This is a genomic window from Shinella sp. SUS2, from assembly GCF_001262505.1.
Taxonomy (GTDB): Bacteria; Pseudomonadota; Alphaproteobacteria; order Rhizobiales; family Rhizobiaceae; genus Shinella.
The window spans coordinates 274,310-331,258 of record NZ_KQ410724.1; the positions used below are offsets into that span (position 1 = coordinate 274,310).

Consider the following 56,949-nt stretch of genomic DNA (forward strand, 5'->3'; position numbering starts at 1 on the left):
TGCCGCGGCGCTGCGCAAAGCGCGCATGGACGTGCTGCTGAACGATACGCGCGCCATTCTGCGAACTGCCGGCGAGCGCGCCTCGGCCGCCCGCCTCAGCGGCACCACGCTGACGATCACGCTGCCCGACCAGGCGACGCTCGACAAGATTCTGCCGGAAGTGCGCAAGCTCGCGACGCCGACGACGACGCTCGGCTTCACCGCCGGCAGCGCCGATATCGATGTCGCCACCAGCGGCAACCTGATCAACGTCACGCTGACGGAAGCCGGCATCAACGAGCGCATGTCGGCCGCCGTCGAGCAGAGCCTTGAAATCATCCGCCGCCGCGTCGACCAGGTCGGCGTTGCTGAACCGCTGATCCAGCGCGTCGGCGGCGACCGCATCCTTGTCCAGCTGCCTGGCCTGCAGGATCCGACGCGCCTGCGCCAGCTGCTCGGCTCGACCGCGCAGATGAGCTTCCACATGGTCGACCAGACGGTGGATCCGAACAGCGTCGCCCCGCGCGGCGTGATGATCCTGCCCGGCGCCAACGATCCCGGCAAGTATGCCGTGGAAGAGCGCGTCGCCATTTCGGGCGATCGCCTTGCGGATGCCAAGGCCGGCTTCGACCAGCGCACCAACGAGCCGATCGTCTCGTTCAGCTTCGATTCGACGGGCGCGCGCCAGTTCGCGGAAATCACCCAGGCCAATGTCGGCAAGCCTTTCGCCATCGTTCTCGACGGCAAGGTACTGACGGCGCCGGTCATCCGCGAGCCGATCATCGGCGGCCAGGGCCAGATCTCTGGCAATTTCAACCCGCAGGAAGCGACCGTCCTTTCGGCGCTGCTGCGCTCCGGCGCGCTGCCGGCTCCGCTCACCATCATTGAGGAGCGCACCGTCGGGCCGAACCTCGGTTCGGACTCGATCCGCATGGGTCTCTACACGGGTCTCGCCGGCCTTGCCGCCGTCGTGGTGCTGATGCAGGTGCTCTACGGCTCGTGGGGTCTCATCGCCAACCTCGGCCTCGTGCTGCATACCGTTCTGACGATCGGTCTTCTCGGTCTTCTCGGCTCGACGCTCACCTTGCCCGGCATCGCCGGCATCATCCTCGGCATCGGCATGGCCGTTGACGCCAACATCCTGATCAACGCCCGTATCCGAGAGGAAACGGCGGCCGGGGCGGGGGCCATGAAGGCGCTCGATGTGGGCTTCAACAAGGCCTATGCCACCATCGTCGACGGCAACATGACGACCATGGTCGGCATGATCCTGCTCTTCATGTTCGGTTCCGGTCCGGTGCGTGGCTTCGCCATCACCATGATCATCGGTCTTGCGATCTCGATGTTCACGTCGATCACCTTCGTGCGCCTCCTGATGCGCGAGGTGGTCATCCGCCGCAAGATGAAGAGGATCGACATCCATTCGATCTTCGGCAAGGTCTGGGCGATCCCGAGCTTCTCCTTCATGCGCGGCCGGTATATCGCGATCGGCATGTCGGCCTTCATCTCGATCAGCTCGGTCATCCTGTTCTTCACGCCGGGCCTCAACTACGGCATCGACTTCGTCGGCGGCATCCAGGTCGAAGCGACGTCGAAGACGCCGATCAACCTTGCCCCGCTGCGCGAGAAGATGGAGGGCCTCAATCTCGGTGAAGTGGCCCTGCAGGAATTCGGTCAGGGCACGTCCGTCCTCGTGCGCGTCCAGCGCCAGCCGGGCGGCGAAGAGGTGCAGACGGCAGCGCTCCAGAAGATCCGCGACGGCGTCGCCGAAGTGATCCCGGACGCCAGCTTCGAGCGTACGGAAGTGGTCGGCCCGACGGTCAGCACCGAGCTTGCCCGCTCCGGCTTCCTCGCCGTCGGCCTCGGCATGCTGGCGATCCTGATCTACATCTGGTGGCGCTTCGAGTGGCACTTCGCCGTGGGCGCCATCGCGACGCTGCTCTTGGACATCACCAAGATGATCGGCTTCTTCTCGCTGATGCAGATCGACTTCAACCTGACGGCCATCGCCGCCGTGCTGACGCTGATCGGCTACTCGGTCAACGACAAGGTGGTCGTCTACGACCGCATGAGAGAAAACCTGCGCAAGTACAAGTCGATGCCCTTCTCGGACCTTGTCGATCTCTCGATCAACCAGGTGATCATGCGATGCATCTTCACCTCGGTTGCCGTCGCGGCCTCGCTGCTGCCGATGGCGATCTGGGGCGGCGACACGGTCAAGCCCTTCGCCTGGCCGATGCTGTTCGGCGTGATCGTCGCAACGACCTCGTCGATCTATATCGGCGGCCCGATCCTGCTCTTCCTCAGCCGCTGGTGGAAGGATCGCGATACCGCTCGGGCGCCCGGTTCGGCAACGACGCCGGCAACCGAAGCCTAAGACCAAAGCGGGCGCCCCTGGGGCGCCCGTTTCGTTTTAGGAGAAGCGGGAGGGGCTGAACGTCTCCGCCGTTATGCCTTCGCGCGCGAGGGGTTCGGGCATGGAGCTTCCGGTGAGGAGGGCGGCGGAAAGGCTGCCGAGGGCGGGCGAGGTCAGGATGCCGTAGCCGCCCTGTCCGGCGAGCCAGAAGAAGGACGGCTCGTCTTTCGCCGGACCGATGACGGGCAGGCGGTCGGCGGAGAAGCTGCGCATGCCGGCCCAGCTCTTGAAGACGCGGCGCACGCTGAGCGTCGTCACTTCCTCGACATAATGGGCGGCATAGGCGATATCGAGCTCTTCCGGCTGCACGTCCGCCGGCTCGCAGGGCGTGGCGTCGGCCGGTGAGGCGAGCAGGCGGCCCCCCTCTGGCTTGAAATAGAACAGTTCCTCGATCTCGTTGATTTCAGGCAGGCGGCTCGCGTCGATGCCCCCGGGCAGGTCGACGGTGATGGCCGTGCGGCGGTGCGGCACGATGCCGGCGGGGGCGACGCCCGAAAGCGTGGCCACCGCATCGGCCCAGCCGCCGGCCGCGTTCACCAGCGTGCCGGCCGATATGGTGTCTCCACCGGTTTCGATCCGCCATGCGCCCGCGACCCGCCGGGCGCCGGAGAACGTCTGCCCTTCGAGGATCTGTGCGCCGTTGCGCCGGGCGTGGCGGGCATAGGCCTGCAGCAAGGCGTCCACCTCGATATCCCAGTAGTCGGGGTCGAAATAGGCGGCCGCTGCATAGGCCGGGTCGAGCATTGGCGCACGGGCGAGCATCGCGGCTTCGTCCAGCCACTCCACCGCCACGCCGAGCGCTTTGGCGGCCTCGAAGCGTGCGCGCACCAGTGCCGTCTTCTCCGCCGTGCCAAGGATGATGCTGCCCCGCTCTATGAGCAGCGGTACGTCGGCAAACCCCTCGGGCGGCTGCATCAGGAAATCATGGCTGGCGCGGGCGAGCGCATTCACCAGCGGTGCATTGTCCCGCAGCGTGAACTCCGCCGCCGAGCGGCCGGTGCTGTGATAGCCGAGCGCGCCTTCCTGCTCCAGAACGACGACGGAGCGGAACGGGCTCAGGAAATAGGCGAGCGAAAGGCCGGCAATGCCTCCGCCGATGATCGCGATGTCGAATGTCCGCATGGCCTGCCTCCGCTGTGAACCCTTTCCTCCTGCCTAAGCAAGCCGTCGGCATTCTTCAAATTTATAGCGATGAAAGTGGCTATCATCCGTATTGATGTGGCTCGCCCCAGCGCCAGGGCGGCACATCCGTCATATGGGCGAGGAAGGCCCGCTCGGCGGGGTTGAGCGCGGAACCGGGATTGGTGATACGAAAGGTCTCGGCCACCGGCAGGTCGTCATAGGGCGGTAGCTGCCAGAGTTCGCCGGCCGTCAGCGCGGCACCGGTGAGATGCACCGGCAGCATGCCGATGCCGGCATTGGCGACGACGAGCCGAAGCACCTCCTCGACATTGAAGGCGAGCGCCCGCACCTGCTGGCCGAAGGAGCCGATGGCCCGCACCGCCGTCACCGGCCCCATATGCGGCCCGCCCAAAACGTCGGCAAGGAAGCTGACATAGGGTTCGCCGCGCAGGTCCTCCAGCCGGGCATCCAGCATACCGAACAGCCGGTGCCCGCGGCCACAATAGAGCGCGTAGCGCTCGTAGCAGAAGGGGGCCTTGTCGAGGCCCTCCGGTATGATGCCGTCCGAGAGCCCGAGCGTCGCGACGCCGCGCTCCACCGAGCGGATGACGTCGGTCGTCGTTTCCACCGTCACACCCACGGTGACGCGCGGGTGCAGCCGGAAGAAATCGGCGATCGCCCTGTCCCAGGCCGGGTTCATCGCATGGCTGACCGCATGGATGGTGATGTGGCCGGAAATGTCCTCGCCGGAGGGCTGCATGGCCTCCGGCAGGCGCACGATGGCGGAAAAGATATCGTGGCAGAGCGCATGCAGCCGCTCGCCGGCCTCGGTCAGCTCGAAACGGCCGGGGCTTCGGTCGATCAGCCGGTGGCCGACCGATTGCTCCAGTCGCTTCAGCGCCATGCTGACAGCCGGCTGCTGCAGCAGCAGACGGTTCGCCGCCCGCGTGATCGAGCCCTCCTCGACCACGACCACGAAGGTGCGCAGGAGGTTCCAGTCAAGATTGTGGGCGAAGCGTTCAAGGCGGTTGATCGGCATGCGTGTAGCTACGGCCACGGCGTCGACAAAGGCAAGGGGAGGCGGGTCTTGGAACCGTCGAAATGTGATCGGCGCGCCGGGTTTTTCGCGGAACCAAAAAGCAGGCTGGCGCATTGCCCATCGCGAATGAAGGGGAAAAACGTGATGTGGGAACGGTTTAGCACCAGCGGCCTCGCGGGGGCGTATCTCTATGGCCTCCTGGCGGACGGGGTGGCGGCGCGGATGGAGTTTCGCCCGCGGCGGGCGCTGGATCCCTATCCGTTTCTGGTCAGGCCGGCGGACGAGGGAGAAGGCGAAGCCTTTTTTACGCGGCCCATAAATGCTGCGCGGGGCGGGAGCCTCTTCCGTTTCGTCCCTTGATCCCGAAAACGAAAGAGGCGGCCGAAGCCGCCTCAGTCTGATGTCCACATCGCCCTATCCGCTGCCGCGTCATGGTCCAGTCGAGCCTGACCACAACGCGGAAGAGGTTGGCTTACTTCATCGTATAGATGTCGATGGAGAAATACTTGTCGTTGATCTTCTTGTAGGTGCCGTCCTCGCGGATGGCTTTCAACGCGGCGTTCAGCTTTTCGCGCAGGTCGTTGTCTTCCTGGCGCACGGCAATGCCGACGCCTTCGCCGACGAACTTCTTGTCGGTGATCGGCTCGCCGATCAGCTCGCAGCAGGCCTTGCCGTCGTCGTTCTTGGTGACCCAGTCGAGCAGCGGGATCATGTCGCCGACCTGCACGTCGAGGCGGCCGTTCGCCATGTCGAGATTGACCTCGTCCTGCGTCGGATAGAGCTTGATGTCCGCATCCGGATAGACGGCGGCGGCAAAATCGGCCTGCGTGGTGCCGGACTGGGCGCCAATCGTCTTGCCCTTCATGCCTTCATTGGTGAAATCGGTGATGCCGGAATTCTTCGGCGCCGCATGGGTCATGGCGGCAAGATAGTAGGGGTCGGTGAAGTTGACCTGCTTCTTGCGCTCTTCGGTGATGAACATCGAGGCGATGATCATGTCGTACTTCTTGGCGACGAGGCCGGGAATGATACCGTCCCAGTCCTGCGCCACCACCTCGCATTCGACCTTCATCTTCTCGCAGAGCGCAAGACCGATTTCCACGTCGAAGCCGCCAAGCTTGCCGGCGGAATCCTGGAAGTTGAAGGGCGGGTAGGCGCCTTCCGTGCCGATCTTCAGCGTCTCGGCAAAAGCCGGGGCGGAAAGCAGCGTGGAGCCTGCGAGAGCCAGCGCGAGCAGCATTTTCTTCATGGTCGTTCCCCTGTTGTGATTGTGACCGATAGGGAACGGTAGCGCGGCCTCGCGCATAAACGAAATAGATAGCCATGATGTCGGCTATCATTTCAGTTGATGCGCGAGACTCTCCGGATTTTCCTTACCAGCGATCGTGCACATGGGGCGCGATGAGCCGGTAATAGACCTCGCGCGTTGCTTCCATCACGTCTTCCGAAATTGCCGGAAGGCCTGCAGCCCGGGCATTGGCCTCTGCCTGCGCGGCATTGCGTGCACCGGGAATGACGACGCTGACCGCGTCGGCCATCAGGATCCAGCGCAGCGCGAAGGCGGCCATCGCGGTGCCGGCGGGCACCAGGGCGCGGATTTCCTCGACAGCTTGCAGGCCGGTCTCGAAGGGCACGCCGGCAAAGGTCTCGCCCACGTCGAAGGCATCGCCCTGGCGGTTGAAGTTGCGATGATCGTCGGCGGCAAAGGCGGTGTCGCGCGTGATCTTGCCGGAGAGCAGACCGCTTGCCAGCGGCACGCGGGCGATGACGGCGACCTGACGGCGGGCGGCTTCCCGGAAGAAGAGCTGCACCGGGCGCTGACGGAACATGTTGTAGATGATCTGCACGCTGACGACGCCGGGATATTCGATCGCCTTCAGCGCTTCCTCGACCTTCTCGACGCTGACGCCGTAGTTGGCGATCTTGCCGGCGGTCTTTATCTCTTCCAGCGCATGGAAGACCTCGGGCCGGTAGTAGACCTCCGTCGGCGGGCAATGCAGCTGCACGAGATCGAGGCGTTCGACGCCGAGGTTCTTCAGGCTGCGATCGATGAAGCCTTCGAGGTTTTCCTTGGTATAGCCATCGGCGACATGCGGGGAAAGCCGGCGACCGGCCTTGGTGGCCACCATCGGGCGCTGGCCGCCGCGGTCCTTCAGCACGTCGGCGATGATCTTTTCCGAGCGGCCGTCGCCATAGACGTCGGCTGTGTCGATGAAGGACATGCCGGCATCGAGCGCGGCGTTGAGGGCGGCGCGGCCGTCCGCCTCGCTGACATCACCCCAGGCGCCGCCGATCTGCCAGGCGCCGAAGCCGATATCCGTGGTGGTGAAACCCGTGCGGCCGAATTTGCGATGTCTCATGAAAATGTCTCCCGGCAAAAATCGTTGTGCCGGGAGGTAGCACTCCGCAGGGAGGCGAACAAGGAAATCGCTTGCGCCGATGGCTCAGACGGGCGTGATTTCTACCAGATAGAAAGTCGCCTTCTCACCCGTCGGGATCACCTCCGCCTTCTGCGCGCCATCGAACACGAGGGCGTCGAGCGGGTGAAGGCCGATCAAGCCCTCGGTGGTGGAAACACCGAGCGGCGAAAGCGCCAGCAGCAGGCGTTTCCCCGTGGTCTCGCGAAGCGCTCTGGCCCCTTCCGCAACCTGGTGCGTCAGCGAATGCCGGAAGGCGCCCCGCCGTGTCATCACGTTGAGGTCGGTGATGGGGCCGCCCGTCAGCCGGGCGGTCGTCAGTGCATCGGCGGGAAAGGCGAGGGGCGCGCAGACCGGCGTCAGCAGCTTGTCGCCGAGCCCCTCGATGGAAAGCGCCACTCCGTCACCGGAAAGGACGGCCAGCGTGCGATCGATGCCGGGGAAGACCGAAAACGGCCCGTCGCTCGCCACCGTCGCCATGCTGACGCGCCAGCCGAAATCCGAAAGGCTGGCGCCTTCCGGATGGACGATCACCTCGACCGTCTCGCCGCCGCCGTTCTTCCACGGCATGCGGCGATGGTCGCTGTTGCGCAGGAGGCGGGCTCCGTTATGCATGTCGTTCTCCCAGAACCGCTGCACACCTTCGGGCGACAAGTATCAGTTGCCGAGAATGCCCGGTAGGCGCAGGCCCTTTTCGCGGGCGCAGTCGAGCGCGATGTCGTAGCCGGCATCGGCGTGACGCATGACGCCGGTCGCCGGGTCGTTCCAGAGAACGCGGCCGATGCGCTCGGCCGCCTCATCCGTGCCGTCGCAGCAGATGACGACGCCCGAGTGCTGCGAGAAGCCCATGCCGACGCCGCCGCCGTGGTGGAGCGACACCCAGGTCGCGCCCGAGGCGGTGTTGAGCAGGGCATTGAGCAGCGGCCAGTCGGACACGGCGTCCGAACCGTCCTTCATCGCTTCCGTCTCGCGGTTCGGCGAGGCGACGGAGCCCGAATCGAGGTGGTCGCGGCCGATGACGATGGGCGCGCTCAGTTCGCCGTTCTTGACCATCTCGTTGAAAGCGAGGCCGAGGCGGTGGCGGTCACCGAGGCCGACCCAGCAGATGCGCGCCGGCAGACCCTGGAAGGCGATGCGCTCCGCGGCCATGTCGAGCCAGTTGTGCAGGTGCTTGTTGTCGGGCAGCAGTTCCTTGACCTTGGCGTCGGTCTTGCGGATGTCCTCCGGATCGCCCGAAAGGGCGGCCCAGCGGAACGGACCAATGCCGCGGCAGAACAGCGGGCGGATATAGGCCGGAACGAAGCCGGGGAAAGCGAAGGCGTTTTCGAGGCCTTCTTCCTTGGCGACCTGGCGGATGTTGTTGCCGTAGTCGAAGGTCGGGATGCCCATGTTCTGGAAGGCGATCATCGCCTCGACGTGCTCGCGCATCGAGGCGCGGGCGGCCTTTTCGACGGACTTCGGATCGCTTTCGCGCTTGGCCTTCCATTCGGCCATCGTCCAGCCCTTCGGCAGGTAGCCGTTGATCGGGTCGTGGGCGGAGGTCTGGTCGGTGACCATGTCGGGGCGGATACCGCGGCGGACCATTTCCGGCAGGATTTCGGCGGCGTTGCCGAGAAGGCCCACGGACTTGGCTTCGCCGGCCTTCGTCCAGCGGTCGATCATCGCAAGCGCCTCGTCGAGCGTGTCGGCCTTTTCGTCGATGTAGCGGGTGCGCAGGCGGAAATCGATCGAGTCCGGGTTGCACTCGACGGCAAGGCACGAGGCGCCGGCCATGACGGCGGCAAGCGGCTGGGCGCCGCCCATGCCGCCGAGACCGCCGGTCAGCACCCATTTGCCCTTGAGGTCGCCATTGTAGTGCTGGCGGCCGGCTTCCACGAAGGTTTCGTAGGTGCCCTGAACGATGCCCTGGCTGCCGATATAGATCCACGAGCCGGCCGTCATCTGGCCGTACATGGCAAGGCCCTTCTTATCCAGCTCGTTGAAATGGTCCCAGGTGGCCCAATGCGGCACGAGGTTGGAATTGGCAATGAGGACGCGCGGGGCATCTTTGTGCGTGCGGAAGATGCCGACCGGCTTGCCGGACTGCACGACCAGCGTCTCGTTGTCTTCCAGATCACGCAGCGACGCGACGATCTTGTCGAAATCGGCCCAGGTGCGGGCGGCGCGGCCGATGCCGCCATAGACGACGAGTTCGTGTGGGTTTTCCGCAACGTTGGGGTCGAGGTTGTTCATCAGCATGCGCAGCGGCGCTTCGGTCAGCCAGCTCTTGGCAGTGCGTTCGGTGCCGGTGGCGGCGCGGACGTCGCGGATGTTGTGGCGGGGATTGTCGGTCATGGCTGGTTCTCCCGGATCAGCGTGTGAGGGTGGAGGCAAGCGCCTCGAGACGGTTCAGGATGTCTTGAAGGGGAATGCGCAGTCTTGCGGCCTTCGCCTCGTCGAGGGCGAAGGGCAGGGCTTCCGTGGCAAGGTGGCTGACCTGCGCAAGCTCCATCTGGATGGCGTGCACGCCCGTCTGCGGCCTGCCGTAGTGGCGCGTCGTCCAGCCACCCTTGAAGCGGCCGTTGAGGATGCTGGTATAGCCTTCGGCCTTGGCGCAGATTTCGAACGTCGCCGTTTCGATCTCCCTGGCGCAGGTGCGGCCCATGTCGGTGCCGACATTGAAATCCGGCAGCCGGCCTTCGAACAGGAAGGGGATCAGCGAGCGGATAGAATGGCAATCATAGAGGATTGCCACGCCGTGGATCGCCTTGACGCGCTCGATCTCGGCGGCAAGGGCCGCGTGGTAGGGCGCGTGGAAATGGGCGAGCCGATAGGCAATGTCCGCCTCGGTCGGCGCCTCGCCGTCCTTCCAGATCGGCTTGCCGTCGAAATCCGTTTCCGGAACGAGGCCTGTCGTGTTCTGGCCGGGATAGAGGCTGACACCATCGGGATCCCGGTTGGCGTCGATGACATAGCGGTGGAAGGTTGCGCGCACCGTCGTCACCTCCGGCAGGAGGCCGGCATAGAGACGCTCGATGTGCCAGTCCGTATCCGCGAGGATACGGCCGTTGTCGTTCAGGCGTTCCCAGATATCGGCCGGGACATCCGTGCCGGTATGCGGGAAGGCGAGAATCACGGGCGATGTGCCCTGCCGGGTTTCGACCAGTGCCACCTCAGGCCTCCAGAACCGGCAGGATGCCCTTGGTGACGGAGGCGGCGAGCGCGCCGGAGGAGACGAAGCTGCTGGCGGCGGCAAGGTCGGGCGCCATGTAGCGGTCCTCTTCCAGCGTGGCGACGACGGTGCGAAGCGCGGCGACGACCTTCTTCAGTTCCGGGCTGGTGACGAGCGGGGCGCGGAACTCAATGCCCTGCGCGGCCGTCAGCGCCTCGATGCCGACGATGGCGGAGAGGTTTTCCGTCATGCGCAGCAGGCGGCGGGCGCCGTGGCAGGCCATGGAGACGTGGTCTTCCTGGTTGGCGGAGGTCGGCGTTGAATCGACCGAGGCCGGATGCGCCATCTGCTTGTTCTCGCTCATCAGCGCGGCCGAGGTGACCTCTGCGATCATCAGGCCGGAATTGAGGCCCGGCTTCTTGGCGAGGAAGGCCGGCAGGCCGAAGGAGAGGGCGGGATCGACCAGCAGCGCGATGCGGCGCTGGGCGATGGCACCGATCTCGCAGGTCGCGATGGCGATCTGGTCGGCGGCAAAGGCGACCGGTTCGGCATGGAAGTTGCCGCCCGAAACGACGCTGTTGTCGGAGAGGACCAGCGGGTTGTCGGTGACGGCGTTGGCTTCGATTTCGAGCGTGCGGGCGGCCGAGCGCAGGAGATCGAGGCAGGCGCCGTCGACCTGCGGCTGGCAGCGGATGCAATAGGGATCCTGCACGCGTTCGTCACCGGTGATGTGGCTTTCGCGGATGACGGAGCCGGCAAGCAGCGCGCGCAGCGCGGAGGCGGCGTCGATCTGGCCCTTGTGGCCGCGCAGCGTGTGGATATCCGGATGGAACGGCGCGGAGGAACCCATGGCGGCGTCGGTGGAAAGCGCCCCGGTGACGAGGGCGGCCTGGGCGGCACGATGAGCGCGGAAGAGGCCGGTCAGCGCCAGGGCGGTCGAGACCTGGGTGCCGTTGATGAGGGCGAGGCCCTCCTTGGCGGCGAGCACGACGGGCTTCAGGCCGGCCTTTTCCAGCGCCTTGCCGCCGGAAAGGCGTTCGCCGGCATAAAAGGCCTCGCCTTCGCCGATCATCACCGCCGTCATGTGGGCGAGGGGGGCGAGGTCGCCGGAGGCGCCAACGGAACCCTGTTCCGGGATGACCGGGATGACGCCCCTGGCCTGCATCGCCTCGATGAGGCGCACGACCTCGATGCGCACGCCCGACGCGCCGCGGCCGAGCGAGACCAGCTTCAGTGCCATGATGAGGCGCACGATGTTTTCGGCGAGCGGTTTGCCGACGCCGCAGCAATGCGACAGGATCAGGTTGCGCTGGAGGGTCGCGACATCGGCCGGCGCGATCTTGATGGAGGCGAGTTTGCCGAAGCCGGTATTGATGCCGTAGACCGGCTCGTCGCCGCCGGCGATTTCCGCGATGCGCGCGGCGGCCTTCTCGATGCCCGCGTCGAAGGACGCGTCGAGCCGGGTGGCTTCGCCGGTCCAGTAGAGGGTTTCAAGGGTCTTGAGGGGCACGGAGCCCGGATGGAGCGTGATCGTCATGGTGCAGTTCCCGATGCAGCCTTGTGCTGCCTGTTGAATGGATCAGTGTCCGCTGCGGATACGGGCATGCAGGGGGTTGAACCCCATGCGGTAGACCAGTTCCGCCGGCCGGCCGATGTCCCAGAGGACGAAATCGGCCCATTTCCCGGCCTCGAGCGTTCCCACCTCGTCGACGAGGCCGAGGGCGCGGGCGGCCTCGCGCGTCGTGCCGGCAATGCATTCCGTGACGGTCATGCCGAAGAGGGTCGCGGCCATGTTCATGGTAAGAAGCAGCGAGGTCAGCGGCGAGGTGCCGGGATTGGCATCGGTCGCAACAGCCATCCGGACACCGTGCTTGCGGAAGAGATCGACCGGCGGCTTCTTCGTCTCGCGGATGAAGTAGAAGGCGCCCGGCAGGATGACGGCGACGGTGCCGGCTTTGGCCATGGCAGCCGCGCCAGCATCGTCGGTGTATTCGAGGTGGTCGGCCGACAGCGCGCCGTAGCGGGCGGCCATTTCCGCGCCGTGGAGGTTGGAAAGCTGGTCGGCGTGCAGCTTTACGGGCAGGCCATGCGCCTTCGCAGCGTCGAAGACCTTTGCCATTTCCTCCGGCGAGAAGGCGATGCCCTCGCAGAAGCCGTCAACGGCGTCGGCAAGCCCTTCGGCCGCGACGGCCGGCAGCATCTCGCCGACGACCTTGTCGATATAAGCCGTCTTGTCGCCGTTCATTTCCGGCGGCAGCGCGTGGGCGCCGAGAAAGGTGGTGCGCACGGTGACGTCGCGCATCTCCGCGATGCGCCGTGCAGCACGCAGGGATTTCACTTCGTTCTCGGTGTCGAGGCCGTAACCGGATTTCAGTTCGACCGTCGTCACGCCCTCGGCGATCAGGGCGTCGAGGCGGGGCAGGGTCTGGCGTACCAGCTCGTCCTCGCTCGCCGCGCGCAGCGCCTTGACGGAGGAGACGATGCCGCCGCCGGCCCGGGCGATCTCCTCATAGGAGGCGCCGGCAAGGCGCAGCTCGAATTCATGGGCGCGGTCGCCGGCATGCACAAGATGAGTATGGCAGTCGATGAGGCCCGGCGTGATCCAGCGGCCCTCGCAGTCGATGGCCTCCGCGGCGGAGAATTCTGCGGGAAGCTCGGCCTCGGGGCCGGCAAAGGCGATGCGGCCGTCGCGGACGGCGATCGCGCCGTTTTCGACGATACCAAGGTCCGGCAGGCTCTCCTTGAGCGTCGCGAGCCGGGCATTGCGCCAGACTCGGGGACTGTCCATTTCCGGTGTCGTCATCGTGATTGCCTCTTCCCTGTGATGAATATAATGTATATACATAATTATGAGAGGCGCAAGAGCCAATTTGCCGGCGCGGCGCCAGGATGCACCATCGGGAGAAGGAACGGGCCATGGCCGTCATTCATGCAAGGCAGGCGCTGCTTACGGGCGGCTGGGCGAGGGATGTTCGTATAGGCATCGTGGACGGCCGCATCGCGACGCTCGAAACCGGTGCCGCGCCGGCGCCGGGCGACGAGCGCCACGACACCATCGTCGCCGGTATGCCGAACCTGCACAGCCACGCCTTCCAGCGCGGTATGGCAGGACTGGCGGAAACCCGTGGGCCCGGCAGCGATTCGTTCTGGAGCTGGCGCAACGTCATGTATCGCTTCGCGCTCGCCATGACGCCCGACGATGTGGAAGCGGTCGCCGGCCAGCTCTATATCGAGATGCTGGAGGCTGGTTATACGCGCGTCGGCGAGTTCCATTACCTGCACCATGACAAGGATGGCGGGCATTATGCCGATATCGCCGAAATGGCCGCGCGCATCGCCGCAGCGGCGTCCGAGACCGGCATCGCGCTGACGCTGCTGCCCGTCTTCTACGCCCATGCCGGCTTCGGCGGCACCGCGCCGGGCGAGGGCCAGCGCCGCTTCATCAACGACCGGCGGTCCTATGGCGCAGTGCTGGAGCGCTGCCGCGCGCTGACCGATACGCTGCCCGCCGGCATCACCGGCGTCGCCCCGCACAGCCTGCGCGCCGTCACGCCGGACGAGCTTTCCGACGTCGTGGCCATGGCCGGCGATGCGCCGGTCCACATCCATATTTCCGAGCAGGTCAAGGAAGTCGAGGACAGTATTGCCTGGTCCGGCCGCCGTCCGGTGGAGTGGTTGCTCGACAACCAGGCGGTCGACGGCCGCTGGTGCTTCATCCACGCGACGCACATGACGGAGGCCGAAACGCGCGGCATGGCGAAGACCGGGGCGATCGCCGGCCTCTGCCCGGTGACGGAGGCCAATCTCGGCGACGGCACCTTCCCGGCACCGGATTTTATGGCTCATGACGGCCGCTTCGGCATCGGCTCGGATTCCAACGTGCTGATCGGCCTGCCGGACGAATTGCGCCAGCTCGAATACTCGCAGCGTCTCGCCCACCGCGCCCGCAACGTGCTGGCCGCCCCCGGCGGTTCGACGGGCCGGGCGCTCTTCGACGGCGCGCTGCTTGGCGGCGCGGCGGCGCTCGGTGCCGAATCGGGCCTTTCGGCCGGGCGTGCCGCCGATTTCGTCAGCCTCAAGGCACGGCATGGTCTCGATCTTGCGAGCGATGCGCTGCTCGACGGCTGGATCTTCGCCAATGGTGCGACGGTCGATTGCGTCTGGGTGAACGGCTGCCGGCAGGTCGAGGGCGGCCGCCATGTGGCACGCGAGGCGGTCGGGCGGCGCTTCACGGCCACCATGCGGGCGCTGGCCGAGGCCTGACGACGTATTGAAAGGCGCCCCCGCCTTTCTTATGACTTTTCCCGACCGGGCGAATCTGCGCCCGGCAAGCGCGGAGGCGACCATTTCCACCGTCGAGGACAACAGGCAGCCCGAGGCCAAGGAGCCGTCGCTGCACCGCCGCATCCTGGAGGATGTGGAGGGCAGGATCCTTTCGGGCGAATGGCCGCCGGGCCACCGCATCCCCTTCGAGCACGAATTGACCGAGCAATACCAGTGCTCGCGCATGACGGTGAACAAGGCGATCACCGAGCTCGTCAAGCGCGGCCTGATCGAGCGCCGGCGCAAATCCGGCAGCTACGTCACCCACCCGCATGCCCAATCCGCGGTGCTCGAGATCCACGACATCCGCCTGGAGGTCGAATCGCTCGGCCTGCCGTATCGCTACGAGCGGCGCACACGGGTTAACCGCGCGGCGAGGGCCGTCGACCGGCGGCTGATGGAGCTTTCCGAATCAGCCCGCCTGACGGACATTTCCGCCCTGCATTTCGCCGGCGCTCAGCCCTTCTGCCTGGAAGACCGCCTGATCAATCTCGAAGCCGTGCCGGAAGCGGCCGAGGAAAGCTTTGACGACATCGCGCCCGGCGCCTGGCTGATCAGCCGCGTGCCCTGGAGCGCCGCCGAACACCGTATCCGCGCGGTCGGGGCCGATGCCCGCGCCGCCGAGCTTCTGGCGATCGCGCCCGGAACGCCCTGCCTCGTCGTGGAGCGGCGCACCTGGAGCGGCGGCCTTTATGTCACCCATGTGCGGCTGACCTATCCCGGCGAGAAACACGAGCTCGTCGCCGAATTCGCCCCCTCGCACCCCAAACAGGGCGCTTGAGGCCTACGCTCCGCCGGCCGCGTGTTCGGCCCGCACGGTGGCATAGTACGGTGCCAGTGTCGGGGCGGCTTCGATCAGCGTATCGAAGGCCGCATCGTCAGCGGTGAGCTGCCCGGCATATTTCTCTTCGACAAAACGGGCATGCAGTGCCTTCGCCGCGTCCGGCAGGCTGCGGATGGCGGTGAAGACGGGGGCGGCGAGACTGCGGCCCTTGACGGTGATCCGGTCGAGTTCGAGCACCGCGAAATCCGCCGACGCCAGCCTGGCCGTGCTTTCGCCGATAAGCAGCGGTACGCCATAGGCCTTGGAGGCGCCTTCGAGACGCGAGGCGAGGTTTACCGCATCGCCGAGCACCGAATAGTCGAATCGCTGCGAGGAGCCCATGTTGCCGACCACGCATTCGCCGGTATTGATGCCGATACCGATGCGCAGCGCATGATGGGTGCTTCCGCTCGCCGCCGCCTCCGCCTGGAGTTTCGCATTCAGCATCGCCATCACGTCGAGCATGTCGAGCGCGGCGGCCACGGCATGCCGGGCATGGTTTTCGTCGTCGAGCGGCGCGTTCCAGAAGGCCATCACACAGTCGCCGATATATTTGTCGATCGTTCCGCCGTGCTTGAGCACGATGTCGGACAGGGGGGTCAGCAGCCGGTTGATCAGCGTCGTCAGCTGCTCCGGATCGTCCTTCATCGTTTCGGCGATGGTGGTGAAGCCGCGCACGTCGCAAAACAGGATGGAGAGCGTGCGCCGCTCGCCGCCGAGCTTCAGCTGCGAGGGGTCGCGTGCGAGGCGCTCGACGAGGGCGGGCGAGAGATATTGCGAGAAGGCGCGCACGATCTCGCGGCGCTGGCGCCGCTCTTCGGCATAGTCGAGCGCCGTCTGGCCGGCTGCGACCAGGAGAAGCGCAATGGTCGGGCCGATGGGTGAAACGAAAAGGTTGGCCTCGCGCATGAACGCGAAGCTGAGGAGAGCGAGGCCGGCGCTTGCGAGGACGCTGAGCACGACCGTCTGCCACCTTGTCGCGCGCCGCACGATCGCCGCCGAAAGCAGGGCGGCGAGCGCGACGGCGGTGATGGCGAGCGGCGTGCCGGCGCGGGTGATCGCCGCGCCGGCGGTGAGATTGTCGAGGATCGTCGCCTGGATTTCGGCCCCCGCCACCAGCCGGCCGGTATGGACGGTATAGGGCGTGGCGAAGGCGTCTGCACCGCCGGAATTGATGACCGGCGCATTCTGTAGGCTGAGGCCGACCACCACCACGCGGCCTCTGAACGTATCCTTCGGCAGCATGTTGTCCGGATCGAGCGCCTGATAGTAGGAGACCGTCGGATAGCTGCGCGCGGGGCCGTAGGATTGCAGGAGCTTGCCCTCTGGCGAGACTGCCGGCGTGCCCGCAATGCGGGCCAGCGCAAGCGCAAAGCCATCCTCGTAGCGCGGCAGGTCGCGGAAGACGCCATCACCGCCGAGCGTGATCGCGGCGATACCGGTCACCGCGCCGGCCTCGGTGAATGCCGGCAGCGGCGTCGTGCGCAGAAGCTGCTCGGCCTGCGGCGTGACGATGACGCTTTCGTCGCCGGCCAGAACGACATCGGGGCCGAGCGTTGCGGCAAAGGCGGCATCGGAGGCCGGGTTGGACGGCTCTGCGAAGATGATATCGACGCCGATCGCCGTGGCGCCGGCCTTGCGCAGGCTTTCGACCAGCCGGCCGTGCAGTTCGCGCGGCCAGGGCCATTGCGCATTGATTTCCGCCAGCGACGGCTCGTCGATCGCGACGACCACCGGTCCGCCGGCCGGCGGGCGCGGATCATCGACGGTGGAGAGATAATCGAAGGCGCGCAGGTCCGCGAGCGACCAGGCCGGCAGCTGTGTCAGGGCAGAGACGAGCGTGATGACTGCAAGGGCCAGAACGACAAGGCGCCGGGTGCGGCGCGACCAGCGGTGAGGAAGGCGCAGTGCCGCGCTCATGCGTGGCTCCGGTTGGCGTGCCGCAAGGCAGCTGGGGTCGGCGGACCGGGAGGCGGGGCGAGGTTCAGCATGCAACCAGAACTCGACATCGCCCCGAAAAAGTCAAGCGGTGTGGAGGGGCGGCCGTTGCTTTCTCAAGGCACTCGGCTATCACGGGACAAGCGCAGCAGGGGCAGACGCGACATGACGGCTTTGGAAACGCGGCAGACCATACTCGAGCGGGCCCTTGACGGCACGCAGGGCATTGCGCTCGAGCATTTCGACCATATCCGCCGCATCAACGACGTCTTCTATGATCAGGTGAAGATTTCCGACCAGAAGGCTGCCTATATCTTCACCTTCATGCTCGCGCTGCTGGTTACCTCCACCGAAAGCCGCGCTGTCTTCACCTGGTCGCGCTATGCGGAAGGCAACCTCACGGCGATCGCCCTTTCCGGCCTGCTCGCCTTCGCGCTGATCTTCTCCATCGTCTCGGCGATTCTCGTCGTGCTGCCGCGCCGGGTCGACAAGGCGACATCGCTGTTCTGGGGGGCCTGGCCGCATCACCGCGAGGGTTTCCGCAAGGCGGCGCATGACCGTGATGTCGGCTATCTCTTCGAACAATACATGCAGAATGCCGATGCGATGGCCTCCATCGCCCGCGACAAGTACCTCTTTGTCGGCTTCGCCTTCCGCGGGCTGCTGATGACGGTCATTGCTTACGTGGCGCTGCTTGCGACGCGCTAGGTTGTTTGTCCTGGCGCGTGGTGACGGGGAACGTCCACCGTCACCTGTCGGACAAACATCCGGGTCTGCTTGCCTCCCAATGTCCAGCGCAAGCGCCGGATCTGATCGCCTTCCTGAGCGATCTGTCGGGCATCATCGCTGATCGTCCGCCTCCCATTGCCGGCGCATGATAAGCGTTGCGACGGCAAGCCGTTCCTCGACGGCGTCCCGTTCGGCAATCAATGTGCGCAGGGCCTCCAGCGCATTGCCGTTGTGAAGGGCGAGGATTTCGGCGGCCTCTTCGCGCACGATGCCGCCCGGTCGTCTCATAACATGCATCATTGCAGCCGCAGCTCCAGCTGCGCCTTGGACTTCAGCACATAGAGAGGCTTGGCGACCGCCTCCAGCTTGCGCTGGAATTCCGCCCTGTGAGCCTGCTGCTTTTCGCGCAGGGCCCGGCAGGCGGCAACTTCGGCCAGGGCGCGTTCAACGGCATCGCTTTGCATCGGTACCTCCATTTGTTCTCTTTATGTTCTTATTTTTGATGGCGGCTGTCAAGCGGTTGTCCAGCACGCATGGGAACACGGCCGAAAGGACAGTGGCGGAGGATGTGGTGGCAATGCCGCGGCGCGTTAGCCGGAAGCGGCGGCGCCGACGAGCTGGCGAAGCGCCTCGCTGTCGCGAAAACAAAGGACCTCTATCGGCTCCTGTTTTCCGGCCAGCATGACGGGGGCGAAGGTGAGGTCGTTCGGTACGCCCGCCGCCATCAGGACCGCCTCCTTCGAGGCGATCAGGGTGGCGCCGAGCTGTTTGGTCTGAGCCTCGAGGCGCGCGGCGACATTGCCGGTATCGCCGAGGAAGGGAGTGCCTTCGAGGCCGCCCGTCCATTCCGTTCCGACAACCGCGACCCCGACATGCAGCCCGATGCCGATGCGCAGCGGCTCGCTCAGTTCCTGCCGCAGCTCCTCGTTCAGGGCGTCGATCCCCTCCCAAAGCCGCAACGCCGCGCGAAAGGCGTCGCGGGCGGCATCATGCGTCGGCCCGTCGGTGCCGAAAACGCTCATGACGCCGTCGCCGGCGATGTTGATGACGTGACCGCCGCTCGCCCGCACCGCCGAGGACACGGCCTTGATGTAGCGTTCGACGATGAAGAAGGTATCGTAGGGCAGGCGGTCGTCGGCAAGGCGCGTGGACTGGCGCAGGTCGACGAAGAGCGCTGCCACTTCCGCCTCCCGCCGGGCGGCCGTCACGGGTCCGAGCTGGCCCTTCGGCAGCTGGGCCGCGGTGGCGGAATGCACGAGCGGCACGACCGTGAGGTCCTGTTCCGGCCGGATCTGGCAGGCGAGTCGCACCGATGGTGGCGCTCCGATGCGCCGCAGCAGGCGCTGCTCGTCACCCGCCGGGGCCGGCAGCGTTTCGCCGCCTGCGGTGATCTCGACACGACAGGTCGAGCAGCGGCCCCGGCCGCCGCAGATGGACGCATGCGGAACGCCGGACCAGCGGCTCGCCTCGAGCACGCTGAAGCCGACCGGAACGGAGACGACGCGCCCGCCCGGATAGGTGATCCGGACCGAATCGAACCGGGTGGCATGCCAGTCGCGCGCCATGCGCAGGATGAAGATGCCGGCGAGCAGCGCGAGATAGCCCATGGTGAGGCGGTTTGCGACGGCATTGGCCTCGGCGGCCGCAAGCGCGGCTGGCGAACCCGGCAGGTCGAGAAGACCGGGCCGCAGGGCCTCCGCGCCCTGGGCCGCGAGATCGCGCATATCGAGGCCGGCATTGATGAAGCCGAGGATCGCCAGCACCGGCAGCAGGGTGGCGAGCGACATCAGGATCGGCACGAAACGCGGATACCAGGGTTTTCCGCGCAGCCAGGCGCGCACACCGAGGCATCCGTGGATCCACACGACGAGGATCAGCAGGAACTGGCGGGGCAGGCCGGCATCGGGGCTGGCGACCCAAAGCGTGTAGACGGTCTTGTCGAAATCGATTCGCGCGCCGTAGACGCCCTTCAGATAGGCGATTGCGCCGGCATGGGCGAAGAGGACGGCCGGAATCGCCAGCCCGAAGACCAGCTGCACCGCATCGACTGCAGGCAGACGCAGATGGCGCCGCCGGTAGAGCGCACGCAGCCCGAGCGACGCATGGATGAGGAGCCCGCCGTAAAGCAGCACCCGTCCCAGCGGGCTCTGCCAAGGATGGAAAAGCACTAGGCTCGCCATATCCATCGCCTCGAGCGAACGAATGCCGAAGGCCTGATTGAGAAGGTGCATCGTGGCGTAGAGGAAAAGGGTGAGGCCCGTCCACAGCCGCAACCGGCGCAAAAACGCCCGGGAGGCCGCCGGGCGTTCGTCGGTTTCGCTGCCAAAACGCTGTCCCGGCGCCACCTTGCCGCTCAAGCAAAATCCCTCATCTGCCAAAAATCCAAAATCCATCCGCGGGATGGCGTGGCGTCCTGCCCGATCTCGTGGCCGATTACCGATACCTGGACATTATCGACGGAACTTTCCGTGTGAAGCCGCTCTTTCCTGAGTCAACTAGTCGCTCGGGTTCCGATTGCAATCGGAATCTGCCGCACCGCAGGACAATTCTCCGCGATCTGCGCAGGGAAACGCGCAGCCTTGGAAAGGCGGGGTAGGGGCAGGCGGAGCTTTGAAACACTGTTTCCCCGCGCGGAGCGCGTTGAATTCTCGGGGAAATTTGAATTCTGGGGGGAAATGGTGGGCGATGAGAGACTCGAACTCCCGACATCCTCGGTGTAAACGAGGCGCTCTACCAACTGAGCTAATCGCCCGCCGCGTTGGTGGCCGTGATCTATGCGGAACCGGATCAAACCGCAAGAGGCAATCGCAAAGTTTTTGCATTTTTTTGAATGCGACCATGAAGATGCCCAAGGCTGTGGAAACATTTTCGGACACGTCATTCTTTTGTCGTGAAACCTGCTTGACACCCAAAGGCGAACCCCTTAGTTAGCCGCTCATCGAACGGCGCAGGCCGCTCGGGACGGATGGTTCGCCTTCCGGACGCTTTCGAGGATGCGGGTGTAGCTCAGTCGGTTAGAGTGCCGGCCTGTCACGCCGGAGGTCGCGGGTTCGAGCCCCGTCACTCGCGCCACTCGAAAGGCCGGACGAAACATGCGGGGCCGCAAGGCCATAAGATGCGCGGGTGTAGCTCAGTCGGTTAGAGTGCCGGCCTGTCACGCCGGAGGTCGCGGGTTCGAGCCCCGTCACTCGCGCCATTCTTCTTTCTCTTCAAGGCATTGCAGCGTTTTTCTCACGTCGCTTCGCCGTGTCCTCCTTTTCAAATCTGTTTCGTTTTCGCGGTAGCCGGGATTCGTGCGGCGCCCTTTCTCGGGCGTCGGATTCGCTCGTTTCGAGCTGCCGTTGTGAGTCGCCATGATTTGCCTTGGTGCCTGACGGCGAATCCTGCCTCCCCGAAAGGAGAGGGCCGGGCAAAAGGGGGGGGTGTCGCTTTGCAGGGCCGATCGGCGGCTCTGTCCATGCTGCCCGATTTCAATGTAAATCGGTAGAAGGAGCGATTTATCAGACTTTTTTCTTCGCAACTGCGGCGAAACGTCCTGCATTGCGGCAGTCGTGAGATCGTAACGATTTAAATGGCTTTGCGGCAGGCATTTGCTGGTCGCCCGGAAAAGAACACAATGAATGGGGCGAAAGCCGGACAAAGCCTTGCGCGGGGGCGCTCACTGCGCTAACGACGGGGCGTTGCAACATACTTTCTCGGCTTGCAGGTCTTGGACCAACAGGCGTCTCTCCGGCGCCACGAGCAGGCAGGATGGACGCCAATGACTGAACTTCTCGGTTCCTATATCCCGATCGCCATCTTCATCGGTATCGCGCTCGTGATCGGCATTGCACTGCTGGTCGCGCCGTTTGCCGTCGCATACAAGGCCCCCGATTCGGAAAAGCTCTCCGCTTACGAGTGCGGCTTCAATGCGTTTGACGATGCGCGCATGAAATTCGATATCCGCTTCTATCTGGTGTCGATCCTCTTCATCATCTTCGACCTCGAAGTGGCCTTCCTCTTTCCCTGGGCCGTCTCCTTCGGCGACATGGGCTGGTTCGGCTTCTGGTCGATGATGATCTTCCTCGGTGTGCTGACCATCGGCTTTATCTACGAATGGAAGAAGGGAGCGCTCGAATGGGAGTAGCCCACACCAACACGACGCTCGTTGCGCCGCAGGCCAAGGGGATCATCGATCCCAACACCGGCAAGCCCATTGGCAGCAACGACGCCTTCTTCGGCGAGATCAACAACGAGCTCGCCGACAAGGGCTTCCTCGTGACCTCGACGGATGAACTCATCACCTGGGCCCGTACCGGCTCGCTGATGTGGATGACCTTCGGCCTTGCATGCTGCGCCGTTGAAATGATGCAGCTGTCGATGCCGCGCTACGACGTCGAGCGTTTCGGCTTTGCGCCGCGCGCCTCGCCGCGCCAGTCCGACGTCATGATCGTCGCCGGTACGCTGACCAACAAAATGGCGCCTGCGCTCCGCAAGGTCTACGACCAGATGCCCGAGCCGCGTTACGTCATCTCGATGGGCTCCTGCGCCAACGGCGGCGGCTACTATCACTATTCCTATTCGGTGGTGCGCGGCTGTGACCGTGTGGTGCCGGTCGACATCTATGTACCAGGCTGTCCTCCCACGGCGGAAGCGCTCCTTTACGGTGTGCTCCTGCTGCAGAAGAAGATCCGCCGGACCGGTACGATCGAGCGTTAAGGGCAGGGGACTTTAGACATGAGCGAAGCCCTCCAGGAGCTTTCCTCCCATATCGGCGAAGCGGCAGGCAATCTCGTCGCCTCCGCCGACATCGCCTATGGCGAACTCACCCTGAAGACGGACGGTGCGCGCATCCTCGATCTTCTGACTTTCCTGCGCGACGACGTGCAGTGCGGGTTCGTCAATCTTATCGATATCTGCGGTGTCGACTGGCCGGCCCGCGCCGAGCGTTTCGACGTGGTCTACCACCTCCTGTCGCCGCGCCAGAATCTTCGCGTGCGCATCAAGGTCGCAACGGGCGAGGACGTGCCTGTGCCCTCTGCTTTCCCGGTCTATCCGGGCGCGGACTGGTTCGAGCGCGAAGCCTATGACATGTACGGCATTCTCTTCACCGGCCATCCGGACCTGCGCCGCATCCTCACCGACTACGGCTTCGAGGGGCACCCGCTGCGCAAGGACTTCCCGACGACCGGCTTCGTGGAAGTGCGTTACGACGACGAGGTCAAGCGCGTCGTGTACGAACCTGTCGAACTGAAGCAGGAATTCCGCAACTTCGACTTCCTCTCTCCCTGGGAGGGCACGGATTACGTGCTGCCGGGTGACGAGAAGGCGAAGACGAACTGATTTTGGGTCAGGCGACCCGATTGGGCGCCGGCTTCTGGAGCAAGCGGCATGAACGAGCACAACGTTCGTAACTTTAACATCAACTTCGGGCCCCAGCATCCCGCGGCGCACGGGGTTCTCCGCCTCGTGCTCGAACTCGACGGCGAAATCGTCGAGCGCGTCGATCCGCATATCGGCCTGCTGCATCGTGGCACCGAGAAGCTGATCGAGACGAAGACCTATCTTCAGGCCGTGCCCTATTTCGACCGCCTCGACTATGTGGCGCCGATGAACCAGGAGCATGCCTTCGCGCTCGCCGTCGAAAAGCTGACGGGCACCGAGGTTCCGATCCGCGGCCAGCTGATCCGCGTGCTCTATTCCGAAATCGGCCGCATCCTCTCGCATCTCCTCAACGTCACGACGCAGGCCATGGACGTCGGCGCGCTGACGCCGCCGCTCTGGGGCTTCGAAGAGCGCGAGAAGCTGATGGTGTTCTATGAGCGGGCCTGTGGCGCGCGCATGCACTCGGCCTATATTCGTCCCGGCGGCGTGCACCAGGACCTGCCGCACGAGCTGGTGGAAGACATCGGCAAGTGGATCGACCCGTTCCTGAAGACCGTCGACGACATCGACGAGCTTCTGACCGGCAACCGCATCTTCAAGCAGCGCAACGTCGATATCGGCGTTGTGAAGCTGGAAGACTGCTGGGCCTGGGGCTTTTCGGGCGTCATGGTACGCGGCTCGGGCGCGGCCTGGGACCTGCGCCGCTCGCAGCCCTATGAGTGCTATTCCGACCTCGATTTCGATATCCCGATCGGCAAGAACGGCGACTGCTACGACCGTTACGTCATTCGCATGATCGAGATGCGCGAAGCGGCCAAGATCATGCGCCAGTGCGTCAACCGCCTTCTGGGCGATGCCAAGGTCGGCCCGGTCTCCTCGATCGACGGCAAAATGGTGCCGCCGAAGCGCGGCCAGATGAAGCGCTCGATGGAAGCGCTTATCCACCACTTCAAGCTCTATACGGAAGGCTACCATGTGCCTGCCGGCGAAGTGTATGCGGCCGTCGAGGCGCCGAAGGGCGAATTCGGGGTCTACGTCGTCGCCGACGGCACCAACAAGCCGTACCGTTGCAAGATCCGCGCACCGGGCTACGCCCATCTTCAGGCGATGGACTTCATCTGTCGCGGCCACCAGCTCGCCGACGTCTCGGCGATCCTCGGCTCCCTCGACATCGTGTTCGGCGAGGTCGATCGCTGATGCCGAAACTAGCCCTTGCCACGCTGATCTTCCTGGGAAGCGCCGCTGTCGCCGGCGCGCAGGAGGACGTGCAGGTCGGTGCGTCCAGCGCCTCCATGGGCCAGCTGGCAAGCCAGGGCTACGAGATCAAGGCGGCGGCGCCGAACGGCAGCCGCTACGTCGTATTCATGCAGAAAGACACGTCGGCCTACGCCTGCGAATTCGTCAACACGACGCAAACGCAGTGCCGGCAGATTAACTGAGACAAGGCGTTACAGAATGTCCGTTCGTCGACTAGCCGATGACAATGTCCAGCCCGCCAGCTTCGCCTTTACCAAGGAGAATGCGACCTGGGCCAAGGCAACGATCAACAAGTATCCGAAGGGCCGCCAGCAATCGGCGGTCATTCCGCTCCTGATGCGGGCGCAGGAACAGGACGGCTGGGTCACCAAGGCGGCGATCGAATCCGTCGCCGGCATGCTCGACATGGCCTATATCCGTGTGCTCGAGGTCGCGACCTTCTACACCCAGTTCCAGCTGCTGCCGGTCGGTACGCGCGCCCATGTCCAGGTCTGCGGCACGACGCCCTGCATGCTGCGCGGCGCGGAAGACCTCATCAACGTCTGCAAGAAGCGCATCCATCCCGAGCCCTTCCATCTCAACGAGACGGGCACACTTTCCTGGGAAGAGGTCGAGTGTCAGGGCGCCTGCGTCAACGCGCCGATGATCATGATCTTCAAGGACAGCTATGAAGACCTGACGGCGACGCAGCTCGAGCACATCATCGACCGTTTCGATGCCGGCAAGGGCTCGACGGTCGAGACCGGCCCGCAGGTCGATCGCATCTTCTCCGCCCCGGTCGGTGGCCTCACCAGCCTCAACGAACCGGAAGCGGCCGCAAAGAAGGCCCCGGCCCGCGCCAAGAAGACCGAGGAGGAAAGCGTCAGCGTTCCCCCGTCGAATGCCGCAAAGCCGAAGACGGATGCCGTCGAGACCGATCCCAAGCTGAAGACGCCGGCAAACGCCAAGGCGGAAGCCGCTGCCAACACCAAGGCGACCGGCGACACGCGCGCCGAAGGTGGCGATGCCGCCGCCAAGCAGCCGGTCGCGGCCGCTGTCGACAAGCCGTCGCTGGAAGACAAGAACCGTCCGGCCGGCATTGCCCGCCCGGAAACACCTGACGACCTCAAGCTCATCTCGGGCGTCGGCCCGAAGATCGAGGGTATTCTCCACGAGCTCGGCATCTTCACCTTCGCGCAGGTCGCGGCCTGGAAGAAGGCGGAGCGCGAGTGGGTCGATTCCTATCTCAATTTCAAGGGCCGCATCGAGCGCGACGACTGGGTCAAGCAGGCCAAGGCTCTCGCCAAGGGCGGCGAAGCGGAATACATCCGCGTCTTCGGCAAGAAGCCGCGGTAAGGCAGGGAACCGATGGCGACATTCGGCAAGAAGGGCATGGAGACCGGTGTCGGGGTTAAAACCCCGACGGCGTCCGTGCGTCTGCCGCAGACCGCCAGTCCGCACCAGGTGTCGGGCGATCGTAGCCGTGTGATGGTGCGTGCGGACGAGCCGCGCGCGGCCAACCCGACGGTCGTCTTCATCGAGAAGCACTGGCCAAAGGCCGTGGGCGTCGGCATGGCGCTGTTTGCGGCCTATTTCAACGTGGTGATGAGCGGCAGGACGGATCCGTTTTCCGTCGTTCTGACATCGCTGCTGGCCGGCCTGTTCTTCTACTGGGTGGCCAACAAGTTCCGCAAGTCGCTGGACGACCTTCATGCCGTCCGCACCAATCCGTTCAAGTCGCCGGCCTATCTGGCAGGTGCGCTTGTCGGGTTCGGCTACTTTGTCTATTCGACATTCCTGGCGCCTTCCGAGGTCCTGGGAGTGGAAGTCGGTGAGCAGACCGCGTTCAAGGACGGACTGCAGACCACCGACATGGGCGCCGTCGCGCTGCTGCTGCTGAAGGCGGCGGGCAGTGCGGTTGCCGGCGGCGTAGCGTTTCAATTCATTGCCAGACGCGTCTTCGGCGCGGGCAATGCCACGGAAAATGGCGGGTAAGAACCATGCTTAAGGACCAGGATCGTATCTTCACCAATATCTACGGTACCAAGGACAAGTCGCTGAAAGGCGCCATGGCCCGGGGTCATTGGGACGGCACGAAGCAGCTGCTTGAAAAGGGCCGCGACTGGATCATCAACGAGGTCAAGGCTTCGGGCCTGCGCGGCCGCGGCGGCGCCGGCTTCCCGACGGGCCTCAAGTGGTCCTTCATGCCGAAGGAATCCGACGGCCGTCCGCACTACCTCGTCGTCAACGCCGACGAATCCGAGCCCGGCACCTGCAAGGACCGAGACATCCTGCGCCACGATCCGCACACGCTGATCGAAGGCTGTGTCATCGCCTCCTTCGCCATGGGCGCCAACGCCGCCTATATCTATGTGCGCGGCGAGTTCATCCGCGAGCGCGAGGCGCTGCAGGCGGCGATCGACGAGTGCTATGACGCCGGCCTTCTCGGCAAGAACAACAAGCTCGGTTACGACATCGACATCTACGTTCACCACGGCGCCGGCGCCTATATCTGCGGCGAAGAGACCGCACTGCTCGAAAGCCTCGAAGGCAAGAAGGGCCAGCCGCGACTGAAGCCGCCGTTCCCGGCGAATATGGGCCTCTATGGCTGCCCGACGACGGTCAACAACGTCGAATCCATCGCCGTGACGCCGACCATCCTGCGCCGCGGCGCCAGCTGGTTCTCCTCGTTCGGTCGCCCGAACAATGTCGGCACCAAGCTGTTCATGATGTCCGGCCACGTCAACCGTCCCTGCACGGTCGAGGAGGCCATGGGCATCTCCTTCAAGGAGATGGTCGAAAAGCACGGCGGCGGTATTCGCGGCGGCTGGGACAACCTGCTTGCCGTCATTCCCGGCGGCGCATCCTGCCCGGTCGTCAAGGCCGAGGACATGATGAACGTGACGCTCGACTTCGACGGCCTGCGCGAGGTGAAATCCTCCTTCGGCACCGGCGGCATGATCGTCATGGACCGCTCGACGGACATCATCAAGGCGATCTGGCGCATCTCGGCCTTCTTCAAGCACGAGAGCTGCGGCCAGTGCACGCCGTGCCGCGAAGGCACCGGCTGGATGATGCGCGTCATGCAGCGCATGGTCACGGGCAATGCGCAGAAGCGCGAAATCGACATGCTGTTCGACGTGACGAAGCAGATCGAGGGCCACACGATCTGCGCCCTCGGCGATGCGGCGGCTTGGCCGATCCAGGGCCTCATCCGCAATTTCCGCCCGGAAATCGAGGCGCGCATCGATCAGTACACGGCCAACGCCATGGCGCATGGCGCCGTGCTGGAAGCGGCGGAGTAAGAGGATGAAGACGCCGGCAGGACAGGATGCGAATGCAACCAGAGTTCAGCCGGCGGAAGCCGGCGGCGGTGATCCCTTCGGGCTCGCACCGTGGCTGAAGGAAATGCCGGATGTGCCGCTGCACCCGCTGATGGCCCACCCGGTGGCGGCAATCGCCGCGACGACCGCGATCGGTTTCGGCATTGCAGGCCAGATGGCAGGCGCAATGCTCGGCCTGATGCAGAGCGCGGCGGAGCGGGCGAAGGTGGTGCTCGACGAGGCCGCGGCGCTGGCGGAGGCGAAAGCGGAGCCCCAGCCGGTCGAACCGGTCAAGGCGAAGCCGGTGCTGACCGTGGTGCCGAAGGCGGAAAAGCCCGCTGTGGCGAAGACGGTGAAGGTGGCGCGCGAGAAGAGTGCGACGCCGAAGACGGTGGAAGTCCGGCCGGCGCGCAAGGCGCCGACGGCAAAGGCCGCCAAGGCTGACGACCTGAAAGCGATTTCGGGGATTGGGCCGAAGCTGGAGCAGGTGCTGAACGGCATGGGCTTCCGGCGGTATGCCGACATCGCGGGCCTCACGCCTGCCGATGTCGCAAGGATCGAAGCCGAACTCGGTTTCGCGGGGCGTATCGCCCGCGACGGCTGGGTGGAGCAGGCAAAGGCGCTGGCGAAGGGCAGGGGGTAATCCCCGCCAGACCCGGCAGATGGAACAAGGGCGTACGGGACGGGCGAAAGCCCCGAGCGGACGCCGGAGAGAATGGCGCTGGCGCGACGCGGGATTTTCCCGGGTCAAAAGCGGGATTGAGATATGGCAAAGCTGAAAGTCGACGGAAAAGAAATCGAAGTCCCGGATCACTTCACGCTGCTTCAGGCGTGCGAGGAGGCCGGCGCCGAGGTTCCGCGCTTCTGTTTCCACGAGCGGCTGTCGGTTGCCGGCAACTGCCGCATGTGCCTCGTCGAGGTGAAGGGTGGCCCGCCGAAGCCGGCGGCTTCCTGCGCCATGAGCGTGCGGGACCTGCGTCCCGGCCCGAACGGCGAAGCGCCGGAAGTCTTCACGACCACGCCGATGGTCAAGAAGGCGCGCGAAGGCGTGATGGAGTTCCTGCTCATCAACCATCCGCTGGATTGCCCGATCTGCGACCAGGGTGGCGAATGCGACCTGCAGGACCAGGCGATGGCCTTCGGCATCGACAGTTCGCGCTACGCGGAAAACAAGCGCGCGGTCGAGGACAAATATATCGGCCCGCTCGTCAAGACGATCATGAACCGCTGCATTCACTGCACGCGCTGCGTTCGTTTCACGACCGAGGTTGCCGGCATCACCGAACTCGGCCTGATCGGCCGCGGCGAGGACGCCGAGATCACCACCTATCTCGAGCAGGCGATGACCTCGGAGCTTCAGGGCAACGTGGTCGACCTCTGCCCGGTCGGTGCGCTGACCTCCAAGCCTTTCGCTTTCACGGCTCGCCCGTGGGAACTGAACAAGACCGAATCGGTCGACGTCATGGACGCCGTCGGCTCGGCGATCCGCGTCGATACCCGCGGCCGCGAAGTTATGCGCATTCTGCCGCGCGTCAATGAAGAGATCAACGAAGAGTGGATCTCCGACAAGACCCGCTTCATCTGGGATGGCCTGAAGACCCAGCGTCTCGACCGCCCGTACGTCCGCAAGGACGGCCGCCTGCAGCCTGCCACCTGGGCCGACGCTTTCGGCGCCATCAAGGCCGCCGTTTCCGCGACCTCCGGTGACCGCATCGGCGCGATCGCCGGTGACCTTGCGTCGGTCGAAGAAATCTACGCGCTGCGTGAACTGATGACCGCGCTCGGCTCGACCAACACCGACTGCCGCCAGGACGGCTCGGTGCTCGACCCGTCGCTCGGTCGCGCCAGCTACCTGTTCAACCCGACCATCGAAGGCATCGAGCAGGCCGATGCGCTGCTCATTGTCGGCGCCAATCCGCGCCTCGAGGCCGCCGTGCTCAACGCCCGCATCCGCAAGCGCTGGCGCATGGACAATTTCCCGATCGGCGTGATCGGCGAGCAGGGCGAACTGCGCTACGGCTACGACTATCTCGGCGCCGGCACGGACACGCTCTCCGGCCTCCTCGACGGCTCCGTCAAGTTTGCCGCCAAGCTGAAGAAGGCCGAACGCCCAATGATCATCGTCGGCCAGGGCGCGCTGTCGCGTCCCGACGGCCTCGCCGTCCTCTCGGCCGTCTCCGCGCTGGCGGAGAAGGTCGGTGCGGTGAAGGCGGACTGGAACGGTCTTGCCGTTCTCCACACCGCAGCCGCGCGCGTCGGCGGCCTCGACCTCGGCTTCGTGCCGGGCGAGGGGGGCAAGACGGCGGCCGACATGCTCACCGGCACGGACGTCGTGTTCCTGCTCGGCGCGGACGAAATGAACTTTGCCGGCAAGACCGCCTTCACCGTCTATATCGGCTCGCACGGCGACAATGCGGCGCATGTCGCCGACGTCATCCTGCCGGGCGCGACCTACACCGAAAAATCCGGTACGTGGGTCAACACCGAAGGCCGTGTCCAGATGGGCAACCGCGCTGGTTTTGCGCCGGGCGACGCCCGCGAGGACTGGGCGATCCTGCGCGCGCTTTCCGACGTGCTCGGCAAGAAACTGCCTTTCGATTCGCTCGTCCAGCTCCGGGCGAAGCTCTACGAGGCCCACCCGCATTTCGCTGCGATCGACGAGATTGCGGCGGGTGAAACCGCCGATCTTTCCGCACTTGCGAAAAAAGGCGGGACGATGGCGAATTCCGGGTTTGCGTCTCCGATCAAAGACTTCTATTTGACGAACCCGATAGCGCGCGCCTCCGCGGTCATGGCCGAATGCTCGGCGCTTGCCCGCAACAATTTCAAAGCCGCGGCGGAATGAGCGCGAAGGAATAGACGGTAATGGACGCTTTCATTTCGACCTATGTCTGGCCCGGCGTGATCATGGTGGCGCAGTCGCTGCTGCTGCTCGTCGCGCTCCTGGTTTTCATCGCCTACGTGCTTCTGGCCGACCGCAAGATCTGGGCGGCCGTGCAACTGCGCCGCGGCCCGAACGTCGTCGGCCCCTGGGGTCTCTTCCAGTCCTTCGCCGACCTCTTGAAGTTCGTCTTCAAGGAGCCGGTGATCCCGGCGACGGCCAACAAGGTGATCTTCCTTCTCGCGCCGCTCGTCTCCGTGACGCTGGCGCTTGCCACCTGGGCGGTCGTTCCGCTGAACGAAGGCTGGGTGATCGCCAACATCAATGTCGGCATCCTCTACATCTTCGCGATCTCTTCGCTCGAAGTGTACGGCATCATCATGGGCGGCTGGGCTTCGAACTCGAAGTATCCGTTCCTCGGCGCGCTGCGCTCCGCCGCGCAGATGGTCTCCTACGAAGTGTCGATCGGTTTCGTCATCGTCACCGTTCTGCTCTGCGTCGGCTCGCTGAATCTGACCGATATCGTCAATTCGCAGCGTGACGGCGTCGGCACGATGATCGGCTTGCCCGGTTCTTTCTTGGATTGGCACTGGCTGGCGCTGTTCCCGATGTTCGTGGTGTTCTTCATCTCGGCGCTCGCCGAAACGAACCGCCCGCCCTTCGACCTGCCGGAAGCCGAATCCGAACTCGTCGCCGGCTTCATGGTCGAGTACGGCTCCACCCCGTACATGATGTTCATGCTTGGCGAATACGCTGCCATCTGCCTGATGTGCGCGCTGACCACGATCCTCTTCCTCGGCGGCTGGCTGCCCCCGGTCGACGTCTGGTTCCTCAACTGGGTCCCGGGCATCGTGTGGTTCGTCCTGAAGGCGTGCTTCGTCTTCTTCATGTTCGCGATGGTGAAGGCCTTCGTGCCGCGCTACCGCTACGACCAGCTCATGCGTCTCGGCTGGAAGGTCTTCCTTCCGATCTCGCTCGCCATGGTCGTCATCGTTGCATTCGTGCTGAAGCTTACGGGCTGGTCCGCATGACCGCCCGCGACCTCAGCAGCATTGGAGCTTAAGCATGGCTAGTCTTTCGCAAGCCGTAAATTCGCTGTTCCTCAAGGAATTCGTCGGCGCGTTCTTCCTGTCGATGCGCTATTTCTTCCGTCCCAAGGCGACGGTGAACTATCCCTTCGAAAAGGGCCCGGTCTCCCCGCGCTTCCGCGGCGAGCACGCGCTGCGCCGTTATCCGAACGGTGAGGAGCGCTGCATTGCCTGCAAGCTGTGCGAAGCCATCTGTCCGGCTCAGGCTATCACCATCGAGGCGGGGCCCCGCCGCAATGACGGCACGCGCCGCACGGTGCGTTACGATATCGACATGGTGAAGTGCATCTATTGCGGCTTCTGCCAGGAAGCCTGCCCGGTCGACGCCATCGTCGAGGGCCCGAACTTCGAGTTCTCGACGGAAACGCGCGAAGAGCTCTACTACGACAAGCAGAAGTTGCTCGAGAACGGCGATCGCTGGGAGCGGGAAATCGCCCGCAACATCGCTATGGATTCGCCTTACCGCTGATTTCAGGCGGAAGGCATAACGAATGTAAAGTGCCTGACGAGCGGTCGTCAGGCTTCGACGGGGGAGGGGGAACCTTCTCCGGGGAAGACGAAAAGGCACCAAAATGGGTCTGCAGGCTCTATTCTTCTATCTGTTCGCCTTCGTGGCGGTGGCGTCCGCCTTCATGGTGATCGCGTCCAGGAACCCGGTCTATTCCGTGCTGTTCCTGATCCTCACCTTCTTCAACTCGGCGGGCCTGTTCCTTCTGACGGGCGCCGAGTTCTTGGCGATGATCCTGCTGGTCGTCTATGTCGGCGCGGTCGCGGTCCTCTTCCTCTTCGTCGTCATGATGCTCGACATCGATTTCGCCGAATTGAGGGCAGGTGCCCTGGAATACGCGCCGGTCGGTGCGCTGATCGGCCTGATCCTTGCGATCGAGCTCGTGGTCGTCGTCGGGGGCTCCACGCTCTCGCCGGAAATCGCCAGCAACGCCTCGATGCCGATCCCGCCGGTCGCCGAGCGCCAGAACACGGCCGCCCTCGGCGACGTGCTCTATACCCACTACGTCTACTACTTCCAGATCGCCGGCCTCGTGCTGCTCGTCGCCATGATCGGCGCGATCGTGCTGACGCTGCGCCACAAGCCGCATATCAAGCGCCAGGACATCCCGACCCAGGTCGCCCGCACGCCGGAGACCGCCGTCGAGATCGTCAAGGTGAAGCCCGGTCAGGGCATCTGAGGCAGCGCGAGCCCAAGGAAAAGCATCATGGAAATCGGTATTTCCCACTATCTCACCGTCAGCGCCATCCTCTTCACCCTCGGCGTCTTCGGTATCTTCCTGAACCGGAAGAACGTCATCGTCATCCTGATGTCGATCGAACTCATCCTCTTGTCGGTCAACATCAACATGGTCGCATTCTCGCACTTCCTGAACGACATCGTCGGCCAGGTCTTCGCGCTGTTCATTCTGACCGTCGCGGCTGCGGAAGCGGCCATCGGTCTTGCAATTCTCGTCGTCTTCTACCGCAACCGCGGTTCGATCGCCGTCGAAGACGTCAATATGATGAAGGGCTGATCGGGTCATGGATACCATCATCAAGGCAATCGTCTTCCTTCCGCTGATCGGCTTCCTGATCGCCGGCATCGGTGGCAATGCCATCGGCGCCAAGGCGTCCGAATATGTCACGTCCGGCTTCATGATCCTGGCGGCAGTCCTGTCGTGGATCGTCTTCTTCGACGTCGCCATGGGCGAGACGGAGATGGTCAAGGTCAGCGTGCTGCGCTGGATCCAGTCGGGCGGCTTCGACGTCGAGTGGGCGTTCCGCGTCGATACGCTGACGGCCGTCATGCTCGTCGTCGTGAACTCCGTCTCGACGCTCGTGCATGTCTATTCCATCGGCTACATGCACCACGACCCGCATCGGCCGCGCTTCTTCGCGTATCTCTCGCTCTTCACCTTCGCCATGCTCATGCTGGTGACGTCGGACAATCTGCTGCAGATGTTCTTCGGCTGGGAAGGCGTGGGCCTTGCGTCCTACCTCTTGATCGGTTTCTGGTACAAGAAGCCGTCGGCCTGCGCTGCCGCCATGAAGGCCTTCATCGTCAACCGCGTCGGTGACTTCGGCTTCATCCTCGGCATTTCCAGCGTCTTCGTGCTCTTCGGTTCGATCAACTTCGAGACGATCTTCGCGACGGCCGCGACCTATCTGCCGGCCGAAGGCGCCGCGGATGCCGCAGCCCCCGTCATCACGCTGTTCGGCATGAGCCTCGACAAGGCGGATGCGCTGACAGCAACCTGCCTCCTGCTCTTCATGGGCGCGATGGGCAAGTCGGCGCAGTTCCTGCTGCACACCTGGCTGCCGGACGCCATGGAAGGCCCGACGCCCGTTTCGGCGCTCATCCATGCCGCGACCATGGTTACCGCCGGCGTCTTCCTCGTCGCCCGCATGTCGCCGATCTTCGAACTGTCGCACACCGCCCTGATGGTCGTGACGCTGGTCGGTGCCATCACCGCCTTCTTCGCGGCGACGGTCGGCCTCGTGCAGAACGACATCAAGCGCGTCATCGCCTATTCGACCTGCTCGCAGCTCGGCTACATGTTCGTCGCGCTCGGCATCGGCGCCTATGGTGCGGCGGTCTTCCACCTCTTCACGCACGCCTTCTTCAAGGCGCTTCTGTTCCTTGGCGCCGGCTCGGTGATCCACGCCGTCGATGGCGAGCAGGACATGCGTTACATGGGCGGTCTTCGCAAGCACATCCCGATCACCTTCTGGATGATGACGATCGGCACGCTCGCCCTGACCGGCGTCGGCATTCCCGGTACGGTCATCGGTTTTGCCGGCTTCTTCTCGAAGGATGCGATCATCGAATCGACCTTCGCCTCGCACAGCCCGGTCGCCGGTTTCGCCTTCGTGCTCCTGGTCATCGCCGCGCTCTTCACGAGCTTCTACTCCTGGCGCCTGGCCTTCATGACCTTCTTCGGCAAGCCGCGCGCCTCTGCCGACGTCATGCACCACGTGCACGAGTCGCCGGCCGTGATGCTGATCCCGCTCTATTTGCTGGCCACCGGTGCGGTCGTCGCGGGCGTGATCTTCGTCGAGTATTTCTTCGGCCACCACTATGCCGAATTCTGGCAGGGTGCCCTGTTCACGCTGCCGGGCAACGACCTCGTCAACGAGTACCATCACGTTCCGAAATGGGTGAAGTGGAGCCCGTTCGCGGCCATGGCCCTCGGTTTCGTCACCGCCTGGTACATGTACATCCGCTCGCCGGAAACGCCGAAGTACCTCGCCGAGCAGCACCGCGGTCTCTACCAGTTCCTGCTCAACAAGTGGTACTTCGACGAACTGTACGACTTCATCTTCGTCCGTCCTGCCATGTGGGTCGGCAAGTTCCTCTGGAAGAAGGGTGATGGCGCCGTCATCGACGGCCTCGGCCCGAACGGTATCGCCGCCCGCGTGGCCGATGTCACCGAACGCGTCGTTCGCCTCCAGACCGGTTACCTCTATCACTACGCATTCTCGATGCTGCTGGGTATTGCAGCACTCGTTACCTGGATGATGCTCGGGAGCTCCCTCTGATGACCGATTGGCCCATTCTTTCAGCGGTCACCTTCCTCCCGCTCGTCGGCGTGGCGCTTCTGCTGCTGACCCGTGAGGACAGCCCGTATGGCCGCCGCAACATCCTGAACGTCTCGCTGCTGACGACGGTCTTCACCTTCGTGCTCTCGCTCTTCATTTGGATCGGTTTCGACAATTCGAACCCCGGTTTCCAGATGGTCGAGAAGACCGAATGGCTCGGCACCGGCATCTCCTATCATCTCGGCGTCGACGGCATCTCCATGCTGTTCGTCATCCTGTCGACCTTCCTGATGCCGTTCTGCGTGCTCGCGAGCTGGCATTCGATCGAGAAGCGCCTGCGCGAATACATGATCGCCTTCCTGCTTCTGGAAGTGTTCATGGTCGGCGTCTTCGTCTCGCTGGACATCGTGCTGTTCTACGTGTTCTTCGAAGCGGGCCTCATTCCGATGTTCATCATCATCGGCGTGTGGGGCGGCAAGGATCGCGTCTACGCGTCCTACAAGTTCTTCCTCTACACGCTGCTCGGCTCTGTGCTGATGCTGCTCGCCATCATGGCGATGTACTGGCAGGCCGGGACGACGGACATCACGGAACTGCTCGCCTACAACTTCCCGGCTCATATGCAGACCTGGCTGTGGCTCGCCTTCTTCGCCTCCTTCGCGGTGAAGATGCCGATGTGGCCGGTCCACACCTGGCTTCCCGACGCGCACGTTCAGGCGCCGACGGCCGGCTCGGTCATTCTGGCCGGCGTTCTCCTGAAGCTTGGCGGCTACGGTTTCATCCGTTTCTCGCTTGCCATGTTCCCGCTGGCCTCGGACTATTTTGCTCCGTTCGTCTTCGCGCTGTCGGTCATCGCCATCATCTACACCTCGCTGGTCGCGATGATGCAGGACGACATCAAGAAGCTGATCGCCTATTCGTCGGTCGCCCATATGGGTTACGTCACGATGGGCATCTTCGCGGCCAATGCGCAGGGCCTTCAGGGCGCTATCTTCCAGATGCTGTCGCACGGCATCGTCTCCGGCGCGCTCTTCCTCTGCGTCGGCGTCGTCTATGACCGGCTGCACACGCGCGAGATTGCGGCCTATGGCGGCCTCGTCAACAACATGCCGAAATACGCGGTCGCCTTCATGATCTTCACCATGGCGAATGTGGGCCTTCCGGGCACCTCGGGTTTCGTCGGCGAGTTCATGACCCTGATCGGCATCTTCCGCGCCAACACCTGGGTCGCGCTCTTCGCAACGACCGGCGTCATCCTCTCGGCCTCCTACGCCCTCTGGCTCTATCGCCGGGTGATCTTCGGTGCGCTCGAGAAGGAAAGCCTGAAATCGCTGCTCGATCTTGATCTGCGCGAGAAGCTGCTGCTCTATCCGCTCCTGATCCTGACGATCTTCTACGGTGTCTATCCGGCGCCGGTATTCGATGCGACGGCGGCTTCGGTCGACGCGCTGCTCAATAACTACTCCGCGGCTCTGCAGGCGGCGCAATCCGTTGCGCTTTCGGCGAACTGACGACGGGACTCGAAGACATGACCGCTGATACGATCCTTGCCAGCCTTCAACTCTCGACCCCCGAGATCATTCTTGCCGTCGGCGCTCTGGCCCTTCTGATGATCGGCGTGTTCTCGGGCGAACGCTCGGGCACGACCGTCACGGGGCTTGCCGTCGCGCTGCTCATCATCTCCGGCCTCTGGCTGGGGCTCGCCACGGGCGAGGGCCAGGCCTATGGCGGCGCCTTCGTCTCCGATCCCTTTGCCAAGTTCATGAAGGTGCTGGCGCTGATCGGCTCGATCACCGCCATGGTGATGACGGTCGGCCACGCCCGCTCGGAGCAGCTCGACCGTTTCGAGTTTCCGGTGCTCATCGTGCTGTCGACGCTCGGCATGCTGCTGATGATCTCGGCCAACAGCCTTCTGTCGCTCTATCTCGCGCTGGAGCTCCAGTCGCTGGCGCTCTACGTCGTCGCCGCGATCAACCGTGACAGCCTGCGCTCGACGGAAGCGGGCCTGAAGTACTTCGTGCTCGGCGCTCTCTCCTCCGGAATGCTGCTCTACGGCATGTCGCTGGTCTACGGCTTCACCGGCCATATCGGCTTCCAGGAGATCGCCGCCGCGCTGACCGCCGAGGGCCGCTCGCTGGGCCTTGTCTTCGGCCTGGTGTTCATCCTTGCCGGCCTCGCATTCAAGATTTCGGCCGTGCCGTTCCATATGTGGACGCCGGACGTCTATGAAGGTGCGCCGACCCCGGTCACGGCCTTCTTCGCCGCTGCGCCGAAAGTCGCCGCCATGGCCATGCTCGTGCGCATCGTCATCGAAGCCTTCGAGCCCGTCGTTGCCGACTGGCAGCAGGTCATCGTCTTCATTTCGATCGCCTCCATGCTGCTCGGTGCCTTCGCGGCCATCGGCCAGCGCAACATCAAGCGCCTGATGGCCTATTCCTCGATCGGCCACATGGGCTATGCGCTGGTCGGCCTTGCCGCCGGCTCCATGGCGGGCGTGCGCGGCGTTGCGCTCTATATGCTGATCTACATGGTCATGACGCTCGGCACCTTCGCGATCATCCTCGCCATGCGCCGCAAGGAAGGCGGCAATGTCGAGGACATCAACGACCTCGCGGGCCTTGCCTCGACCAACCCGTTCATGGCGACCGTTCTGACGATCCTGATGTTCTCGCTCGCCGGCATCCCGCCGATGGCAGGCTTCTTCGCCAAGTACTTCGTCTTCATGGCGGCCATCGAGGCGCATCTCTATGCGCTCGCCATCATCGGCGTGCTCGCCTCGGTCGTCGGCGCCTACTACTACCTGCGCATCATCAAGGTGATGTGGTTCGACGAGCCGACTGGTGAGTTCGCCCGCACGGCCGGCGAACTGAAGCTGGTCTTCGGCCTTTCCGGCCTGTTCGTCGTCGGCTACGTGCTGATCGGCGGGCCGATCGGCGCTGCCGCCGAAGCTGCGGCCCGGACGTTCTTTTGAGCGGGTCCGGCACGCACCGCCGGATGTCGCTGGACGACTTCCGGCATGAGGCGCTCGCGCAAGTGGGCTCGACCAATACGGAATGCCTGGAGCGCGCCCGAAAGGGCGCGCTTTCCGGTCTCTGGATCACGGCGGAGCGGCAGACGGGCGGTCGCGGCCGGCGCGGACGCGCCTGGTTTTCCGAGCCCGGCAATCTCTACGCTTCGCTGCTCCTGATCGATCCTGCGCCGATGGACCGGCTCGGCTCCCTGCCGCTCGCCGTCGCCGTCGCCGTGCAGGACGGGGTGAGCCGCATCATGCCGCTCGACGCGCCCGATGTGCTGATCAAGTGGCCGAACGACATCCTCGTCGATCGCCGCAAGGTCTGCGGCATTCTGATCGAGGGGGAGACGCTCCCCGACGGGCGCCACGGGCTGGTCATCGGCATCGGGATCAATGTCGCCGTCGCGCCGGATGCAGGGCTCTACCCCGTGGCGATGCTGCGCGAGTTCGGCGCCACCGCTTCGCCGGAGGAGCTGTTCGCCCATCTCTTCCAGTCGATGGCGACGACCCTGTCGCTGTGGGACGGCGGACAGGGCATTGTCGCCATCATGGAGCGCTGGAAACGGGTGGCGGGCGGCATCGGGGAAAACATCACGGTCAATCTGCCCGACCGTTCTATTTCCGGGCGCTTTTCCGGAATTGATGATACAGGTCTCCTGAAACTGGAGACGGATGACGGCGGCACGCGATTGATCGCGGCCGGCGACGTGTTTTTTGGATAGGAATTTTAGAAGCCGATGGCAAAAGAAGACGAACTGGTATTCCTGCCGCTTGGCGGCGTCGGCGAAATCGGCATGAACCTGGCGCTCTACGGCTACGGCCCGAAGAAGAACCGCCAGTGGATCATGGTCGATTGCGGCGTCACCTTTCCGGGGCCGGACCTGCCGGGGGTCGATCTCGTGCTGCCCGATATCCGCTTCCTCGCCGAGGAGCGCAAGAATCTCAAGGGCATCATCATCACCCATGCGCACGAGGACCATTACGGCGCGCTGAACGAGCTGTGGCCGGGTCTCAACGTGCCGGTCTATGCCTCGCCCTTCACCGCAGGCATGCTGGAGGCCAAGCGCGACTACGAGAGGAGCCGCACCGAAATCCCGGTGACGATCTTCAAGCAGGGCGACCGTATCAATGTCGGCCCGTTCGAGATCGAGGCGATCGGCGTCAACCACTCCATTCCCGAGCCGATGTCGCTGGCGATCAAGACGCCGCTCGGCACCGTCATCCACACCGGCGACTGGAAGATCGACCTCGATCCCTCGCTTGGCCCCCTGACGGACGAGACGCGTTTCCGCAAACTCGGCGACGAGGGCGTGCTGGCGTTGATCTGCGACAGCACCAATGCGCTGCGCGATGGCGTTTCGCCCTCCGAGCGTGAAGTGTCGGAAAGCCTCACCAAGATCATCGAGGCCGCCGAGGGCAGGGTGGGCATCACCACCTTCTCATCGAATGTCGGCCGCATCCGCTCCATCGCCCAGGCTGCCGAAGCTGCCGGCCGCGAGGTGCTTCTGCTCGGCAGTTCCATGAAGCGCGTGACGGAAGTCGCCCGCGACATCGGCCTCATGGAAGGCCTGAAGCCCTTCATCGCGGAAGACGAGTTCGGCTATATCCCGCGCGACAAGGTCGTCGTCATCCTGACCGGCAGCCAGGGCGAGCCGCGCGCGGCTCTCGCCAAGATCGCCCGCGACGAGATGCGCAACGTCGCCTTCACCGATGGCGACACGATCATCTTCTCCTCGCGCGCCATTCCGGGCAACGAGAAGGCGATCAACGACATCAAGAACGGGCTGGTGGAGCAGGGCATCAACGTCATCACCGACAGCGAGGCGCTGGTACACGTTTCCGGCCACCCGCGCCGCCACGAACTGCAGCAGATGTACGGCTGGACGCGGCCGAAGATGGTCGTGCCCGTGCACGGCGAGGCTGCACATCTCACCGCCCATGCCGAGCTTGCCGAACAGTCGGGCATCGCCGACGTGCCGCGCGTGCGCAACGGCGATATCCTGAGGCTGGCGCCGGGTGAGCCCGAGGTCGTCGATCACGCGCCCTTCGGCCGTATCTTCAAGGATGGCAATCTCATCGGCGACTATGACGAGATGGGCATCGGCGACCGCCGCAAGCTCGCCTTCGTCGGCCATGTCGCCGTCAGCATCCTGCTCGACAGCCGCTACGACTTCCAGGGCGATCCCGAGGTGGAGCCCTTCGGCCTGCCGCAGTTCGACGACGAGGGCGAGGACATGGGCGATACGCTCTATGACGCCGTGCTCGGCGCCGTCGAAAGCATCCCGCGCGCGCGCCGCAAGGACCTTGAGATGGTGCGCGAGGCCGTGCGCCGCGCGGTGCGCTCCACGGCGAACGAGATCTGGGGCAAGAAGCCCGTCGTCACCGTTTTCCTGACAAAGGTCTGACGAGGCAGGTACAGGCGCATTCATCCCCGTCGCCACAGGCGCGGCGGGGACGCGCAGCACCGCCGAAACGGGTGTGACAGCACGCCGCCCTTGCGCCGTTTGAACTTCGCCCGCGACAAGCGTAAAAGACCGCTGTCGCACGAGAGGCCGCCCATGCAGATCTTTTCCTACTTCGCCGTCTATTTCATCGTCTGGTGGATGACGCTCTTTGCCGTGCTGCCCTTCGGGCTGAGGACGCAGGCGGAGGCGGAGGAGGTGGTGCCCGGTACGGTGGAAAGCGCGCCGGCACGGTTCCGCGGTGGCCGCATCGTTCTGACGACGACGATCGTTTCCGCCATCATTTACGGCACCTGGTACGTCCTGTCGGTGCGCCTCGGCTACGGCATCGATTCCATTCCGCAGTTCATGCCGAGTTTCAGATAGGCGGCTGCCACAAAGGTTAACGCGCCCGCCGGGGCCAGGGGCAAGCCATTCCAGGTGTCCCGGGCTGTTCGGGAAAAGTCTTCCGCTGGGCGTCTCTCCCATTTTTCAGGAAAATGCCGGCGGAGCGGACCTCTGACGCCGAGTCATGTGCATGCCGAGGGATTTGCATCACTTTGGGTGAGGCGGAGTGTCGCGGAGCGCGCGCGGTGTGCGTCTTTGACGCATGGACCTTTCCGGCGAATTTGCTAGAGGCGGAGGCATCGTCGGTAAAAGGCAAAAAAAACAAGGCTGAAAGCCTTGTTTTACAGGTATCGCGTGATCTTTATCCGTTGTGCGGTGGCAGCGTCTGCGCGCGCCAAAGATCTGATCCTCCCAAGACTTGACCGCGAAAATGGCAAGAATTTGCACTTCTTGCCTGTTTTGTGGCCTGAAACTAGCCCAAACGTTAGGCGTTGTCATCCGCTTTTTTTGCATTTTTGCTACAGTGGAATAAAATTTTTCCATTGACAAGGCGCGCGCAATTTCTGTTATTGGCGGCCCCATTTTTCTGCCACATTTCTTTGGATCGCTCGGGCGGTGGACGGCTCGCGTGAGTCGGTGTTCCGCCTCGGGCTGCCGGGTTTCCTTCCTGTGGCGAAGCGTTTATGAACGCATCAAAATCAACGTCATTTTGCCCGATTCCCGAAATAGGGCGGATCAGTCACTCCGGAACCCGATATGCGCCTTTCCCGCTTCTTCCTGCCCATCCTCAAGGAAAACCCCAAGGAGGCCGAGATCGTCTCCCACCGGCTCATGCTGCGTGCGGGCATGGTCAAGCAACAGTCCCAGGGTATCTATACCTGGCTGCCGCTGGGCAAGCGCGTCCTCGACAAGGTGAACGCCATCATCCGCGAGGAACAGAACCGTTCCGGCGCCGTCGAGTTGCTGATGCCGACGCTGCAGTCCGCCGAGCTCTGGCAGGAAAGCGGCCGCTACGACGCCTACGGCAAGGAGATGCTGCGCATCAAGGACCGCCAGGAGCGCCCGATGCTCTACGGCCCGACCAATGAGGAAATGATCACGGACGTCTTCCGTTCGTTTGTGAAGTCCTACAAGGACCTGCCGCTCAACCTATATCATATCCAGCTGAAGTTCCGCGACGAGATCCGTCCGCGTTTCGGCACCATGCGCTCGCGCGAGTTCCTGATGAAGGACGCCTATTCCTTCGATCTCAACCGCGAGGGCGCCGTGCACGCCTATAACCGCATGTTCGCGGCCTATCTGCGCACCTTCTCGCGCATGGGCCTGCGCGCCATCCCGATGCGCGCCGATACCGGCCCGATCGGCGGCGACCTCAGCCACGAATTCATCATCCTCGCCGATACCGGCGAATCCGAAGTCTTCTGCCACAAGGACTTCCTGAACTTCGACGTTCCCGGCGAAGACACCAACTTTGAGGACGTCGCAGGCCTCAAGGGCATTTTCGACAAGTGGACCTCGCGCTATGCGGCCACTTCCGAGATGCACGACGCGCCCGCCTTCGAGGCGATTCCGGAAGGCGAACGCCTGTCGGCCCGGGGCATCGAGGTTGGTCACATCTTCTATTTCGGTACGAAATATTCCGAAGCCATGGGTGCCAAGGTTCAGGGCCCTGACGGCAAGGAACACACCGTGCACATGGGATCCTACGGCATTGGCCCGACGCGCCTCGTGCCCGCCATCATTGAAGCCTCGCATGACGAGAACGGCATCATCTGGCCGAAGGCCGTCGCGCCGTTCGAAGTCGTCGTCATCAACATGAAGTCGGGCGATGCCGCCTGCGACGCGGCCTGCGAGCAAGTCTACGGCGCACTGCTGAACGCCGGCATCGACGTGCTCTACGACGACAAGGATGAACGTGCCGGCGCGAAGTTCGCGACCGCCGACCTCATTGGCGCGCCGCTGCAGGTCATCGCCGGTCCGCGGGGCATTGCGAACGGTGAGGTCGAGATCAAGGACCGCAAGACCGGCGAGCGCGAGACGCTGACCATCGAGGCGGCGATCAACCGCCTGACATCCGGCAACTGATGCCCGCAGGCGCAGGCGGCAACGGGAGGAACCATGGCTGACGCAGCGAGCGGTGCATCTGCAACCGGGGCGCAGGCCTTCAACAAGAGCCGCCCGTTCTCCGCCTTCGAGCGGATGGTCGCCTGGCGCTACCTGCGCTCCCGGCGCAAGGAAGCCTTCATCTCGGTGATTGCCGGGTTCTCCTTCATCGGCATCATGCTGGGTGTCGCGACGCTCATCATCGTCATGGCCGTCATGAACGGCTTCCGCACCGAGCTGATCTCGCGCATCCTCGGCATCAACGGCCACATGATCGTCCAGCCGATCGATACGCCGCTGAACAATTATGCCGCGCTCGCCGAGCGGCTTTCCGCTGTCCCGGGCATCACCATGGCGATCCCGCTCGTCGAGGGCCAGACGCTGGCCTCCGGCACTGCGGGCGCGGGGACCGGCGCGCTGGTGCGCGGCGTGCGCGCCGACGACCTTGCCAAGATGAAGGCCGTCTCCGACAACATCAAGGAAGGCGACCTCGTGGGCTTTGCCGCCGGCAGCGGCGTCGCGATCGGCTCGCGTATGGCCGAACAGCTCGGCCTCAGCGCCGGCGGCCAGATCACGCTCGTCGCACCCGAGGGCGACGTCACGCCGCTCGGCGTCAATCCGCGCGTGAAGACCTACACGGTTTCCGCCATCTTCGAGATCGGCATGTCGGAATACGACGCGTCGATCATCTATATGCCGCTCGAAGAAGCACAGCTCTATTTCAATGCCGAAGGCATCGTGCAGTCGATCGAACTGTTCGTCGCCAACCCCGACGATGTCGACGACTTGCGCCAGCCGATCGAGGCCGCCGCCGAACGCCAGATCTTCATCACCGACTGGCGCCAGCGCAACCGCACCTTCTTCTCGGCCCTGCAGGTCGAGCGCAACGTCATGTTCATGATCCTCACGCTGATCGTGCTCGTGGCCGCGCTCAACATCATCTCCGGCCTCATCATGCTGGTGAAGGACAAGGGCAGCGACATCGCGATCCTGCGCACCATGGGGGCGACGTCAGGCTCGATCATGCGCATCTTCTTCATGACGGGCGCGGCGATCGGCACGGTCGGCACTTTTGCGGGCGTGCTGCTCGGGGTTGTCGTCTGCCTCAATGTCGAATCGATCCGGCAGTTCTTCTCGTGGCTCTCGGGCACGACGCTGTTCAATCCGGAGCTCTATTTCCTCAGCCAGCTTCCGGCGGACATGAATGCCGGCGAGACGGTCTCGGTCATCGTCATGGCGCTGGCGCTCTCCTTCCTCGCGACGATCTTCCCTGCCTGGCGTGCCTCCAAGCTCGATCCCGTCCAGGCCCTGCGGTACGAATAGGATAAACGCATGAATGCGCGCGTCGCTCTGGAACTGAAGGGCATCGAACGGCACTACGGCCAGGGCGAGACCCTGCTGTCGATCCTGAAGGGGGCCGATTTCACGCTCAAGAGCGGCGAGACCGTTGCGCTCGTCGCCCCGTCCGGCACAGGCAAGTCGACCCTGCTGCATGTCGCCGGCCTTCTCGAGAAGCCGGATGCCGGCGAGGTCTTCGTCAACGGCCATTCCTGCGCGACGCTCGCCGATGACCAGCGCACGGCAATCCGCCGCAGCGAGATCGGCTTCGTCTACCAGTTCCATCACCTGCTGCCGGAATTCAGCGCGCTGGAAAACATCATGATGCCGCAGCTCATCTCCGGCCTCACCAAGGCGGAGGCGCGCGAGCGCGCCGCCCAGCTGCTCGATTACATGCGCATCGGCCATCGTGCAGACCATCGCCCCTCGGAACTTTCCGGTGGGGAGCAGCAGCGCGTCGCCATCGCGCGCGCCGTCGCCAATGCGCCGCTTCTTCTGCTGGCTGACGAGCCGACCGGCAATCTTGACCCCGAGACTGCGGGTTATGTCTTCGAGGCGCTGGAGGCGCTCGCCCGCCAGTCCGGCCTTGCCGCGCTTATCGCGACCCACAACCACGAGCTTGCCGGCCTGATGGATCGCCGCGTGACGATCGAGGACGGCCTCGTGCGTGAACTCGCCTGAGGCCGGTCCCGGTTTTTCCTGTCAGTTGTCGAGGCCGCAGATCGAGCGGCCGACATCGTCCTGCCAATCCTTGAGCAGCACGAACTGCGCCCTGCCGGCAATCGGCTGGCCGCGGGCCTTGCCCTTGCCGGTCAGAACGTTGAGATCGCATTCGCTGCCGGCGTCCGGATTGAGCGTGTCGTAGGACGAGAACGTATAGCCCGCGACGATGAAATCGAAATTGCGGTAGGCGATGGTCAGTGACTGCCGCCAGCGGTCACGGCCGACAGAATCGTTCTTCGTCGTCAGCGTGAACGAGCCGTTGGCGAGCGCGGCGAGCTCCGGCTCCTGCCCATACATGGCGAGGTTTCCCCAGATGGTGTTGGGCAGCGTGAGGGCGAGCGTCAGGCGGTTCTCTTCCGGCTTGGCGATATAGACGTAAAGCCCGTTATCCTCGCCGCTGTTGTCGCCCGGCGTTGCGACGAGGACGAGATCGGCCACGCCGTCCTTGTTCCAGTCGCCGCTCGCCATGGCTGCGACGCGCTCGGCCGGAAAGTCCGCGGCCTCGGCCGCAAGGGGCAGGGCAAGCGACAGCAGAAGGGCGGCACTCAACGACTTCATCTCATTTCCTCCATGTGATCGACGCGACCTTATTGTGCCGCGCAATGCCGGTCCAGAGGGCCTGTGGATAAGGGTTGACACGAGAACAATAATAGAACAAAATGAAAACATAAAAGGAAAGGGAGCCACAATGACCGATTTTCTTCGTGATCTTGCAGCATTCACCTCCATGGCCATGTTCGTCGCCAGCTTCTCCGTCATCCTCTTCGGCATCTGACTGTATGTCCCCGTCCGTTCGGTGTTGCATGCGTGGAAAGCGGGTGCAACGCCAAGAACGGTCTGGACGGGAGGGGTGCGAATCCGCTTAAGCTTCCCTTCCTGATCGGAAGGATGATGGCATGGCGGACGCGGCGCAGAAGACGGATGGCGTGACAATCGGAGAGACGCCGGAATTCGTGCATCTGCGCGTCCATTCGGCCTTCTCGCTGCTCGAGGGCGCCCTGCCGATCAAGAAGATCATCGGCAAGGCGATGTCCGACCAGCAGCCGGCGATCGCGATCACCGATACGAACAATCTGTTCGCGGCGCTCGAATTCTCGCAGAAGGCAGTCGGCGACGGCATCCAGCCGTTGATCGGCTGCCAGCTGTCCATCGACATGGAAGACGAGGGGGAAGGCGAGCGGCGCGGCGGGCAGGCCCAGCTTGCAAAGCTGCCTTCGATCGTCCTTCTCGCGGCGACCGATGCGGGCTATGCCCGGCTCGTCGCGCTTGTCAGCCGTGCCTATCTCGGCGGCGAAGGCAGCCAGGCGATCCGCGTTGCCTATAGCTGGCTGCAGGAAGAGGGAGCGGAAGGACTGATCGCGCTTTCCGGTGCGCTCGGCGGCCCCGTCGACATGGCCTTCCTCGCCGGCCAGCCGGCCGTCGCACGGGCGCGGCTTCACGCGCTGAAGCGCGTGTTCGGCGACCGGCTTTATATCGAATTGCAGCGGCACGGCCGCTTTGACAGGCAGCATGAACGGCGCATGGTCGAGCTCGCCTATGCGGAGGACGTGCCGCTGGTCGCGACCAACGAGCCGTTCTTCCCGGCACCCGACGATTACGATGCGCATGACGCCCTGATGGCGGTGGCGCACAATGCGATGGTGTCCGACGACAACCGTTTCCGCCTGTCACCGGACCATTATCTCAAGAGCCGCAAGGACATGGCGAAGCTCTTCGCCGACCTGCCGGAGGCGCTGGAGAGCACGATCGAGATCGCTCGGCGCTGCTCCTTCGTGCTGCAGACACGCGGGCCGATCCTGCCGCGTTTCACCGGTGCGACGGACGATCCGGAGGAGGCGGAGCGCGCGGAGTCCGCGGAACTGCGGCGCCAGTCCGTGGAGGGGCTGGAAAGCCGCATGGAACTGCTCGGCCTGACGCCGGGCTATACGGAACAGGACTATCGCGAGCGGCTGGACTTCGAGCTCAGCGTCATCGAGCGCATGAAGTTCCCCGGCTACTTCCTGATCGTTGCCGACTTCATCAAATGGGCCAAGCAGCACAACATCCCCGTCGGCCCGGGGCGTGGATCGGGCGCGGGCTCGCTGGTCGCCTATGCGTTGACGATCACCGACGTCGATCCGCTGCGCTTCTCGCTGCTCTTCGAACGCTTCCTCAATCCGGAACGCGTCTCGATGCCGGACTTCGACATCGACTTCTGCCAGGATCGCCGCGAAGAGGTGATCCGCTACGTGCAGCAGAAATACGGCCGCGAGCAGGTGGCGCAGATCATCACGTTCGGGTCGCTGCAGGCGCGCGCGGCGCTGCGCGACGTCGGCCGCGTGCTCGAAATGCCCTATGGCCAGGTCGACAAGATCTGCAAGCTCGTGCCGAACAATCCGGCCAACCCGACGCCGCTCTACAAGGCGATCGAGGAGGAGCCGAAACTGCAGGAAGAGGCCGAGAAGGAGCCGGTCGTCGCGCGCCTGCTCGACATTGCCCAGAAGATCGAGGGCCTCTACCGCCACGCGTCGACGCACGCCGCCGGTATCGTGATCGGCGACCGTCCGCTCTCGCAGCTCGTGCCGATGTACCGCGATCCGCGCTCCGACATGCCGGTCACCCAGTTCAACATGAAATGGGTCGAGCAGGCCGGCCTCGTCAAGTTCGACTTCCTCGGCCTGAAGACGCTGACGGTGCTGAAGACGGCGGTCGATTTCATCCGCAAGCGCGCAATCGAGGTAAAGCTCGAAAGCCTGCCGCTCGACGACCAGCTGACCTACGAGATGCTGTCGCGCGGTGAGACGGTCGGCGTGTTCCAGGTGGAAAGCGCGGGCATGCGCAAGGCGCTGATCGGCATGCGGCCCGACTGCATCGAAGACATCATCGCGCTGGTGGCGCTTTATCGCCCGGGCCCGATGGAGAACATCCCTGTCTACAACGCCCGCAAGCACGGCGAGGAGGAGATCGAATCGATCCACCCGATGATCGACCATCTCCTCAAGGAGACGCAGGGCGTTATCGTCTACCAGGAACAGGTGATGCAGATCGCCCAGGTCCTGTCTGGCTATTCGCTCGGCGAAGCCGATCTACTGCGCCGCGCCATGGGCAAGAAGATCAAGGAGGAAATGGACAAGCAGCGCGCCCGCTTCGTCGATGGCGCCGTCAAGAACGGCGTGTCGAAGCCGCAGTCGGATCTCATCTTCGACCTGCTCGCCAAGTTCGCGAACTATGGCTTCAACAAGTCGCACGCCGCCGCCTATGCCATCGTCTCCTACCAGACGGCCTATCTCAAGGCGCATTACCCGGTCGAGTTCCTCGCCGCGTCGATGACCTACGATATGTCCAACACGGACAAGCTGAACGATTTCCGGCAGGATGCCGGCCGGCTCGGTATCGAGGTCATCCCGCCCTCGGTGCAGACCTCGTTCCCTCATTTCGAGACCGGGGAAAACCGCATCTACTATGCGCTTGCCGCCATCAAGGGCGTCGGCGGGGCCGCGGTGCAGCATATCGTCGATGTGCGCGGTACGGCGCCGTTCAAGAGTCTGGAAGATTTTTGCGTGCGCATCGACCCCAAGTTCGTCAACCGCCGGGTCTTCGAGAGCCTGATCGTCGCCGGCGCCTTCGATTGTTTCGGCCATGATCGCGCGGCGATGATCGCCGGCCTCGACAGGCTTCTCGGCGCCGCCCAGCGCGCGCAGGAAAACAAGACGAGCGGGCAGGGCGATATCTTCGGCATGGGCGCGGCAACGGGGCCGGAGGTCATCACGCTTCCGTCCTACACGCCCTGGCTCGCCTCGGAAAAGCTGCACCGCGAATTCCAGGTGCTCGGCTTCTACCTGTCGGCCCACCCGCTCGACACCTATGCGCCGATCCTCTCCAAGATGCGCGTGCAGACCTTCGGTGACTTCGCCGCGGCGGTGAAGCGCGGCGCGACCGCCGGTCGCCTCGCCGGCACGGTGACCTCCAAGCAGGAGCGCAAGACGCGCACCGGCAACAAGATGGGCATCGTCGCCTTTTCCGATTCGTCCGGCCAGTTCGAGGCAGTGCTGTTCTCTGAAATGCTGAACCAGTACCGCGACTTGCTGGAGCCCGGCAAGTCGCTGGTCCTGACCGTGCAGGCGGAAGAGCGGCCGGAAGGCATCGGCCTGCGCATCCAGACGCTGCGGTCGCTGGAGGAAGAATCGCTGCAGACGCAGAAGGCGCTGCGTGTCTACGTGCGCGACAGCGGCCCGCTTCGCTCCATCGCCGCTCATCTCAACACGAAGGGCGACGGTCTCGTCTCCTTCATCGTCATCAAGGACAACGGCCAGCGGGAAATCGAGGTGGAGCTCAACGAACGCTTCCGCATTTCCTCGGAAATCGCCGCCGCCATGCGCTCCACGCCGGGCGTGCTGGACGTGGAACTGGTCTGAGGCACGGGAGACGGAGTGTCTTGGTCAACCTCGTCCTCTACAGCGACCAGACCGCGGGCGAGGGCGCGGAGATCGATGCCTGTCTCCTGGGCGTCCTTCGTGAGCGGCGCGGCGATGCCCGGATCGGTTACGTTGCGTCGGGCCCGGATCCGGAGCGTACGTTTTTTCAGGCGGGCAGGGCCTATTACGCGCGGCTCGGCCTTGATCTCTGTCTCTATCACGACCTGGACCTCACCCGGGATGCCATGGACGTCGCCCGGCTCTTCGCCTGCGATGCCATTCACCTTTCCGGCGGGCATACCGGCGATTTCCTGATGCGGCTGAAGCGCAGTGCGCTGCTCGCGCCCCTGCGGGACTGGGCACGAGGCGGCGGTGTCCTGATCGGTGTCAGCGCGGGCGCCATCCTCATGGCGCCGACGATCGCGACCGACGCGCTCTTCCTTGGGGAACGGCCGGAAGATGTGGAGGGCGAAGCCCTCGATCTGATGCCGTTGGAATTTTTCCCGCATCTCGATGACGACGCGGCCTATTTCCCCGCGCTCCTTCGCTACAGCAGGCACACGCGGCGCCCCATTCTTGCCTGCAATGATGGGGACGGCGCGGTCGTGCATGAGGGCAGGGTCGCCTGTTTCGGCAAGGCCATCTGGATCGCCGATGGCGCGGTCACCGAGGCCCGCGGCACGGTTTCCCTGGAGGAAATCGCAGCACGCAGCGCTTAGGCGGCGGCGTGGGATATTCTGCCGGTGATGTTCGTCGCCTGGCATGTCTCAAGACGGCAGCGGTGAAGAGGGGCCTTTCAGCCTGCGTGGCCGTCGATTTCCCGTTCGTGCGCTGCGATTTGCGCGAAGGAGACGGAGCCTTGGGTGTCGCCTGGCGCCCGCCCCGCCAGGACGTAGCCCGAGCCTGCCTTTGTCAGCATCAGCATGTCGTCGGCAATCGAGATCCGGAAAATCGGGTGGGGAATGCCGTCGGCCATCGCAGCGGGCTGGATCGCGCAATGGGTTGCGGCGGGCCGGGCGCGGCGGAGCAGGAGGTCGGCCGCTGCGGCGACAGGTTCGTGTCTGACGAAGGCCGTGATGGCGTCGACGTCCGTCCGCTCCGCGATGCCGATCAGGGAGACGGCCGTCCAGGTCACGTCCCGTCCGCCGAGCTGCAAGGCGTAGAGGCGGACACCGCCGCCGGCGCAGGCTGCGCCACGCAGTCCGAAGCTCGTCTGGACGAGCCGAACCTCTTCGCGGCGGCCGCCGATGTCGATCACCTCTGTGGTTCCCGGATCAATCAGGGTCTCGTCCGCCGCATCGGCCGCGAGCCCCAAAGCGAGGAGCAGAGGGTCGGAAAGAGATTGCCGGAAGGCTTCGATGCGGGCTTTCGACAGCCGGAGCGCACGCCGGGGATTGGAAACGGCACCTTGTTCCCAGGCCGCTTCGAAACCGGCAGGATCGAGATAGCGGATGTCGGGCCATGCCTTGATCCAGGCAGCCGCCTGGTCCGTGGCCGGCCTGAGGCGTTCTGCCTCCTCGAAACGCTTGTCCAGCGCATCGAGCGCGCCGTCCCGGCCGCCGGAAAAGCCGGTCTGTGCATCCGCCTGGTCTGGGTTGGCGGCAATCCAGAGGCCGAGCTCACCCAGCAGTGCGGCATGGTCGGGCGCGCCCATGGCGGACAGCCCTGCCATGCCGTTGGCAAGAATGGCCTGCCTTCGTGTCCCGCAGTTGTGAACGAACTGGCTGTGTCCGCCGTTCAGCACCTGCGCGATGTAGAAATCGGCGTGGTAGAGCTGGATCAGCCGGTGCGGCACCTCGTCGGCACGGTAAAGGCCTGCCGAAAAGAGGTGGTTGACGAAATCGACGACGGTCGCAACGAGCTCGGACGCGTTGCCGGGACTATCCTTGGCAAGTGCATGAGGGATCGGGACGACAGGGGCCGGCTGGGGTGGCGTCACGCGTTTTCCGAAGGTCATTCAGACACCTTTGAAGAGGAGAGGCAGCGAGGGGCGTCATGTCATGGACGGCGCCCGCGTCGAGACATTCGCCGGCAGGCGGTATCGATGGCCTGCTGCAAGGCAGGCCACAGCTGCCTGTCAGTTCACGACGGTGATCGATGCCTTCTTCTTTTTCTTCGATGTCTTGCCGCTCTGTACCGCTCCTGCATCGGCCTTCTGCACCTTGCGCGTCACGGTGATGAAGTCCGTTCCGTCGCCGGTTTCCGGGCCGAGCCCGGTGTCGGAGATGGAGAGGGAGGCGCCTTCGCCCATCAGGCCGGAAATGCGCAGGCGCATGTCCTCCGGAATATCGAGCCGGTCGAGGGTTTTTGCCAGCACCTCGGGGGCAGTGGCATCGGCTTCGGTGGTGATGCCGAGGCGCTTCATCGTCGCCTGCGAAAGCTGGTTGTCCATGCTGACGCCGTACCATTCCGCCTTGCCCTTGTCGGCATCGACCTCGCGGGCCAGCAGGAAATGCGTGCCAAGGGCGATTTCGGGGTTGCGGATGGTGATCGGCATTTCGAGGACGGGCTTGAATTTCTGCCGGACGAGGATCTGTCCATTCGGCGGCGCCCCCTTGCCGGCCTTGGCGTAGACGGCGGCGACAAACTCCGGAGAGATCATACCGTCTTCCTTCAGCCCTTCCGCGAGCTGGAAGGCGCGGATGGCGGTAACGGTCTGCTTGCCGTGCAGGCCATCCGGCACGCCGGCGTCATAGCCGAGCGTCGTCAGCAGCGTCTGCAGATCCATCAACATCTCGCGCTCGCCGCGGCGGGTGATCAGGATGCGGATCGGGTCCTGCTCTGTTCTTTGTACGATGGGCGTGATGACCTCCGGCTTCGGATCGGTCATCGCCACCTCGACGCTCTTCTCGCCGGCTTCGATGAGCGCGGGGCGAAGGCCGGCCTCGGAGAGCAGCGGCGTATCCGGAACGACGACGACAGGTTTGAACAGCGCGGCATGCACGATGCGCTGCGGCGTGATCTCGCGGTCGGTGACGAGGACATGACCGCCGCGGCGCGTCGTGCTGAACAGCAGTTTCGCAAAATCGTTCGGCAGGCGCACGCAGCCGTGCGAGGCGGGGTAGGAGGGCACGCTGTTGGAGGCGTGCAACGCGATGCCCGACCAGGTCAGCCGCTGCATGAAAGGCATCGGCGCGCTGTCATAGAGGTTCGAGAAATGTGTGCGCTTCTTTTCGAGGATCGAGAAGATGCCGGTCGGCGTGGAATGTCCCGCCTTGCCGGTGGAAACGCGCGATGTGGCGACCACCACGCCGCCGTCATAGACCTTCAACTCCTGCAGGTCCTTCGACACCATGATCTGGAGCGGACCTTCGAGCGTGCCGCCGAGCGCGGTGGCGCAGCTCAGCATCAGGCCCACTATGCTCATGCCGGTAACGAGGCGAAACTTCATGTGACCCATCCGTACGCAATACAAACCGGCAGGAAGCGTAGTGCATCCGATTTAAGGAAGGCTTGATGCACGCAGACGATCCCCCGATCTGTGCCATCCCGATGCAGTCAAGAACGCTGGCTTGCCGGGATTTATTCGGTGGGTCCGTCGATTTTTCCGGCGGTCTTGAATGTCAATTTTTCGTGAAACCGGCTGGGGCCGTTCTTGCCGAACGTGTAGCCGGTCTCCACGCTCGCCTTGCCGAACTTGTCGCGCAGGGTGTTCATCGCGGCCTCGGCGGCGGCGCGGCGGCTGGCGGCGGGATCGACGAGATCGGGCGGGTCGGCGCGGCCGGGATCGGCAAGATCGCTGACGCCGATGCCGATCAGCCGGTACTTCGTGCCGTCCACCTCCTTGCGCAGAAGCTCGGTGCCGGTGCGAAAGATGCGATCGGCAAGCATGGTGGGGTCTTCCAGCTTGCGGTTGCGCGTGCGGCCTTTGAAATCGGCCGTCTTCAGCTTCAGGACGACGGTGTGGCCGGCGATGCCCGACTTGCGCAGGCGCGTGGCGACCTTCTCGCTGAGACGGCGCAGGTGCGCCACCAGTTCGTCATAGCTTGAAATGTCGTCGAAGAAGGTGGTTTCGGCCGATACGCTCTTGGCCGGATCGTTCGCATGCACCTCCCGGTCGTCCTGCCCGCGGGAGAGGTTGAAGAGCCGTTTGCCCATGACGCCGTAGCGGCGCATCAGGTCGGTTTCCTCCATGGTCTGCAGCTGGCCGACAGTGCGGATGCCGTCGCGCTCCAGCGTCTCGGCAAAGGCCTTGCCGACGCCCCAGATGAGGCGCACCGGCTTCTCGCGCAGGAAGTCGAGCGCCTCGGCTTCGCCGATGACGGAAAAACCACGCGGCTTGTTGAGGTCCGAAGCCACCTTGGCGAGGAACTTGCAATAGGAAAGGCCGATCGAGATGGTGATGCCGACTTCGTTTTCGACGCGTTGGGCGAATCGGGCGAGCACCCGGGCGGGTGGATCGTGGTGCAGGCGTTCGGTGCCCTTCAGCTCCAGAAAGGCCTCGTCGATGGAAAGCGGCTGAACGAGCGGCGTCAGGTCCTGCATCATCGCGCGCACCTGCCGGCCGACGGCGACGTATTTCTCCATGTTCGGACTGATGACGACGGCGTTGGGACAGGCCTCCAGCGCCTTGAACATCGGCATGGCCGAACGCACGCCGTGGATCCGTGCGACATAGCAGGCGGTGGAGACGACGCCGCGTTTGCCACCGCCGATAATGACCGGCTTGTCCGCAAGGTCAGGATTGTCGCGCTTCTCGATCGCCGCATAAAAGGCGTCGCAGTCGATATGGGCGAGCGTCAGGCCATAGAGTTCGGCATGATAGACGAGGCGGGGGCTGCCGCATGCGCGGCAACGGCGCAGGTTCACAGGCTGCCCGGCAAGGCAGTCGCGGCAGAAGCCCGGAAAACGCGATTCGGCTGTGCTCATCATGCGGAACAAATATTGAACATCGCGACATTACCGCTTAAATTCACGAGTCTCAAGCGCTGCGGGAGGTGAAGGCATGACGACGCACAGGCAAGCGCGTGGAGACCCCCGCTTATCGCCCACTCAGAAATCGTCGCTGCCGTGCGGCCCGCTGAGGACGGCGTGGGCGTGCACCACCGCCTCCGGCGTGACACCTGTCGCGGTGCTGAAAGAAAGGAGCGTCGGTTCGTGCTCCATCAGGAAAGCAACGAGGCCGGCGAGAAAGCCGGGATCGTCGATGGCATTGCGCACATCCGAAGGTGAGACGCCGGTAAGCGAGAGGAAACGCGAGAGCAGTTCGGGTTCTCCGGCCAGCCAGCCGAGGACGGCGACGGCGGTTGCCTCGGCATCGGCAACCGCGGGTGTATCTTTTTGGCTTTTCATCGTTTTTCCTCGGGAAATTTACCTTTTAATCAACCAAGTCGCGCTAACGTCGATGCGGACAAGCTGGGTGATTTCGGCTTTGCCGCAACTTATCGATCCACCGGAAGGTTGCAAGGCCGGCAAGAGGAACAGGGACGCACGATGCCCAAGCAGGTGATGATTGTCGAGGACAACGAGCTCAACATGAAGCTCTTCCGGGATCTCATCGAGGCGTCCGGCTATACGACCATCCAGACCCGGAATGGTATGGAAGCCCTTGATCTTGCCCGCAAACACCGCCCGGACCTGATCCTGATGGATATCCAGCTTCCCGAGGTCTCCGGCCTCGAAGTCACCAAGTGGCTGAAGGAAGACGACGAGCTGCATGTCATCCCGGTGATTGCCGTCACAGCCTTCGCGATGAAGGGCGACGAGGAGCGAATCCGCCAGGGCGGCTGCGAGGCCTATGTCTCCAAGCCGATCTCCGTTCCGAAATTCATCGAAACCATCAAAACCTATCTCGGCGACGCATGAGTCGGAGGTCAGGGCCATGACAGCGCGCATTCTCGTCGTCGACGACATTCCGGCAAACGTAAAGCTGCTCGAGGCGCGGCTGCTCGCGGAGTATTTCGACGTGCTGACGGCCGAGAATGGCTATGATGCGCTTGCCATGTGCGAACGCACGCAGGTGGATCTCATCCTGCTCGACATCATGATGCCCGGCATCGATGGTTTCGAGGTCTGCGAACGGTTGAAGGCCAATCCGCGCACGGCCCATATCCCTGTTGTCATGGTGACGGCGCTCGACCAGCCCTCCGACCGCGTGCGCGGCCTCAAGGCCGGCGCCGACGATTTTCTCACCAAGCCGGTCAACGACCTGCAACTCATGTCACGGGTGAAGAGCCTCGTGCGGCTGAAGACGTTGACGGACGAGCTGCGCATGCGCGCGGCCACCGCCCGCGCCATTTCCCTGGAGGAGGGGCTGGACAGCAATCTCGGCGACGAGCCGGGCGATATCCTCCTCGTCGATGGCCGCGCCAGCTCCCAGGAGCGCATCACCCGCGCGCTGAAGCCGATCGCCGAGGTCACCTCGATGTCCGATCCGCAGGCTGCACTCTTCCAGGCGGCCGAAAGCAATTTCGAGCTGGTGATCGTCAACGCCAATTTCGAGGACTACGATCCGCTGCGCCTGTGCTCGCAGCTCCGCTCGCTGGAACGCACCCGCTTTCTGCCGATCCTGCTGATCGCGGAGCAGGGTGACGACGACATGGTGGTGCGCGCACTTGATCTCGGCGTCACGGACTATCTGATGCGGCCGATCGACCCGAACGAGCTGATCGCCCGCAGCCTCACCCAGATCCGCCGCAAGCGCTGCAACGACCGCCTGCGCGCCAGCGTGCGCCAGACGATCGAATTGGCCGTCACGGACGGCCTGACGGGTCTGCACAACCGTCGCTATCTCGACAACCACATGAAGCTGCTGATCGACCGCGCGACGGCGCGGGGCCGGCCTCTGTCGGTCTGCATCACGGATATCGACCGCTTCAAGCTGGTCAACGACACCTATGGCCATGATGCCGGCGATGCGGTGCTGCGCGAATTCGCCAGCCGCGTGCGCTCGGCCGTGCGCGGCGCCGACCTTGCCTGCCGTTACGGCGGGGAGGAGTTCGTTCTGGTGATGCCGGATACCTCTGCCGACATGGCGGCAGGTGTCGCGGAGCGCCTCCGCACGATCGTCGAACGGGAACCGTTCCGCGTGCCCGGCACGGACGTCTTCCTGTCCATCACCGCTTCGCTCGGCCTTGCCAGTGCGCTGTCGGCCGGAGACAGTCCGGAAGCCCTGTTGAAGCGCGCCGATACCGCGCTTTATGAGGCGAAGCGCTCCGGCCGAAACCGGGTCGTGGCTGCCGCAGCGTGAGGCGGCCGATTCGCCGCGAGGTTGTCCACAGGCGAATTCATAT

Annotated in this window: 50 protein-coding genes and 3 tRNA genes (1 of these 53 running past the window's edge); 33 read left to right on the top strand and 20 right to left on the bottom strand. The window is 64.2% G+C overall.

All coding sequences use genetic code 11. From position 1 onward, the window contains the following. A protein-coding gene (gene secD / locus AKG11_RS04000; RefSeq protein WP_050743026.1) for a protein translocase subunit SecD crosses the window boundary here: on the top strand, positions 1–2,356 show its 3' portion. The gene continues 182 nt to the left of window position 1, outside the view; only the last 2,356 of its 2,538 coding nucleotides appear in the window; its start codon lies beyond the left edge, outside the window; its stop codon occupies positions 2,354–2,356. Between the two features lie 36 nt (positions 2,357–2,392). Here the strand turns inward: secD and AKG11_RS04005 are convergent, their stop codons facing one another. The 9 genes from AKG11_RS04005 to hutI form a co-directional block, all read right to left on the bottom strand. Then, on the bottom strand, positions 2,393–3,517 hold the full coding sequence (locus AKG11_RS04005; protein ID WP_050743027.1) for an NAD(P)/FAD-dependent oxidoreductase: 1,125 nt from the start codon (positions 3,515–3,517) through the stop codon (positions 2,393–2,395). A gap of 82 nt (positions 3,518–3,599) precedes the next feature. Further along, entirely contained in the window at positions 3,600–4,556 is a 957-nt protein-coding gene (locus AKG11_RS04010) for a LysR family transcriptional regulator (RefSeq protein WP_050743028.1), read from the bottom strand. Positions 4,557–5,028: 472 nt separating this feature from the next. Beyond that, positions 5,029–5,805, bottom strand: a complete 777-nt coding sequence (locus tag AKG11_RS04020; RefSeq protein WP_023511968.1) for an ABC transporter substrate-binding protein — start codon at positions 5,803–5,805, stop codon at positions 5,029–5,031. A 124-nt stretch (positions 5,806–5,929) separates the two neighbouring features. Next, positions 5,930–6,916, bottom strand: a complete 987-nt coding sequence (locus AKG11_RS04025) for an aldo/keto reductase (protein WP_050743030.1) — start codon at positions 6,914–6,916, stop codon at positions 5,930–5,932. Positions 6,917–7,000: 84 nt separating this feature from the next. Next, positions 7,001–7,588 carry a HutD/Ves family protein gene (locus AKG11_RS04030; protein WP_050743031.1) on the bottom strand — a complete coding sequence of 196 codons (588 nt, stop codon included), beginning with the start codon at positions 7,586–7,588 and terminating at the stop codon, positions 7,001–7,003. Positions 7,589–7,630: 42 nt separating this feature from the next. Further along, a complete protein-coding gene (gene hutU / locus AKG11_RS04035) occupies positions 7,631–9,307 on the bottom strand; it encodes a urocanate hydratase (RefSeq protein WP_050743032.1) in 1,677 nt (558 codons plus the stop codon). 16 nt (positions 9,308–9,323) lie between these two features. Next, complete coding sequence (gene hutG / locus AKG11_RS04040) at positions 9,324–10,124, bottom strand: N-formylglutamate deformylase (protein ID WP_050743033.1); 801 nt, start codon at positions 10,122–10,124, stop codon at positions 9,324–9,326. 1 nt (position 10,125) lies between these two features. Then, positions 10,126–11,661 (bottom strand): histidine ammonia-lyase, encoded by a 1,536-nt coding sequence (gene hutH, locus AKG11_RS04045; RefSeq protein WP_050743034.1) that lies wholly within the window; start codon positions 11,659–11,661, stop codon positions 10,126–10,128. Between the two features lie 42 nt (positions 11,662–11,703). Beyond that, on the bottom strand, positions 11,704–12,927 hold the full coding sequence (gene hutI / locus AKG11_RS04050; RefSeq protein WP_050743035.1) for an imidazolonepropionase: 1,224 nt from the start codon (positions 12,925–12,927) through the stop codon (positions 11,704–11,706). A gap of 113 nt (positions 12,928–13,040) precedes the next feature. Here hutI and AKG11_RS04055 point away from each other — a divergent pair, with 113 nt between their 5' ends. Continuing rightward, positions 13,041–14,387, top strand: a complete 1,347-nt coding sequence (locus AKG11_RS04055) for a formimidoylglutamate deiminase (RefSeq protein WP_050743036.1) — start codon at positions 13,041–13,043, stop codon at positions 14,385–14,387. A 31-nt stretch (positions 14,388–14,418) separates the two neighbouring features. After that, positions 14,419–15,228, top strand: coding sequence for a histidine utilization repressor (gene hutC / locus AKG11_RS04060; RefSeq protein ID WP_082342327.1), 810 nt, complete (start codon positions 14,419–14,421; stop codon positions 15,226–15,228). 3 nt (positions 15,229–15,231) lie between these two features. Here the strand turns inward: hutC and AKG11_RS04065 are convergent, their stop codons facing one another. Further along, positions 15,232–17,190: a CHASE2 domain-containing protein gene (locus AKG11_RS04065; protein WP_050743037.1), complete on the bottom strand. Its 1,959-nt coding sequence runs from the start codon at positions 17,188–17,190 to the stop codon at positions 15,232–15,234. Positions 17,191–17,373: 183 nt separating this feature from the next. Between AKG11_RS04065 and AKG11_RS04070 the strand changes: the two genes are divergently transcribed. After that, a complete protein-coding gene (locus tag AKG11_RS04070; RefSeq protein ID WP_050743038.1) occupies positions 17,374–17,916 on the top strand; it encodes a Pycsar system effector family protein in 543 nt (180 codons plus the stop codon). A 132-nt stretch (positions 17,917–18,048) separates the two neighbouring features. On the opposite strand, the gene AKG11_RS04075 is transcribed toward AKG11_RS04070, so the two are convergent. The 4 genes from AKG11_RS04075 to AKG11_RS04085 all read right to left on the bottom strand — a co-directional run bounded on the left by AKG11_RS04075 (position 18,049) and on the right by AKG11_RS04085 (position 20,689). Next, positions 18,049–18,225, bottom strand: coding sequence for a hypothetical protein (locus AKG11_RS04075; protein ID WP_156032026.1), 177 nt, complete (start codon positions 18,223–18,225; stop codon positions 18,049–18,051). An 8-nt stretch (positions 18,226–18,233) separates the two neighbouring features. Continuing rightward, positions 18,234–18,401, bottom strand: a complete 168-nt coding sequence (locus tag AKG11_RS34385; RefSeq protein WP_023511902.1) for a hypothetical protein — start codon at positions 18,399–18,401, stop codon at positions 18,234–18,236. A 126-nt stretch (positions 18,402–18,527) separates the two neighbouring features. Beyond that, positions 18,528–20,294, bottom strand: a complete 1,767-nt coding sequence (locus AKG11_RS04080) for an adenylate/guanylate cyclase domain-containing protein (protein WP_050743039.1) — start codon at positions 20,292–20,294, stop codon at positions 18,528–18,530. 319 nt (positions 20,295–20,613) lie between these two features. Further along, positions 20,614–20,689: transfer RNA gene (locus AKG11_RS04085), tRNA-Val, on the bottom strand. A 243-nt stretch (positions 20,690–20,932) separates the two neighbouring features. Here AKG11_RS04085 and AKG11_RS04090 point away from each other — a divergent pair. Both AKG11_RS04090 and AKG11_RS04095 read left to right on the top strand, forming a co-directional pair. Continuing rightward, a tRNA-Asp gene (locus AKG11_RS04090) sits at positions 20,933–21,009 on the top strand. A gap of 47 nt (positions 21,010–21,056) precedes the next feature. Next, positions 21,057–21,133 (top strand) — tRNA-Asp (locus AKG11_RS04095). Here the strand turns inward: AKG11_RS04095 and AKG11_RS34390 are convergent. Continuing rightward, the gene (locus tag AKG11_RS34390) at positions 21,122–21,478 is read right to left on the bottom strand and encodes a hypothetical protein (RefSeq protein ID WP_156334058.1); all 357 of its coding nucleotides are present in this window, start codon (positions 21,476–21,478) and stop codon (positions 21,122–21,124) included. The genes AKG11_RS04095 and AKG11_RS34390 overlap by 12 nt on opposite strands. A 219-nt stretch (positions 21,479–21,697) precedes the next feature. Here AKG11_RS34390 and AKG11_RS04100 point away from each other — a divergent pair, with 219 nt between their 5' ends. The 23 genes from AKG11_RS04100 to AKG11_RS04210 all read left to right on the top strand — a co-directional run bounded on the left by AKG11_RS04100 (position 21,698) and on the right by AKG11_RS04210 (position 45,281). Continuing rightward, on the top strand, positions 21,698–22,063 hold the full coding sequence (locus tag AKG11_RS04100) for an NADH-quinone oxidoreductase subunit A (protein ID WP_024270867.1): 366 nt from the start codon (positions 21,698–21,700) through the stop codon (positions 22,061–22,063). Beyond that, a complete protein-coding gene (locus tag AKG11_RS04105) occupies positions 22,054–22,635 on the top strand; it encodes a NuoB/complex I 20 kDa subunit family protein (protein ID WP_023513873.1) in 582 nt (193 codons plus the stop codon). Before AKG11_RS04100 ends, AKG11_RS04105 begins: the two co-directional genes overlap by 10 nt. 18 nt (positions 22,636–22,653) lie before the next feature. Further along, positions 22,654–23,259: an NADH-quinone oxidoreductase subunit C gene (locus tag AKG11_RS04110; RefSeq protein ID WP_023513872.1), complete on the top strand. Its 606-nt coding sequence runs from the start codon at positions 22,654–22,656 to the stop codon at positions 23,257–23,259. Between the two features lie 48 nt (positions 23,260–23,307). Continuing rightward, complete coding sequence (locus tag AKG11_RS04115; protein WP_023513871.1) at positions 23,308–24,498, top strand: NADH-quinone oxidoreductase subunit D; 1,191 nt, start codon at positions 23,308–23,310, stop codon at positions 24,496–24,498. Then, positions 24,498–24,740: a hypothetical protein gene (locus tag AKG11_RS04120; protein ID WP_050743040.1), complete on the top strand. Its 243-nt coding sequence runs from the start codon at positions 24,498–24,500 to the stop codon at positions 24,738–24,740. The genes AKG11_RS04115 and AKG11_RS04120 overlap by 1 nt, the downstream gene beginning before the upstream one ends. Before the next feature lie 16 nt (positions 24,741–24,756). Then, a complete protein-coding gene (locus tag AKG11_RS04125; RefSeq protein WP_050743041.1) occupies positions 24,757–25,893 on the top strand; it encodes an NADH-quinone oxidoreductase subunit E in 1,137 nt (378 codons plus the stop codon). Between the two features lie 12 nt (positions 25,894–25,905). Next, positions 25,906–26,532 (top strand): hypothetical protein, encoded by a 627-nt coding sequence (locus AKG11_RS04130; RefSeq protein WP_050743042.1) that lies wholly within the window; start codon positions 25,906–25,908, stop codon positions 26,530–26,532. A 5-nt stretch (positions 26,533–26,537) separates the two neighbouring features. Then, on the top strand, positions 26,538–27,842 hold the full coding sequence (nuoF, locus tag AKG11_RS04135) for an NADH-quinone oxidoreductase subunit NuoF (protein WP_050743043.1): 1,305 nt from the start codon (positions 26,538–26,540) through the stop codon (positions 27,840–27,842). Positions 27,843–27,846: 4 nt separating this feature from the next. After that, the gene (locus tag AKG11_RS04140) at positions 27,847–28,503 is read left to right on the top strand and encodes a hypothetical protein (RefSeq protein WP_050743044.1); all 657 of its coding nucleotides are present in this window, start codon (positions 27,847–27,849) and stop codon (positions 28,501–28,503) included. A gap of 123 nt (positions 28,504–28,626) precedes the next feature. Then, positions 28,627–30,705 carry an NADH-quinone oxidoreductase subunit NuoG gene (gene nuoG, locus AKG11_RS04145; RefSeq protein ID WP_050743045.1) on the top strand — a complete coding sequence of 693 codons (2,079 nt, stop codon included), beginning with the start codon at positions 28,627–28,629 and terminating at the stop codon, positions 30,703–30,705. A 20-nt stretch (positions 30,706–30,725) separates the two neighbouring features. Next, the gene (gene nuoH / locus AKG11_RS04150; protein WP_023513864.1) at positions 30,726–31,772 is read left to right on the top strand and encodes an NADH-quinone oxidoreductase subunit NuoH; all 1,047 of its coding nucleotides are present in this window, start codon (positions 30,726–30,728) and stop codon (positions 31,770–31,772) included. 34 nt (positions 31,773–31,806) lie between these two features. Beyond that, positions 31,807–32,298, top strand: coding sequence for an NADH-quinone oxidoreductase subunit NuoI (nuoI, locus tag AKG11_RS04155; RefSeq protein ID WP_023513863.1), 492 nt, complete (start codon positions 31,807–31,809; stop codon positions 32,296–32,298). 103 nt (positions 32,299–32,401) lie between these two features. Further along, complete coding sequence (locus AKG11_RS04160) at positions 32,402–33,016, top strand: NADH-quinone oxidoreductase subunit J (RefSeq protein WP_023513862.1); 615 nt, start codon at positions 32,402–32,404, stop codon at positions 33,014–33,016. Positions 33,017–33,043: 27 nt separating this feature from the next. Beyond that, positions 33,044–33,352, top strand: coding sequence for an NADH-quinone oxidoreductase subunit NuoK (nuoK, locus tag AKG11_RS04165; RefSeq protein ID WP_024270868.1), 309 nt, complete (start codon positions 33,044–33,046; stop codon positions 33,350–33,352). Positions 33,353–33,359: 7 nt separating this feature from the next. After that, positions 33,360–35,357, top strand: a complete 1,998-nt coding sequence (gene nuoL / locus AKG11_RS04170) for an NADH-quinone oxidoreductase subunit L (protein ID WP_024270869.1) — start codon at positions 33,360–33,362, stop codon at positions 35,355–35,357. Beyond that, positions 35,357–36,868: an NADH-quinone oxidoreductase subunit M gene (locus AKG11_RS04175; protein WP_024270870.1), complete on the top strand. Its 1,512-nt coding sequence runs from the start codon at positions 35,357–35,359 to the stop codon at positions 36,866–36,868. The genes nuoL and AKG11_RS04175 overlap by 1 nt, the downstream gene beginning before the upstream one ends. Positions 36,869–36,885: 17 nt before the next feature. After that, on the top strand, positions 36,886–38,328 hold the full coding sequence (gene nuoN / locus AKG11_RS04180; protein WP_023512041.1) for an NADH-quinone oxidoreductase subunit NuoN: 1,443 nt from the start codon (positions 36,886–36,888) through the stop codon (positions 38,326–38,328). 23 nt (positions 38,329–38,351) lie between these two features. Continuing rightward, complete coding sequence (locus AKG11_RS04185) at positions 38,352–39,092, top strand: biotin--[acetyl-CoA-carboxylase] ligase (protein ID WP_050743046.1); 741 nt, start codon at positions 38,352–38,354, stop codon at positions 39,090–39,092. Between the two features lie 15 nt (positions 39,093–39,107). Beyond that, positions 39,108–40,775: a ribonuclease J gene (locus AKG11_RS04190; RefSeq protein ID WP_023512039.1), complete on the top strand. Its 1,668-nt coding sequence runs from the start codon at positions 39,108–39,110 to the stop codon at positions 40,773–40,775. A 153-nt stretch (positions 40,776–40,928) separates the two neighbouring features. Next, the gene (locus AKG11_RS04195; protein ID WP_023512038.1) at positions 40,929–41,198 is read left to right on the top strand and encodes a DUF1467 family protein; all 270 of its coding nucleotides are present in this window, start codon (positions 40,929–40,931) and stop codon (positions 41,196–41,198) included. Positions 41,199–41,915: 717 nt separating this feature from the next. Next, positions 41,916–43,244: a proline--tRNA ligase gene (gene proS / locus AKG11_RS04200; RefSeq protein ID WP_050743047.1), complete on the top strand. Its 1,329-nt coding sequence runs from the start codon at positions 41,916–41,918 to the stop codon at positions 43,242–43,244. A gap of 33 nt (positions 43,245–43,277) precedes the next feature. Further along, positions 43,278–44,585 carry a lipoprotein-releasing ABC transporter permease subunit gene (locus AKG11_RS04205; protein WP_023515965.1) on the top strand — a complete coding sequence of 436 codons (1,308 nt, stop codon included), beginning with the start codon at positions 43,278–43,280 and terminating at the stop codon, positions 44,583–44,585. 9 nt (positions 44,586–44,594) lie between these two features. Further along, positions 44,595–45,281, top strand: a complete 687-nt coding sequence (locus AKG11_RS04210; RefSeq protein ID WP_023515964.1) for an ABC transporter ATP-binding protein — start codon at positions 44,595–44,597, stop codon at positions 45,279–45,281. A gap of 21 nt (positions 45,282–45,302) precedes the next feature. Here the strand turns inward: AKG11_RS04210 and AKG11_RS04215 are convergent, their stop codons facing one another. Next, a complete protein-coding gene (locus AKG11_RS04215; protein WP_050743048.1) occupies positions 45,303–45,881 on the bottom strand; it encodes a hypothetical protein in 579 nt (192 codons plus the stop codon). 338 nt (positions 45,882–46,219) lie between these two features. On the opposite strand from AKG11_RS04215, the gene dnaE reads away from it, so the two are divergent. Both dnaE and AKG11_RS04225 read left to right on the top strand, forming a co-directional pair. Continuing rightward, positions 46,220–49,717, top strand: coding sequence for a DNA polymerase III subunit alpha (gene dnaE / locus AKG11_RS04220; protein ID WP_050743049.1), 3,498 nt, complete (start codon positions 46,220–46,222; stop codon positions 49,715–49,717). A 20-nt stretch (positions 49,718–49,737) separates the two neighbouring features. Then, positions 49,738–50,436: a Type 1 glutamine amidotransferase-like domain-containing protein gene (locus AKG11_RS04225; RefSeq protein ID WP_050743050.1), complete on the top strand. Its 699-nt coding sequence runs from the start codon at positions 49,738–49,740 to the stop codon at positions 50,434–50,436. Between the two features lie 77 nt (positions 50,437–50,513). On the opposite strand, the gene AKG11_RS04230 is transcribed toward AKG11_RS04225, so the two are convergent. The 4 genes from AKG11_RS04230 to AKG11_RS04245 form a co-directional block, all read right to left on the bottom strand. Beyond that, on the bottom strand, positions 50,514–51,674 hold the full coding sequence (locus tag AKG11_RS04230; RefSeq protein ID WP_050743051.1) for a DMP19 family protein: 1,161 nt from the start codon (positions 51,672–51,674) through the stop codon (positions 50,514–50,516). 120 nt (positions 51,675–51,794) lie between these two features. Beyond that, the gene (locus AKG11_RS04235; protein ID WP_082342329.1) at positions 51,795–53,108 is read right to left on the bottom strand and encodes a L,D-transpeptidase family protein; all 1,314 of its coding nucleotides are present in this window, start codon (positions 53,106–53,108) and stop codon (positions 51,795–51,797) included. 131 nt (positions 53,109–53,239) lie between these two features. Then, positions 53,240–54,586 carry a DNA polymerase IV gene (locus tag AKG11_RS04240; RefSeq protein ID WP_082342338.1) on the bottom strand — a complete coding sequence of 449 codons (1,347 nt, stop codon included), beginning with the start codon at positions 54,584–54,586 and terminating at the stop codon, positions 53,240–53,242. A 123-nt stretch (positions 54,587–54,709) separates the two neighbouring features. Further along, positions 54,710–55,009, bottom strand: coding sequence for a DUF3572 domain-containing protein (locus AKG11_RS04245; RefSeq protein WP_050743052.1), 300 nt, complete (start codon positions 55,007–55,009; stop codon positions 54,710–54,712). 141 nt (positions 55,010–55,150) lie between these two features. Here AKG11_RS04245 and AKG11_RS04250 point away from each other — a divergent pair, with 141 nt between their 5' ends. Both AKG11_RS04250 and AKG11_RS04255 read left to right on the top strand, forming a co-directional pair. After that, positions 55,151–55,522, top strand: coding sequence for a response regulator (locus AKG11_RS04250; protein WP_003547430.1), 372 nt, complete (start codon positions 55,151–55,153; stop codon positions 55,520–55,522). A gap of 16 nt (positions 55,523–55,538) precedes the next feature. Next, positions 55,539–56,906: a PleD family two-component system response regulator gene (locus AKG11_RS04255; protein WP_050743053.1), complete on the top strand. Its 1,368-nt coding sequence runs from the start codon at positions 55,539–55,541 to the stop codon at positions 56,904–56,906. Positions 56,907–56,949: the final 43 nt, after the last annotated feature.

Excerpts from the sequence above, each read along its gene's own strand:
- AKG11_RS04235 (WP_082342329.1), bottom strand. The coding sequence starts at position 53,108 with ATGAAGTTTCGCCTCGTTACCGGCATGAGCATAGTGGGCCTGATGCTG.
- AKG11_RS04070 (WP_050743038.1), top strand. The coding sequence starts at position 17,374 with ATGACGGCTTTGGAAACGCGGCAGACCATACTCGAGCGGGCCCTTGAC.
- AKG11_RS04205 (WP_023515965.1), top strand. The coding sequence starts at position 43,278 with ATGGCTGACGCAGCGAGCGGTGCATCTGCAACCGGGGCGCAGGCCTTC.
- nuoH (WP_023513864.1), top strand. The coding sequence starts at position 30,726 with ATGGACGCTTTCATTTCGACCTATGTCTGGCCCGGCGTGATCATGGTG.
- AKG11_RS04210 (WP_023515964.1), top strand. The coding sequence starts at position 44,595 with ATGAATGCGCGCGTCGCTCTGGAACTGAAGGGCATCGAACGGCACTAC.
- AKG11_RS04140 (WP_050743044.1), top strand. The coding sequence starts at position 27,847 with ATGAAGACGCCGGCAGGACAGGATGCGAATGCAACCAGAGTTCAGCCG.
- AKG11_RS04195 (WP_023512038.1), top strand. The coding sequence starts at position 40,929 with ATGCAGATCTTTTCCTACTTCGCCGTCTATTTCATCGTCTGGTGGATG.
- AKG11_RS04025 (WP_050743030.1), bottom strand. The coding sequence starts at position 6,916 with ATGAGACATCGCAAATTCGGCCGCACGGGTTTCACCACCACGGATATC.
- AKG11_RS04160 (WP_023513862.1), top strand. The coding sequence starts at position 32,402 with ATGGGTCTGCAGGCTCTATTCTTCTATCTGTTCGCCTTCGTGGCGGTG.
- proS (WP_050743047.1), top strand. The coding sequence starts at position 41,916 with ATGCGCCTTTCCCGCTTCTTCCTGCCCATCCTCAAGGAAAACCCCAAG.
- nuoG (WP_050743045.1), top strand. The coding sequence starts at position 28,627 with ATGGCAAAGCTGAAAGTCGACGGAAAAGAAATCGAAGTCCCGGATCAC.
- nuoN (WP_023512041.1), top strand. The coding sequence starts at position 36,886 with ATGACCGCTGATACGATCCTTGCCAGCCTTCAACTCTCGACCCCCGAG.
- AKG11_RS04130 (WP_050743042.1), top strand. The coding sequence starts at position 25,906 with ATGGCGACATTCGGCAAGAAGGGCATGGAGACCGGTGTCGGGGTTAAA.
- AKG11_RS04005 (WP_050743027.1), bottom strand. The coding sequence starts at position 3,517 with ATGCGGACATTCGACATCGCGATCATCGGCGGAGGCATTGCCGGCCTT.
- AKG11_RS04250 (WP_003547430.1), top strand. The coding sequence starts at position 55,151 with ATGCCCAAGCAGGTGATGATTGTCGAGGACAACGAGCTCAACATGAAG.
- AKG11_RS04215 (WP_050743048.1), bottom strand. The coding sequence starts at position 45,881 with ATGAAGTCGTTGAGTGCCGCCCTTCTGCTGTCGCTTGCCCTGCCCCTT.
- AKG11_RS04240 (WP_082342338.1), bottom strand. The coding sequence starts at position 54,586 with ATGAGCACAGCCGAATCGCGTTTTCCGGGCTTCTGCCGCGACTGCCTT.
- AKG11_RS04075 (WP_156032026.1), bottom strand. The coding sequence starts at position 18,225 with ATGAGACGACCGGGCGGCATCGTGCGCGAAGAGGCCGCCGAAATCCTC.
- AKG11_RS04020 (WP_023511968.1), bottom strand. The coding sequence starts at position 5,805 with ATGAAGAAAATGCTGCTCGCGCTGGCTCTCGCAGGCTCCACGCTGCTT.
- hutC (WP_082342327.1), top strand. The coding sequence starts at position 14,419 with ATGACTTTTCCCGACCGGGCGAATCTGCGCCCGGCAAGCGCGGAGGCG.
- AKG11_RS04115 (WP_023513871.1), top strand. The coding sequence starts at position 23,308 with ATGAACGAGCACAACGTTCGTAACTTTAACATCAACTTCGGGCCCCAG.
- AKG11_RS34385 (WP_023511902.1), bottom strand. The coding sequence starts at position 18,401 with ATGCAAAGCGATGCCGTTGAACGCGCCCTGGCCGAAGTTGCCGCCTGC.
- nuoI (WP_023513863.1), top strand. The coding sequence starts at position 31,807 with ATGGCTAGTCTTTCGCAAGCCGTAAATTCGCTGTTCCTCAAGGAATTC.
- AKG11_RS04105 (WP_023513873.1), top strand. The coding sequence starts at position 22,054 with ATGGGAGTAGCCCACACCAACACGACGCTCGTTGCGCCGCAGGCCAAG.
- AKG11_RS04120 (WP_050743040.1), top strand. The coding sequence starts at position 24,498 with ATGCCGAAACTAGCCCTTGCCACGCTGATCTTCCTGGGAAGCGCCGCT.
- nuoL (WP_024270869.1), top strand. The coding sequence starts at position 33,360 with ATGGATACCATCATCAAGGCAATCGTCTTCCTTCCGCTGATCGGCTTC.
- hutU (WP_050743032.1), bottom strand. The coding sequence starts at position 9,307 with ATGACCGACAATCCCCGCCACAACATCCGCGACGTCCGCGCCGCCACC.
- AKG11_RS04245 (WP_050743052.1), bottom strand. The coding sequence starts at position 55,009 with ATGAAAAGCCAAAAAGATACACCCGCGGTTGCCGATGCCGAGGCAACC.
- AKG11_RS04110 (WP_023513872.1), top strand. The coding sequence starts at position 22,654 with ATGAGCGAAGCCCTCCAGGAGCTTTCCTCCCATATCGGCGAAGCGGCA.
- AKG11_RS04185 (WP_050743046.1), top strand. The coding sequence starts at position 38,352 with ATGTCGCTGGACGACTTCCGGCATGAGGCGCTCGCGCAAGTGGGCTCG.
- AKG11_RS04190 (WP_023512039.1), top strand. The coding sequence starts at position 39,108 with ATGGCAAAAGAAGACGAACTGGTATTCCTGCCGCTTGGCGGCGTCGGC.
- hutH (WP_050743034.1), bottom strand. The coding sequence starts at position 11,661 with ATGACGATCACGCTCCATCCGGGCTCCGTGCCCCTCAAGACCCTTGAA.
- hutI (WP_050743035.1), bottom strand. The coding sequence starts at position 12,927 with ATGACGACACCGGAAATGGACAGTCCCCGAGTCTGGCGCAATGCCCGG.
- dnaE (WP_050743049.1), top strand. The coding sequence starts at position 46,220 with ATGGCGGACGCGGCGCAGAAGACGGATGGCGTGACAATCGGAGAGACG.
- AKG11_RS04030 (WP_050743031.1), bottom strand. The coding sequence starts at position 7,588 with ATGCATAACGGAGCCCGCCTCCTGCGCAACAGCGACCATCGCCGCATG.
- AKG11_RS04230 (WP_050743051.1), bottom strand. The coding sequence starts at position 51,674 with ATGACCTTCGGAAAACGCGTGACGCCACCCCAGCCGGCCCCTGTCGTC.
- AKG11_RS04125 (WP_050743041.1), top strand. The coding sequence starts at position 24,757 with ATGTCCGTTCGTCGACTAGCCGATGACAATGTCCAGCCCGCCAGCTTC.
- AKG11_RS04010 (WP_050743028.1), bottom strand. The coding sequence starts at position 4,556 with ATGCCGATCAACCGCCTTGAACGCTTCGCCCACAATCTTGACTGGAAC.
- AKG11_RS34390 (WP_156334058.1), bottom strand. The coding sequence starts at position 21,478 with ATGCAGGACGTTTCGCCGCAGTTGCGAAGAAAAAAGTCTGATAAATCG.
- nuoF (WP_050743043.1), top strand. The coding sequence starts at position 26,538 with ATGCTTAAGGACCAGGATCGTATCTTCACCAATATCTACGGTACCAAG.
- nuoK (WP_024270868.1), top strand. The coding sequence starts at position 33,044 with ATGGAAATCGGTATTTCCCACTATCTCACCGTCAGCGCCATCCTCTTC.
- AKG11_RS04175 (WP_024270870.1), top strand. The coding sequence starts at position 35,357 with ATGACCGATTGGCCCATTCTTTCAGCGGTCACCTTCCTCCCGCTCGTC.
- AKG11_RS04255 (WP_050743053.1), top strand. The coding sequence starts at position 55,539 with ATGACAGCGCGCATTCTCGTCGTCGACGACATTCCGGCAAACGTAAAG.
- AKG11_RS04065 (WP_050743037.1), bottom strand. The coding sequence starts at position 17,190 with ATGAGCGCGGCACTGCGCCTTCCTCACCGCTGGTCGCGCCGCACCCGG.
- AKG11_RS04055 (WP_050743036.1), top strand. The coding sequence starts at position 13,041 with ATGGCCGTCATTCATGCAAGGCAGGCGCTGCTTACGGGCGGCTGGGCG.
- AKG11_RS04100 (WP_024270867.1), top strand. The coding sequence starts at position 21,698 with ATGACTGAACTTCTCGGTTCCTATATCCCGATCGCCATCTTCATCGGT.